At 47.1% G+C, this 57,671-nt stretch carries 50 protein-coding genes, 3 tRNA genes, 3 rRNA genes and 2 pseudogenes (2 of these 58 only partly in view); 40 read left to right on the top strand and 18 right to left on the bottom strand.

Features of this window, described 5'->3' with window-relative positions; translation table 11 throughout:
- From KHN79_RS13730 to rhlB, 3 genes are all read right to left on the bottom strand, one after another.
- Positions 1 to 1,176, bottom strand: the 5' portion of a protein-coding gene (locus KHN79_RS13730; protein WP_182011673.1) for a sugar nucleotide-binding protein. 468 nt of this gene lie to the left of the window's left edge; 1,176 of the gene's 1,644 nt are visible here — the first part of the coding sequence; its start codon is at positions 1,174 to 1,176; its stop codon lies off the left edge, out of view.
- A 172-nt stretch (positions 1,177 to 1,348) separates the two neighbouring features.
- Entirely contained in the window at positions 1,349 to 2,842 is a 1,494-nt protein-coding gene (gene gppA / locus KHN79_RS13725) for a guanosine-5'-triphosphate,3'-diphosphate diphosphatase (protein WP_182011674.1), read from the bottom strand.
- A 19-nt stretch (positions 2,843 to 2,861) separates the two neighbouring features.
- Positions 2,862 to 4,175, bottom strand: a complete 1,314-nt coding sequence (gene rhlB / locus KHN79_RS13720; protein WP_182011675.1) for an ATP-dependent RNA helicase RhlB — start codon at positions 4,173 to 4,175, stop codon at positions 2,862 to 2,864.
- A 111-nt stretch (positions 4,176 to 4,286) separates the two neighbouring features.
- Here rhlB and trxA point away from each other — a divergent pair, with 111 nt between their 5' ends.
- The 12 genes from trxA to KHN79_RS13660 all read left to right on the top strand — a co-directional run bounded on the left by trxA (position 4,287) and on the right by KHN79_RS13660 (position 15,915).
- Positions 4,287 to 4,613 carry a thioredoxin TrxA gene (gene trxA / locus KHN79_RS13715; RefSeq protein WP_140279508.1) on the top strand — a complete coding sequence of 109 codons (327 nt, stop codon included), beginning with the start codon at positions 4,287 to 4,289 and terminating at the stop codon, positions 4,611 to 4,613.
- Between the two features lie 195 nt (positions 4,614 to 4,808).
- Positions 4,809 to 6,068: a transcription termination factor Rho gene (gene rho / locus KHN79_RS13710; protein WP_182011676.1), complete on the top strand. Its 1,260-nt coding sequence runs from the start codon at positions 4,809 to 4,811 to the stop codon at positions 6,066 to 6,068.
- A 110-nt stretch (positions 6,069 to 6,178) separates the two neighbouring features.
- The gene (locus KHN79_RS13705; protein ID WP_182011677.1) at positions 6,179 to 7,174 is read left to right on the top strand and encodes a hypothetical protein; all 996 of its coding nucleotides are present in this window, start codon (positions 6,179 to 6,181) and stop codon (positions 7,172 to 7,174) included.
- A 92-nt stretch (positions 7,175 to 7,266) separates the two neighbouring features.
- Complete coding sequence (gene ubiD / locus KHN79_RS13700; RefSeq protein WP_182011678.1) at positions 7,267 to 9,120, top strand: 4-hydroxy-3-polyprenylbenzoate decarboxylase; 1,854 nt, start codon at positions 7,267 to 7,269, stop codon at positions 9,118 to 9,120.
- Positions 9,117 to 9,386: a 2Fe-2S iron-sulfur cluster-binding protein gene (locus tag KHN79_RS13695; protein WP_182011679.1), complete on the top strand. Its 270-nt coding sequence runs from the start codon at positions 9,117 to 9,119 to the stop codon at positions 9,384 to 9,386. The genes ubiD and KHN79_RS13695 overlap by 4 nt, the downstream gene beginning before the upstream one ends.
- 14 nt (positions 9,387 to 9,400) lie before the next feature.
- Positions 9,401 to 10,114, top strand: coding sequence for an NAD(P)H-flavin reductase (gene fre, locus KHN79_RS13690; RefSeq protein WP_182011680.1), 714 nt, complete (start codon positions 9,401 to 9,403; stop codon positions 10,112 to 10,114).
- 503 nt (positions 10,115 to 10,617) lie between these two features.
- Positions 10,618 to 12,170, top strand: a 16S ribosomal RNA gene (locus KHN79_RS13685).
- A 65-nt stretch (positions 12,171 to 12,235) separates the two neighbouring features.
- Positions 12,236 to 12,312: transfer RNA gene (locus KHN79_RS13680), tRNA-Ile, on the top strand.
- Positions 12,313 to 12,353: 41 nt separating this feature from the next.
- A tRNA-Ala gene (locus KHN79_RS13675) sits at positions 12,354 to 12,429 on the top strand.
- A 265-nt stretch (positions 12,430 to 12,694) separates the two neighbouring features.
- Positions 12,695 to 15,586: ribosomal RNA gene (locus KHN79_RS13670) — 23S ribosomal RNA — on the top strand.
- 92 nt (positions 15,587 to 15,678) lie between these two features.
- Positions 15,679 to 15,794: ribosomal RNA gene (gene rrf / locus KHN79_RS13665) — 5S ribosomal RNA — on the top strand.
- Together the 16S, 23S and 5S rRNA genes with 3 tRNA genes alongside form the textbook arrangement of a ribosomal RNA operon.
- Before the next feature lie 44 nt (positions 15,795 to 15,838).
- Positions 15,839 to 15,915: transfer RNA gene (locus tag KHN79_RS13660), tRNA-Asp, on the top strand.
- A gap of 585 nt (positions 15,916 to 16,500) precedes the next feature.
- Here KHN79_RS13660 and KHN79_RS13655 read toward each other — a convergent pair.
- The 4 genes from KHN79_RS13655 to hemC are packed head-to-tail and all read right to left on the bottom strand — an operon-like array spanning position 16,501 to position 20,580.
- Complete coding sequence (locus KHN79_RS13655) at positions 16,501 to 17,682, bottom strand: heme biosynthesis HemY N-terminal domain-containing protein (RefSeq protein WP_182011568.1); 1,182 nt, start codon at positions 17,680 to 17,682, stop codon at positions 16,501 to 16,503.
- Complete coding sequence (locus tag KHN79_RS13650; protein ID WP_182011569.1) at positions 17,682 to 18,893, bottom strand: uroporphyrinogen-III C-methyltransferase; 1,212 nt, start codon at positions 18,891 to 18,893, stop codon at positions 17,682 to 17,684. The genes KHN79_RS13655 and KHN79_RS13650 overlap by 1 nt, the downstream gene beginning before the upstream one ends.
- Positions 18,894 to 18,910: 17 nt before the next feature.
- The gene (locus KHN79_RS13645; protein ID WP_182011570.1) at positions 18,911 to 19,639 is read right to left on the bottom strand and encodes a uroporphyrinogen-III synthase; all 729 of its coding nucleotides are present in this window, start codon (positions 19,637 to 19,639) and stop codon (positions 18,911 to 18,913) included.
- A gap of 2 nt (positions 19,640 to 19,641) precedes the next feature.
- The gene (gene hemC, locus KHN79_RS13640) at positions 19,642 to 20,580 is read right to left on the bottom strand and encodes a hydroxymethylbilane synthase (RefSeq protein WP_182011571.1); all 939 of its coding nucleotides are present in this window, start codon (positions 20,578 to 20,580) and stop codon (positions 19,642 to 19,644) included.
- Between the two features lie 347 nt (positions 20,581 to 20,927).
- On the opposite strand from hemC, the gene KHN79_RS13635 reads away from it, so the two are divergent.
- Positions 20,928 to 23,453 carry a class I adenylate cyclase gene (locus KHN79_RS13635; protein WP_182011572.1) on the top strand — a complete coding sequence of 842 codons (2,526 nt, stop codon included), beginning with the start codon at positions 20,928 to 20,930 and terminating at the stop codon, positions 23,451 to 23,453.
- A gap of 67 nt (positions 23,454 to 23,520) precedes the next feature.
- On the opposite strand, the gene cyaY is transcribed toward KHN79_RS13635, so the two are convergent.
- A complete protein-coding gene (gene cyaY / locus KHN79_RS13630; RefSeq protein ID WP_182011573.1) occupies positions 23,521 to 23,835 on the bottom strand; it encodes an iron donor protein CyaY in 315 nt (104 codons plus the stop codon).
- Here cyaY and KHN79_RS13625 point away from each other — a divergent pair.
- The 6 genes and pseudogenes from KHN79_RS13625 (at position 23,815) to yigB (ending at position 28,525) form a co-directional block, all read left to right on the top strand.
- A pseudogene (locus KHN79_RS13625) lies at positions 23,815 to 24,026 on the top strand (lipoprotein). The gene cyaY and the pseudogene KHN79_RS13625 overlap by 21 nt on opposite strands.
- A 61-nt stretch (positions 24,027 to 24,087) precedes the next feature.
- Entirely contained in the window at positions 24,088 to 25,341 is a 1,254-nt protein-coding gene (gene lysA / locus KHN79_RS13620; protein ID WP_182011574.1) for a diaminopimelate decarboxylase, read from the top strand.
- Positions 25,342 to 25,351: 10 nt separating this feature from the next.
- Entirely contained in the window at positions 25,352 to 26,182 is an 831-nt protein-coding gene (gene dapF / locus KHN79_RS13615; protein ID WP_182011575.1) for a diaminopimelate epimerase, read from the top strand.
- Positions 26,176 to 26,907 carry a DUF484 family protein gene (locus tag KHN79_RS13610; protein ID WP_182011576.1) on the top strand — a complete coding sequence of 244 codons (732 nt, stop codon included), beginning with the start codon at positions 26,176 to 26,178 and terminating at the stop codon, positions 26,905 to 26,907. The genes dapF and KHN79_RS13610 overlap by 7 nt, the downstream gene beginning before the upstream one ends.
- Positions 26,873 to 27,805, top strand: a complete 933-nt coding sequence (gene xerC, locus KHN79_RS13605; RefSeq protein ID WP_182011577.1) for a tyrosine recombinase XerC — start codon at positions 26,873 to 26,875, stop codon at positions 27,803 to 27,805. Before KHN79_RS13610 ends, xerC begins: the two co-directional genes overlap by 35 nt.
- A 3-nt stretch (positions 27,806 to 27,808) precedes the next feature.
- Positions 27,809 to 28,525 (top strand): 5-amino-6-(5-phospho-D-ribitylamino)uracil phosphatase YigB, encoded by a 717-nt coding sequence (gene yigB / locus KHN79_RS13600; RefSeq protein WP_182011578.1) that lies wholly within the window; start codon positions 27,809 to 27,811, stop codon positions 28,523 to 28,525.
- A 98-nt stretch (positions 28,526 to 28,623) separates the two neighbouring features.
- Here the strand turns inward: yigB and KHN79_RS13595 are convergent, their stop codons facing one another.
- Together KHN79_RS13595 and KHN79_RS13590 are read right to left on the bottom strand one after the other, a co-directional pair.
- Entirely contained in the window at positions 28,624 to 29,220 is a 597-nt protein-coding gene (locus KHN79_RS13595; RefSeq protein WP_182011579.1) for a tRNA-uridine aminocarboxypropyltransferase, read from the bottom strand.
- Entirely contained in the window at positions 29,220 to 30,770 is a 1,551-nt protein-coding gene (locus KHN79_RS13590) for a hypothetical protein (protein ID WP_182011580.1), read from the bottom strand. Before KHN79_RS13590 ends, KHN79_RS13595 begins: the two co-directional genes overlap by 1 nt.
- A gap of 46 nt (positions 30,771 to 30,816) precedes the next feature.
- On the opposite strand from KHN79_RS13590, the gene KHN79_RS13585 reads away from it, so the two are divergent.
- Positions 30,817 to 31,296, top strand: a complete 480-nt coding sequence (locus KHN79_RS13585; RefSeq protein ID WP_182011581.1) for an EVE domain-containing protein — start codon at positions 30,817 to 30,819, stop codon at positions 31,294 to 31,296.
- A 39-nt stretch (positions 31,297 to 31,335) separates the two neighbouring features.
- On the opposite strand, the gene KHN79_RS13580 is transcribed toward KHN79_RS13585, so the two are convergent.
- Both KHN79_RS13580 and KHN79_RS13575 read right to left on the bottom strand, forming a co-directional pair.
- Positions 31,336 to 32,172: a Cof-type HAD-IIB family hydrolase gene (locus tag KHN79_RS13580; RefSeq protein WP_182011582.1), complete on the bottom strand. Its 837-nt coding sequence runs from the start codon at positions 32,170 to 32,172 to the stop codon at positions 31,336 to 31,338.
- Positions 32,173 to 32,402: 230 nt separating this feature from the next.
- The gene (locus tag KHN79_RS13575; RefSeq protein WP_182011583.1) at positions 32,403 to 33,395 is read right to left on the bottom strand and encodes an alpha/beta fold hydrolase; all 993 of its coding nucleotides are present in this window, start codon (positions 33,393 to 33,395) and stop codon (positions 32,403 to 32,405) included.
- Between the two features lie 65 nt (positions 33,396 to 33,460).
- Between KHN79_RS13575 and rhtB the strand changes: the two genes are divergently transcribed.
- The 6 genes from rhtB to KHN79_RS13545 all read left to right on the top strand — a co-directional run bounded on the left by rhtB (position 33,461) and on the right by KHN79_RS13545 (position 38,699).
- Positions 33,461 to 34,078, top strand: coding sequence for a homoserine/homoserine lactone efflux protein (gene rhtB, locus KHN79_RS13570; protein WP_182011584.1), 618 nt, complete (start codon positions 33,461 to 33,463; stop codon positions 34,076 to 34,078).
- A 183-nt stretch (positions 34,079 to 34,261) separates the two neighbouring features.
- Complete coding sequence (locus KHN79_RS13565; RefSeq protein WP_182011612.1) at positions 34,262 to 34,597, top strand: metalloregulator ArsR/SmtB family transcription factor; 336 nt, start codon at positions 34,262 to 34,264, stop codon at positions 34,595 to 34,597.
- Positions 34,598 to 34,648: 51 nt separating this feature from the next.
- Complete coding sequence (locus KHN79_RS13560) at positions 34,649 to 35,650, top strand: ArsJ-associated glyceraldehyde-3-phosphate dehydrogenase (RefSeq protein ID WP_182011585.1); 1,002 nt, start codon at positions 34,649 to 34,651, stop codon at positions 35,648 to 35,650.
- Between the two features lie 17 nt (positions 35,651 to 35,667).
- The gene (locus tag KHN79_RS13555; protein ID WP_182011586.1) at positions 35,668 to 36,162 is read left to right on the top strand and encodes a cyclin-dependent kinase inhibitor 3 family protein; all 495 of its coding nucleotides are present in this window, start codon (positions 35,668 to 35,670) and stop codon (positions 36,160 to 36,162) included.
- A 66-nt stretch (positions 36,163 to 36,228) separates the two neighbouring features.
- On the top strand, positions 36,229 to 37,446 hold the full coding sequence (gene arsJ / locus KHN79_RS13550; RefSeq protein WP_182011587.1) for an organoarsenical effux MFS transporter ArsJ: 1,218 nt from the start codon (positions 36,229 to 36,231) through the stop codon (positions 37,444 to 37,446).
- A gap of 239 nt (positions 37,447 to 37,685) precedes the next feature.
- Positions 37,686 to 38,699 carry an acyltransferase gene (locus KHN79_RS13545; protein WP_182011588.1) on the top strand — a complete coding sequence of 338 codons (1,014 nt, stop codon included), beginning with the start codon at positions 37,686 to 37,688 and terminating at the stop codon, positions 38,697 to 38,699.
- On the opposite strand, the gene KHN79_RS13540 is transcribed toward KHN79_RS13545, so the two are convergent.
- The gene (locus KHN79_RS13540) at positions 38,696 to 39,025 is read right to left on the bottom strand and encodes a DUF2500 domain-containing protein (protein WP_182011589.1); all 330 of its coding nucleotides are present in this window, start codon (positions 39,023 to 39,025) and stop codon (positions 38,696 to 38,698) included. The two genes, KHN79_RS13545 and KHN79_RS13540, sit on opposite strands and share 4 nt — an antisense overlap.
- Positions 39,026 to 39,266: 241 nt before the next feature.
- On the opposite strand from KHN79_RS13540, the gene KHN79_RS13535 reads away from it, so the two are divergent.
- From KHN79_RS13535 to KHN79_RS13525, 3 genes are all read left to right on the top strand, one after another.
- Positions 39,267 to 39,635: a DUF4145 domain-containing protein gene (locus KHN79_RS13535; RefSeq protein WP_182011590.1), complete on the top strand. Its 369-nt coding sequence runs from the start codon at positions 39,267 to 39,269 to the stop codon at positions 39,633 to 39,635.
- Positions 39,636 to 40,594: 959 nt separating this feature from the next.
- Positions 40,595 to 41,215, top strand: a complete 621-nt coding sequence (locus KHN79_RS13530; RefSeq protein ID WP_182011591.1) for a lysoplasmalogenase family protein — start codon at positions 40,595 to 40,597, stop codon at positions 41,213 to 41,215.
- 117 nt (positions 41,216 to 41,332) lie between these two features.
- The gene (locus tag KHN79_RS13525) at positions 41,333 to 41,554 is read left to right on the top strand and encodes a YecH family metal-binding protein (protein ID WP_182011592.1); all 222 of its coding nucleotides are present in this window, start codon (positions 41,333 to 41,335) and stop codon (positions 41,552 to 41,554) included.
- Between the two features lie 158 nt (positions 41,555 to 41,712).
- On the opposite strand, the gene KHN79_RS13520 is transcribed toward KHN79_RS13525, so the two are convergent.
- Both KHN79_RS13520 and rsmD read right to left on the bottom strand, forming a co-directional pair.
- Positions 41,713 to 41,979 carry a DUF1145 domain-containing protein gene (locus KHN79_RS13520; RefSeq protein WP_182011593.1) on the bottom strand — a complete coding sequence of 89 codons (267 nt, stop codon included), beginning with the start codon at positions 41,977 to 41,979 and terminating at the stop codon, positions 41,713 to 41,715.
- A gap of 25 nt (positions 41,980 to 42,004) precedes the next feature.
- Positions 42,005 to 42,604 carry a 16S rRNA (guanine(966)-N(2))-methyltransferase RsmD gene (gene rsmD, locus KHN79_RS13515; protein ID WP_182011613.1) on the bottom strand — a complete coding sequence of 200 codons (600 nt, stop codon included), beginning with the start codon at positions 42,602 to 42,604 and terminating at the stop codon, positions 42,005 to 42,007.
- Between the two features lie 221 nt (positions 42,605 to 42,825).
- Here rsmD and ftsY point away from each other — a divergent pair, with 221 nt between their 5' ends.
- The 6 genes from ftsY (at position 42,826) to glpG (ending at position 48,354) form a co-directional block, all read left to right on the top strand.
- On the top strand, positions 42,826 to 44,016 hold the full coding sequence (ftsY, locus tag KHN79_RS13510) for a signal recognition particle-docking protein FtsY (protein ID WP_182011594.1): 1,191 nt from the start codon (positions 42,826 to 42,828) through the stop codon (positions 44,014 to 44,016).
- Positions 44,017 to 44,038: 22 nt separating this feature from the next.
- Positions 44,039 to 44,713: a cell division ATP-binding protein FtsE gene (gene ftsE, locus KHN79_RS13505; protein ID WP_182011595.1), complete on the top strand. Its 675-nt coding sequence runs from the start codon at positions 44,039 to 44,041 to the stop codon at positions 44,711 to 44,713.
- Entirely contained in the window at positions 44,703 to 45,665 is a 963-nt protein-coding gene (gene ftsX, locus KHN79_RS13500; RefSeq protein WP_182011596.1) for a permease-like cell division protein FtsX, read from the top strand. Before ftsE ends, ftsX begins: the two co-directional genes overlap by 11 nt.
- A 176-nt stretch (positions 45,666 to 45,841) precedes the next feature.
- Positions 45,842 to 46,699 (top strand): RNA polymerase sigma factor RpoH, encoded by an 858-nt coding sequence (rpoH, locus tag KHN79_RS13495; protein ID WP_182011597.1) that lies wholly within the window; start codon positions 45,842 to 45,844, stop codon positions 46,697 to 46,699.
- Between the two features lie 492 nt (positions 46,700 to 47,191).
- The gene (gene glpE / locus KHN79_RS13490) at positions 47,192 to 47,512 is read left to right on the top strand and encodes a thiosulfate sulfurtransferase GlpE (RefSeq protein WP_182011598.1); all 321 of its coding nucleotides are present in this window, start codon (positions 47,192 to 47,194) and stop codon (positions 47,510 to 47,512) included.
- Complete coding sequence (glpG, locus tag KHN79_RS13485) at positions 47,512 to 48,354, top strand: rhomboid family intramembrane serine protease GlpG (RefSeq protein ID WP_182011599.1); 843 nt, start codon at positions 47,512 to 47,514, stop codon at positions 48,352 to 48,354. Before glpE ends, glpG begins: the two co-directional genes overlap by 1 nt.
- A 58-nt stretch (positions 48,355 to 48,412) precedes the next feature.
- Here the strand turns inward: glpG and KHN79_RS13480 are convergent, their stop codons facing one another.
- On the bottom strand, positions 48,413 to 48,823 hold the full coding sequence (locus KHN79_RS13480; RefSeq protein ID WP_182011600.1) for a flagellar basal body-associated protein FliL: 411 nt from the start codon (positions 48,821 to 48,823) through the stop codon (positions 48,413 to 48,415).
- A gap of 153 nt (positions 48,824 to 48,976) precedes the next feature.
- On the opposite strand from KHN79_RS13480, the gene KHN79_RS13475 reads away from it, so the two are divergent.
- Both KHN79_RS13475 and ubiA read left to right on the top strand, forming a co-directional pair.
- Positions 48,977 to 49,516 (top strand): chorismate lyase, encoded by a 540-nt coding sequence (locus KHN79_RS13475; protein ID WP_182011601.1) that lies wholly within the window; start codon positions 48,977 to 48,979, stop codon positions 49,514 to 49,516.
- Positions 49,517 to 50,371, top strand: a complete 855-nt coding sequence (gene ubiA, locus KHN79_RS13470; RefSeq protein WP_182011602.1) for a 4-hydroxybenzoate octaprenyltransferase — start codon at positions 49,517 to 49,519, stop codon at positions 50,369 to 50,371.
- 58 nt (positions 50,372 to 50,429) lie between these two features.
- Here the strand turns inward: ubiA and plsB are convergent, their stop codons facing one another.
- Positions 50,430 to 52,856, bottom strand: a complete 2,427-nt coding sequence (gene plsB / locus KHN79_RS13465) for a glycerol-3-phosphate 1-O-acyltransferase PlsB (protein WP_182011603.1) — start codon at positions 52,854 to 52,856, stop codon at positions 50,430 to 50,432.
- Between the two features lie 364 nt (positions 52,857 to 53,220).
- Between plsB and lexA the strand changes: the two genes are divergently transcribed.
- From lexA to dinF, 3 genes and pseudogenes are all read left to right on the top strand, one after another.
- Positions 53,221 to 53,841, top strand: coding sequence for a transcriptional repressor LexA (lexA, locus tag KHN79_RS13460; protein WP_182011604.1), 621 nt, complete (start codon positions 53,221 to 53,223; stop codon positions 53,839 to 53,841).
- Positions 53,842 to 54,016: 175 nt separating this feature from the next.
- A complete protein-coding gene (locus KHN79_RS13455; protein WP_182011605.1) occupies positions 54,017 to 54,811 on the top strand; it encodes a class I SAM-dependent methyltransferase in 795 nt (264 codons plus the stop codon).
- A gap of 63 nt (positions 54,812 to 54,874) precedes the next feature.
- Positions 54,875 to 56,217: pseudogene (gene dinF, locus KHN79_RS13450) on the top strand (MATE family efflux transporter DinF).
- A 72-nt stretch (positions 56,218 to 56,289) separates the two neighbouring features.
- Here dinF and sthA read toward each other — a convergent pair.
- Positions 56,290 to 57,671, bottom strand: partial view of a Si-specific NAD(P)(+) transhydrogenase gene (gene sthA, locus KHN79_RS13445; RefSeq protein ID WP_182011606.1) — the 3' portion only. The gene runs 19 nt beyond the window's last position; only the last 1,382 of its 1,401 coding nucleotides appear in the window; the start codon falls outside the window, past its right edge — the gene reads right to left on this strand; the stop codon is at positions 56,290 to 56,292.

Genomic DNA, 57,671 nt, shown 5'->3' with positions numbered 1-57,671 from the left:
AACTTGGGTTACTAGGTTGACCACACAAGGTTGGGTTTGTGAGGTGAGCCAATTCTCTATCGCTTTGGCGGTGTCTAGCTGAGCAAAGGCATAATTGACCAATAGACTAGACGTCGGTTGCTGCCAATGGGTGATATCGGTATTCAATCCCACCAATGGCTTTTCACAAATCAGTTTGGTAGAACTCAGCGTCTTTATGATCTCAGCATGAGTATACGCAGGTGTCGCTATTGTCACGACGTCGAGTTGCTTGAGTGCGTTGATGTCCGTTTCTGCGTTTGGGATTGCTTCTTCGCTACAAACTTGCTGAAGAGGCTCTATGTGGTTGGCACATAATGTCGAGACCGCAACACCATTGTTATGATAGTGGGGAATGTGGGTGCGTCCCCAGTTAATTCCTATGATGCCAGCTTGTTTGATTTGCTCTGGCTTGTTGAAACGTTCACTCAATGGCGGCAAGGCAATGCGTTCATCCGCTAGGCGTTGGTCATGATGATAGTCGTTGTTTGGGATAACTTGCCACGGTTTATTATAATGCTGCTTGAGCGCGCAAACTAATTCGTAGAAGTTCCACTTATCCTTTAAGTTGCTATCAAGGTGATATAAACCGGCTTCGTTACGCTCGATAAGCTGCAAAAAGGCGAAAGCGGTATCGTCCATATGTGAAGTAGCCGGATACCAAGCGGTACTGGCGGTAATAACGTCGCTCTCTTTATATTGGCGGTCGAGATGCGCCAACATGTTATTACCCTCTGCTTGGTGATGAAACTGCCAACCAATTCGTGCAATCATCGAATCCGGGTTAACTTGCCAGATTGCATCTTCACAGCGAACTTTGTATTTACCGTATTCATCTTGGGTGTTTCGTTCTTCAAAGATGCCATAAGGGCCGCTTTTCGTGGCATCAAATACCATTGCTGTACTGACGAAGAGGTATGGAATGTTTCGTTGTTTGCAATGTTCACCAAGCCACGCTGCCCATGCGTCGCTACCCATCGCCATATGGCACACCGCATCGATTTGGTGCTGCTGCCAAAACTGTTCACTTTGTTGTAGATTGTCCGGTGAGATTTGATGGTGATTCCACTCTAATATGTTCCAGCCGCGAAGTTGGAACTGATGAGCGACTTTCGGGGCGAGGGTGCCAGTTAAGCCAGTCATTAAAACGGTTTTCATGATGGGGCATCTTGGTTAGCTGAATGTTGGTGCTCAATAAAACATGGCTGTTTTTCGATGTAGAGCTTAGAAGCTGAGATTTTTGCAGGGCAGCACATTTTGTAGGGGAAGTTAGAAGCAAAAAGCCCAAGCGAACGCCTGAGCTTTAATATTGTAAGGCAGTGATGTTCGCTTATTTTGCTACGATGTTTAATGGCCAGCCAATGTCGGTCTGGCGGTTAGACTCAAGTTCGAGTTCAGCTGCGGTGAGAGGATTGGCATCCAGCCACTGCGCATCAATGCTTAATGTTAGGTTGTCACCTTCTGCCAAGAGCGTAACCTGTGGTTCCAGACTTGGATTACGGCGGTGGGTAAGTAAGACCGCCAGACGCAACAACCGCAGTAAGCGTTTTGCACTGTTACCAGATAGCGCATGTTGCTCGGGCAGAGATGTCAGTTGTTCCCGGTAACGACGGGCAACCTCACCGATAAACAGCTTTTGCGCGCGGGTAAAGCCGGGTAAGTCCAGATTCTGTAGCAGGTAAGCACTGTGCTCACCACCTTTCTTAAAGTCGATGGTCAGGCCAATTTCATGTAGCTTGGCGGTGGTTTCCAGTAGCATTTCGCCCTGAGGCTCTGCAATCCACTCACTCCCGCCAGCTTGTTGCAAAAGCTTACTCGCAAGGTTCGCTACCTGTTCACCATACTGGCAATCGAGCTGATAGCGGCTCTGAATACTGCATATGGTACGTGAGCGAATGTCACTCTGGCGTAACTCATCGACCATCTCGTAAGCCAGCCCTTCACGTAGTGCACCACCTGCCAGTGTCATGGCATCGATTTTAAGCAGTTCAAATACTGCAATCAGGATAGATAAACCACTAGGGAAGACCAGCGCACGCTCGAGCGTTAAACCTTCGATTTCCAGCTCTTCCAAGTGATTGGCGAGCATGGCTTGCTTTTGTAGGCGTTTGAGTTTGGAGTGAGTAATTACTTCGTCCATTCCCTGCGCCAGCATTATTTCCTGAAGTGCCTGGACAGTGCCAGAAGCCCCGACACAAACATCCCAGCCTAAGTCGGTGTATTGCTCCAGAATCGGCGTGATGGTCAGTTTTGCGCCTTCAATAGCAGCTTCGAAATTACGCGCGTTTAGCTGACGGTCTTTAAAGAAGTTTTCCAGCCAGGTAACACAGCCCATTTTTAAACTGGTGAGAGCTTTGGCTTCGAATCCTTCGCCGATGATCAGCTCAGTACTGGCTCCGCCAATATCGACCACAAGTCGACGACCGCTACCACCAGAAGTATGAGCGACGCCTTTATAAATTGTCGCCGCTTCTTCTTCACCGGAGATGACCTCGATAGGATGGCCGAGTATCTGACGTGCTTTGTCGAGAAATACATCTACATTCGTCGCGGTACGTAATGTCGCGGTACCGACGATACGAATGTTCTGTTTAGGAATATCTTGCAAGCGTTCCGCAAATAGACTTAAGCAGTCCCATCCTCGCTGCATAGCTTCCATACTAAGAGAATTATGTTCATCTAAACCCGCTGCCAGACGAACTTTACGCTTAATTTTAGCCATTGTCTGAACGCTGCCATCGATATGACGCACAACGAGCATGTGAAAACTGTTCGACCCGAGGTCGATGGCGGCGTATAGCGGTGATGATCCTGCTTGACTCATATACGGCTTCAGATTCCTGTTAAGATTGTTTTGGCGCTGACTGGCGTGGCTGGCGAGGACGGCGTCCTTGCTGCTTACGGTTACCAGAGCGAGTACCACCTGTATTAGTTCGACGTTGCTGAACACGCGGTGCACGCATACGGACAGGAGCTGGCAGGTCCTGAATCAGAGCCGAAGCATCGTAATCTGATACAGGGATGGTGTGTTCGATGTATTCTTCAATTGGTGGCAAGTTGATTGCGTAATCTTCACAAGCAAAGCTGATTGAGTGACCGCTGGCACCTGCACGACCGGTACGACCGATACGGTGTACGTAGTCTTCACAATCATCCGGCAGGTCGTAGTTGAACACGTGTGTTACTTGCGGAATATGCAGACCACGAGCAGCTACATCAGTGGCTACCAGGATATCAACATCACCTTTGGTGAACTGCTCAAGAATCTTTTCACGTTTCTTCTGCGGAACATCACCAGTCAACAGACCAACGCGATGGCCGTCAGCAGCTAAGTGGCCCCAAACCGATTCACATTTGTGCTTGGTATTAGCAAATACAATGGCGCGATCCGGCCACTCTTCTTCAATAAGTGTCTGAAGAAGAGCCATTTTATCTTCGTTAGATGGGTAGAACAGTTCTTCCTGAATACGGTGACCTGTTTTTTGCTCCGGCTCTACTACAACATGTTCCGGGTTGTGCATGTGCTCAAACGCCAGCTCTTGTACGCGGTAAGACAGTGTTGCTGAAAACAGCATGTTCAGGCGCTCTTTCGGCTCTGGCATACGGCGGAACAGGAAACGGATATCTTTAATAAAGCCCAGATCAAACATACGATCAGCTTCATCTAACACAACCGCTTGAATGTTGTTCAGGTTAAATACACGCTGCTTGTAGAAATCGATGATACGACCGGTAGTGCCGATCAGAATATCGACACCTTCTTGTAGCTTACCTAACTGCTTGTCGTAGCTCTCGCCACCGTAAGCCAGTGCAGCTTTTAGACCGGTGCTGGCAATCAAAGGCTCAGCATCGTTAAAAATCTGAATCGCTAGCTCACGCGTCGGAGCCATAATAATGGCACGTGGCTGAGTTGGTTTACGACCTTCATGTTCAGGTGTGGTCATAAGATGGTTGAACGTTGCAGTAAGAAACGCGAGCGTTTTACCAGTGCCCGTTTGGGCCTGGCCTGCGATATCTTGGCCGGTGAGCAGTACCGGCAACGCCAATGCTTGGATAGGGGTACAAAATTCAAACCCTTTTTTATCCAATCCATCAATAACTTGGGACTCTAATCCCAAATCGGCGAACTTTTGCTCTGTGATATGCGTCTTTTTCATCGCTATAGAATATCAGCTAAAGCTTGCAATACGAAAGTAAATACATTCCAATAGGGCATCAAATTACTGGTTATCATCCAACCAGTTTCGAAAAACACATTGGAGTGGAAGATGAGTGATAAGATTTTGCAGCTAACTGATGACGGTTTTGAAAATGATGTGATCAACGCTGCAGGCCCTGTATTAGTTGATTTTTGGGCAGAATGGTGTGGTCCTTGTAAGATGATTGCCCCGATTCTGGACGAAGTCGCTGAAGAGTACGAAGGCAAACTCACTATCGGTAAACTAAACATCGACCATAACGCTGGCACACCGCCTAAGTTTGGTATTCGCGGCATTCCAACGCTACTACTATTCAAAGACGGCAACGTAGCGGCAACGAAAGTTGGTGCTCTGTCAAAAACTCAACTTAAAGAGTTTTTGGACGCAAACCTATAATCACCAAGTGATTACAGACAAAACCGTGCAATGATCAATGCGCGGTTTTGTTTTTCTAACTCTGGACTAGAATATTAATTAGTGCTAACTTATCGCGCGTTAATTGAACAAATTTCTCTTCTTGGTCGATCCTGTGACCAAATCCATCTTAACTAGAAAACAGATCTTATTTTGACTAAACAAGAATCCACTACCATGAACCTGACCGAACTGAAGAACAGACCTGTGTCTGACCTTGTAAAACTGGGCGAAAGCTTAGGATTAGAGAACCTAGCTCGCTTAAGAAAACAAGACATCATCTTCGCGATTTTAAAAGCGCATGCGAAAGGCGGCGAAGACATCTTTGGCGATGGGGTTCTGGAAATTCTGCAAGACGGCTTTGGTTTCCTACGCAGTGCAGATAGTTCATACCTTGCTGGTCCGGACGATATTTACGTATCGCCAAGTCAGATTCGTCGTTTCAACCTGCGTACGGGTGACTCGATTGCCGGTAAAATTCGTCCGCCAAAAGACGGCGAGCGTTACTTTGCCCTGCTAAAAGTCAACACGGTTAATGCCGACAAACCAGACAACGCTCGTAACAAGATCCTATTTGAGAACTTAACTCCTCTGCATGCGAATGAACGCATGGTAATGGAGCGTGGTAACGGTTCAACAGAAGACATTACTGCACGTGTTCTCGATTTGGCTTCGCCAATCGGTAAAGGGCAGCGTGGTTTGATTGTAGCTCCGCCAAAAGCAGGTAAGACAATGCTTCTGCAAAATATTGCACAGAGCATTGCTTACAATCATCCTGAGTGTGAGCTGATGGTTCTTCTTATCGACGAACGTCCGGAAGAAGTAACAGAGATGCAGCGCCTGGTTAAAGGTGAAGTGGTAGCGTCTACGTTTGACGAGCCAGCATCACGTCACGTTCAGGTTGCTGAAATGGTTATCGAGAAAGCGAAGCGCCTGGTTGAGCACAAGAAAGACGTGGTTATCCTTCTGGATTCAATTACTCGTCTGGCACGCGCCTACAACACGGTAGTACCTTCATCAGGTAAAGTACTAACTGGTGGTGTGGATGCGAATGCTCTGCACCGTCCCAAGCGTTTCTTCGGTGCTGCACGTAATGTAGAAGAAGGCGGTAGCTTGACTATCATCGCAACAGCACTGGTTGATACCGGCTCTAAGATGGACGAAGTTATCTACGAAGAGTTTAAGGGTACAGGTAACATGGAACTGCACCTGAATCGTAAGATTGCAGAGAAACGTGTTTTCCCGGCTATCGACTTTAACCGCTCAGGCACTCGTCGTGAGGAACTGCTGACGAAGGCAGATGAGCTACAGAAGATGTGGATTCTGCGTAAGATCGTTCACCCGATGGGCGAGACTGACGCAATGGAATTCCTCATTGATAAACTGGCCATGACTAAGACTAACGATGAGTTCTTCGACGCAATGCGCCGTCAGTAACCACTGAGTACTGAATTTTTTATAGAAAAGCCACCGCAAAACGGTGGCTTTTTTGTTGCTTTCTATCGATAGAAGCATCAAAATGGAGAAAATGTTATCGGGAGGTTAACATGCAACAAGGAATGTTGTCGTCATTACTCCTAAGTTTGTCACTGATAAGCACGCCCATGATGGTATCTGCAAAGGAAATGCAGGAGTCTGTGGTAGAGCAGTGGCTTCAGGATACTCAAATAAAGACGAAAGTCTCTGAACTGCTGGAATACGTTGTCAGAGATGAAGTTGACTCGCTTAAATTTTCTCTTGATCGGCTGGCTTTACCTCAGCAAGAGGTAGTGCGTTTTCATTTACTCGAGAAACTGGAACGGCAAGATGTCATTCTTACACCAAGAATGGCGATATTTGTCGAGTCACAGGCCCGCATAACCCCTACATATCAAGTACTCGAACGTGGCAATGGCTACGAATTCACTGTTCCTGCATTTAACTTTCCTGCAGTTGCGAGCCGTCTGATAAAACGATGGAAACAAGACCAGAGTAGTCTGGATTTTGTTCTTAAGGCCGAGCGTAAAGAACTAGACCTTAGCCAGTGGCTATCAAGCGGTACCTCACAGCAAGCACAAGCCCGTGAAGCACTATTAATCCGCGAGCTGGACAGTTTGTCTCCAAGTGCATTACAGGCGTTAACCGTGCAGTTTACTAAGGCCGACGTCACCAGTTGGTTACCTTCTACCGCAGTGATCGCTCGTTTAGCTCAGGTAAGTCAGGATACAGAAATGTATGATTTATTGTGGCGGATGCGTGCTGACTACAACAGCCATGCAGAGCTGGAGCGACTTGCAAAATCAGGTAATGAGTTTTCATTACAGCAGTTAATGAACTCTACGGTGAACCCGACATTAAAACCACATGCTATCGGGCTTTTGAGCAAAGCTAACCCGTTAAGTCCTGATGTTAAGCAGTTCTTAATCACCAAGATGGCATTGTCAGAAGAGGCAACCATAGTGGCCAGAGAGCTAGCTCAGCAGGGCCACAAAGACTGGCTTAAAGAGTTGGTCGCGGGCAATCATCAAGTTAAAACTCGTCAAATTGAACAAGTGCTGAACTAAACTAATCCGGATAACCACACAAAATAGGAGGATCTTAGTGTCCTCCTATTTGTTATACTGCGAAAAATTTAATCAGCCAGTCATGAAGCCCTATGAGTTTTAAGGATTTACGCGAATTTATCGACTACCTGGAGCAGAAAGGTCGACTAAAACGCATTACGCACCCTGTCGATCCCGCTTATGAAATGACAGAAATCAGCGATCGCACATTGCGAGCGGGTGGTCCTGCATTGTTATTCGAAAACCCTATCGGTTACGACGTTCCGGTTTTAACCAATTTATTTGGTACCCCGGAGCGTGTCGCTATTGGTATGGGGCGTGAAAATGTAAAAGAACTCCGTGAAGTCGGAAAATTGTTGGCTTATCTTAAAGAGCCAGAGCCGCCAAAGGGGTTTAAAGACGCGATCGAGAAGCTGCCGGTCTTTAAGCAGGTTCTGAATATGCCAGCTAAACGTCTTCGAAAAGCGCCGTGCCAAGAGATTGTTTGGCAGGGGGAAGAGGTTGATTTGGACAGGATTCCGGTTATGAGCTGCTGGGCTGATGATGTCGCTCCTCTTTTGACCTGGGGATTAACAGTTACCAAAGGACCGAACAAAAAACGTCAGAACCTTGGTATTTACCGTCAGCAAAAAATCGCGAAAAACAAAATCATCATGCGCTGGCTGGCGCACCGAGGTGGTGCTCTTGATCTTCGTGATTGGATGGAAACCAATCCGGGTAAACCTTTCCCGGTATCAGTAGCATTCGGTGCTGACCCTGCAACCATTCTTGGCGCGGTAACACCGGTACCGGATACATTGTCTGAGTATGCTTTTGCTGGCCTGTTACGCGGCAGTAAAACTGAAGTCGTCAAATCCATCAGTAACGATCTGGAAGTGCCGGCGAGCGCTGAGATTGTGATGGAAGGTTATATTGACCCGAATGAGTTTGCCGATGAGGGGCCTTACGGAGACCATACCGGCTACTACAACGAAAAAGAAAAACATCACGTCTTTACCATTACTCATATCACTATGCGTAAAGACCCTATCTACCATAGTACCTACACTGGCCGTCCGCCAGATGAACCTGCCGTACTGGGCGTCGCACTCAACGAAGTGTTTGTTCCTATTCTGCAAAAGCAGTTTCCTGAGATTGAGGACTTCTATTTGCCACCAGAGGGTTGTTCGTACCGCATGGCGGTAGTTACGATGAAGAAGCAATATCCGGGGCACGCCAAGCGAGTGATGATGGGGGTATGGTCTTTTCTACGCCAGTTCATGTACACCAAATTTGTGATTGTGTGCGATGAGTCGGTTAATGCACGTGACTGGAATGATGTGGTTAAAGCCATGTCCGAACATATGGATCCGGTGCGTGATACATTAATGATTGATAACACCCCGATCGACTCACTTGATTTTGCCTCTCCGGTAGTTGGATTGGGCTCCAAGATGGGGCTGGATGCGACTATTAAGTGGGATGCGGAACTTGCTACTCGCGTGCAAGTAAATGCAAAAGAGTGTCAAGTAATTACACCAGATGACTTAGATAAGTTAAAAATTCAGCGCCCGGAAATCGTCGATATCTACCTGCCACCTACGACAAACGATCAGTTTACGGTTGTCACTATGAAGAAAGACCAGCCCGGCCAGTCTCAAGAGTTGATGGAGCATTTATGGACGTTCTTTGGTGACTACACCAATAACAAATTCATTATATTGTGTGATGACGACGTTAATGCCCGTGACTGGAATGACATTATCTGGGCGGTGACGACCCGTATGGATCCTGACAGAGATACTATTCAAGTTCGAGGTAACGGAAATAGCGGTTCTAAATTAGGCCTCGATGCAACCAATAAGTTTGAGTCAGAGGTCACTCGTGAATGGGGAACGCCGATTAAAAAAGATCTGAAACTTGTGGCTAAAATCGATGCGATTTGGAATCAGTTAGGTATTCTATGAGCCATCAAGTACTCCTCCTTCCTATTAACGTAACATTTGACGTCAAAGAAGGGGAGACGGTGTTGGAAGCTGCGCTCAACAACAATATTCGCTTCCCTCACCGTTGCCAAGTTGGCGCTTGCGCCATGTGCATGTGTAAAAAGCTATCGGGCGAGGTGAGTTATCACCTCGAACCCATGCTAACCGATAAAGAACAGCAGCAAGGTTGGATATTCCCTTGCCAGGCCCATACAGAAAGTAATTTAGTGCTTACTTTTGATGAGTAAGCTAGAGGAACACCATGACCATCCAATGTAAAGTAAAGTCTATTCAGCCGTTAGCTTGTAATACTTACCAAATCCTACTTCACCCAGAATCACCGGTCGCATTCAAAGCTGGCCAATACCTGATGGTTGTTATGGGAGAGAAAGACAAGCGCCCGTTCTCTATTGCGAGCAGCCCTTGCCGACATGAAGGTGAACTGGAATTGCACATTGGCGCTGCTGAACATAACGCTTACGCTATTGAAGTCGTTGAAGCAATGAAAGAGGCGCTAGAAACGGGTGGTGATATTGAAATTGATGCACCTCACGGCGATGCCTGGGTTCAGGAAGACAGTGAGCGCCCTCTGCTACTTATTGCTGGTGGTACTGGATTCAGTTATGTACGTTCGATATTAGATCACTGCGTTGCGCAGAATAAAACTAATCCTATCTATTTGTACTGGGGAGCTCGTGACGAAAGCCAGCTTTACGCCAAAGATGAACTTACCAATATCTCAGCAAAGTTTTCTAACGTTCACTTTATTCCTGTAGTAGAGAACGCTCCTTCTGACTGGCAAGGCAAAGTTGGTAATGTACTGCAAGCGGTGTGTAACGATTTTGAAAGCCTGGAAAACTACGATATCTATATTGCTGGTCGATTTGAAATGGCGGGTGCAGCAAGAGAAATGTTTACTCAAAATAAAAAAGCCAAAAGCGGACGTATGTTCGCAGATGCGTATTCGTTTATTTAGTTAGGGCTTTTCAGTCAAAAATGAGGGTTTTTTACCCTCTTTTTTACATTTCTGATGAAATAGCCAGCGAACAGCAAGTTTTTTGAATTTTTTTCATAAAATGGGTTGCGCTCTAAGTGTAACTCCCTATAATGCGCATCCACCGACACGGCAGACGCGATAAGGCTTCGGCAAGTCGGAGAGGATAAAAGCTTCTACGAAAATTAGTTGAAAAAGTGTTTGACACTTTCAATGAAATAGCTAGAATGCACCTCCGCTTTGAGAGAAAAGATTTTCGAAAAGCAAGCTCTTTAACAATATAGACCTATCAATCTGTGTGGGCGCTCGTTGATGATAATCCAATTCGAAACTTCGGTTTCAAATTAGGTTTCAATGATACGAAGTGACCATTGAATCTTCGGATTCAGCACAGTCAATTCATTATCGTTCTGTTGGAACGATAATAGCTTTAAAATTACTTTTGTAGTTTTGAAGTCAGTATTCATTGAGCCGAACAAAATCTTAAATTGAAGAGTTTGATCATGGCTCAGATTGAACGCTGGCGGCAGGCCTAACACATGCAAGTCGAGCGGAAACGAGTTATCTGAACCTTCGGGGGACGATAACGGCGTCGAGCGGCGGACGGGTGAGTAATGCCTAGGAAATTGCCCTGATGTGGGGGATAACCATTGGAAACGATGGCTAATACCGCATGATGCCTACGGGCCAAAGAGGGGGACCTTCGGGCCTCTCGCGTCAGGATATGCCTAGGTGGGATTAGCTAGTTGGTGAGGTAAGGGCTCACCAAGGCGACGATCCCTAGCTGGTCTGAGAGGATGATCAGCCACACTGGAACTGAGACACGGTCCAGACTCCTACGGGAGGCAGCAGTGGGGAATATTGCACAATGGGCGCAAGCCTGATGCAGCCATGCCGCGTGTGTGAAGAAGGCCTTCGGGTTGTAAAGCACTTTCAGTCGTGAGGAAGGTAGTGTAGTTAATAGCTGCATTATTTGACGTTAGCGACAGAAGAAGCACCGGCTAACTCCGTGCCAGCAGCCGCGGTAATACGGAGGGTGCGAGCGTTAATCGGAATTACTGGGCGTAAAGCGCATGCAGGTGGTTTGTTAAGTCAGATGTGAAAGCCCGGGGCTCAACCTCGGAATTGCATTTGAAACTGGCAGACTAGAGTACTGTAGAGGGGGGTAGAATTTCAGGTGTAGCGGTGAAATGCGTAGAGATCTGAAGGAATACCGGTGGCGAAGGCGGCCCCCTGGACAGATACTGACACTCAGATGCGAAAGCGTGGGGAGCAAACAGGATTAGATACCCTGGTAGTCCACGCCGTAAACGATGTCTACTTGGAGGTTGTGGCCTTGAGCCGTGGCTTTCGGAGCTAACGCGTTAAGTAGACCGCCTGGGGAGTACGGTCGCAAGATTAAAACTCAAATGAATTGACGGGGGCCCGCACAAGCGGTGGAGCATGTGGTTTAATTCGATGCAACGCGAAGAACCTTACCTACTCTTGACATCCAGAGAACTTTCCAGAGATGGATTGGTGCCTTCGGGAACTCTGAGACAGGTGCTGCATGGCTGTCGTCAGCTCGTGTTGTGAAATGTTGGGTTAAGTCCCGCAACGAGCGCAACCCTTATCCTTGTTTGCCAGCGAGTAATGTCGGGAACTCCAGGGAGACTGCCGGTGATAAACCGGAGGAAGGTGGGGACGACGTCAAGTCATCATGGCCCTTACGAGTAGGGCTACACACGTGCTACAATGGCGCATACAGAGGGCGGCCAACTTGCGAAAGTGAGCGAATCCCAAAAAGTGCGTCGTAGTCCGGATTGGAGTCTGCAACTCGACTCCATGAAGTCGGAATCGCTAGTAATCGTGGATCAGAATGCCACGGTGAATACGTTCCCGGGCCTTGTACACACCGCCCGTCACACCATGGGAGTGGGCTGCAAAAGAAGTAGGTAGTTTAACCTTCGGGGGGACGCTTACCACTTTGTGGTTCATGACTGGGGTGAAGTCGTAACAAGGTAGCGCTAGGGGAACCTGGCGCTGGATCACCTCCTTATACGATGATTACTCACGATGAGTGTCCACACAGATTGATACGGTTTATGTAAAAGAGACGATACTGGGTCTGTAGCTCAGGTGGTTAGAGCGTTCGCCTGATAAGCGAGAGGTCGGTGGTTCGAGTCCACTCAGACCCACCAATTCCTTTTAGGGAGTTGGCATACAGTATCGACACCTTGATGGGGCTATAGCTCAGCTGGGAGAGCGCCTGCCTTGCACGCAGGAGGTCTGCGGTTCGATCCCGCATAGCTCCACCATCTTTAAGCGCATTAGCGATAGTGCTTTTAAAAATGGTTACTTCATTGAAGTGATTAGCTCTTTAACAATTTGGAAAGCTGACAAAATAATCTTTAAGATTATTTGTAAAGTTCTCAAAGTATTCCTGATGGAATACAACTAACAACACATTCAAGTGTTCTTGGAATTTGAGTCCGGCAAAATCGAAAGCTGTCTCGCTCATTCAAATAATGAGACAGCAACTTTGGTTGTTTAACTTCAATTCGAAACTCCTTCGGGTTGTATGGTTAAGTGACTAAGCGTACACGGTGGATGCCTTGGCAGTCAGAGGCGATGAAGGACGTATTAACTTGCGATAAGCCCAGATTAGGCAGTAAAAGCCACTTGAGTCTGGGATTTCCGAATGGGGAAACCCACTAGCATAAGCTAGTATCGCTGCGTGAATACATAGCGCAGCGAGGCGAACCGGGGGAACTGAAACATCTAAGTACCCCGAGGAAAAGAAATCAACCGAGATTCCGAAAGTAGCGGCGAGCGAAATTGGACTAGCCCTTAAGCTTTATATGCGTTAGACGAACGGTCTGGAAAGTCCGGCGATACAGGGTGATAGCCCCGTAGTTGACAACGCACATTCAGTGAAATCGAGTAGGGCGGGACACGTGATATCCTGTCTGAATATGGGGGGACCATCCTCCAAGGCTAAATACTACTGACTGACCGATAGTGAACCAGTACCGTGAGGGAAAGGCGAAAAGAACCCCTGTGAGGGGAGTGAAATAGAACCTGAAACCGTGTACGTACAAGCAGTAGGAGCAGGCTTTGTCCTGTGACTGCGTACCTTTTGTATAATGGGTCAGCGACTTATATTCAGTGGCAAGGTTAACCATCTAGGGGAGCCGTAGGGAAACCGAGTCTTAACTGGGCGTTTTAGTCTCTGGATATAGACCCGAAACCAGGTGATCTAGCCATGGGCAGGTTGAAGGTTGAGTAACATCAACTGGAGGACCGAACCGACTAATGTTGAAAAATTAGCGGATGACTTGTGGCTAGGGGTGAAAGGCCAATCAAACCTGGAGATAGCTGGTTCTCCCCGAAAGCTATTTAGGTAGCGCCTCGGACGAATACTACTGGGGGTAGAGCACTGTTAAGGCTAGGGGGTCATCCCGACTTACCAACCCTTTGCAAACTCCGAATACCAGTAAGTACTATCCGGGAGACACACGGCGGGTGCTAACGTCCGTCGTGGAGAGGGAAACAACCCAGACCGCCAGCTAAGGTCCCAAATTACTACTAAGTGGGAAACGATGTGGGAAGGCTCAGACAGCCAGGATGTTGGCTTAGAAGCAGCCATCATTTAAAGAAAGCGTAATAGCTCACTGGTCGAGTCGGCCTGCGCGGAAGATGTAACGGGGCTAAGTAGTAAACCGAAGCTGCGGCAATATACTTTTGTATATTGGGTAGGGGAGCGTTCTGTAAGCGGTTGAAGGTGTGTGGTAACGCATGCTGGACGTATCAGAAGTGCGAATGCTGACATGAGTAACGATAAAGGGGGTGAAAAACCTCCTCGCCGGAAGACCAAGGGTTCCTGTCCAACGTTAATCGGGGCAGGGTAAGTCGACCCCTAAGGCGAGGCCGAAAGGCGTAGTCGATGGGAAACGGGTTAATATTCCCGTACTTCTTACAATTGCGATGGGGGGACGGAGAAGGCTAGGTGGGCCTGGCGACGGTTGTCCAGGTTCAAGTGCGTAGGCTTAAGAGTTAGGTAAATCCGGCTCTTTTTAAGGCTGAGACACGACGTCGAGCTACTACGGTAGTGAAGTCATTGATGCCATGCTTCCAGGAAAAGCCTCTAAGCTTCAGATTGTAAGGAATCGTACCCCAAACCGACACAGGTGGTCGGGTAGAGAATACCAAGGCGCTTGAGAGAACTCGGGTGAAGGAACTAGGCAAAATGGTACCGTAACTTCGGGAGAAGGTACGCTCTCGACGGTGAAGTCCCTCGCGGATGGAGCTATTGAGAGTCGCAGATACCAGGTGGCTGCAACTGTTTATTAAAAACACAGCACTGTGCAAAATCGTAAGATGACGTATACGGTGTGACGCCTGCCCGGTGCCGGAAGGTTAATTGATGGGGTTAGACTTCGGTCGAAGCTCTTGATCGAAGCCCCGGTAAACGGCGGCCGTAACTATAACGGTCCTAAGGTAGCGAAATTCCTTGTCGGGTAAGTTCCGACCTGCACGAATGGCGTAATGATGGCCACGCTGTCTCCACCCGAGACTCAGTGAAATTGAAATCGCTGTGAAGATGCAGTGTACCCGCGGCTAGACGGAAAGACCCCGTGAACCTTTACTACAGCTTGGCACTGAACATTGACCCTACATGTGTAGGATAGGTGGGAGGCTTTGAAGACGGTACGCCAGTATCGTTGGAGCCGTCCTTGAAATACCACCCTTGTAGTGTTGATGTTCTAACGTTGACCCCTTATCGGGGTTACGGACAGTGCCTGGTGGGTAGTTTGACTGGGGCGGTCTCCTCCCAAAGAGTAACGGAGGAGCACGAAGGTGGGCTAATCACGGTTGGACATCGTGAGGTTAGTGCAATGGCATAAGCCCGCTTGACTGCGAGAATGACAATTCGAGCAGGTGCGAAAGCAGGTCATAGTGATCCGGTGGTTCTGAATGGAAGGGCCATCGCTCAACGGATAAAAGGTACTCCGGGGATAACAGGCTGATACCGCCCAAGAGTTCATATCGACGGCGGTGTTTGGCACCTCGATGTCGGCTCATCACATCCTGGGGCTGAAGTCGGTCCCAAGGGTATGGCTGTTCGCCATTTAAAGTGGTACGCGAGCTGGGTTTAGAACGTCGTGAGACAGTTCGGTCCCTATCTGCCGTGGGCGTTGGAGAATTGAAAGGGGCTGCTCCTAGTACGAGAGGACCGGAGTGGACGAACCTCTGGTGTTCGGGTTGTGTCGCCAGACGCATTGCCCGGTAGCTAAGTTCGGAATTGATAACCGCTGAAAGCATCTAAGCGGGAAGCAAGCCTTGAGATGAGTTCTCCCTGATACTTTAAGTATCCTAAAGGGTTGTCGTAGACTACGACGTTGATAGGCAGGGTGTGTAAGCGTTGTGAGGCGTTGAGCTAACCTGTACTAATTGCCCGTGAGGCTTAACCATACAACACCCAAGGGGTTTTGATGGACTCAATGAAAGAACATTGAATGTGTAAGAACGAGAATTAAAAACAGCTTTCCGAATTAAAGAATTTGCTTGGCGGCCATAGCGTTTTGGACCCACCTGATTCCATTCCGAACTCAGAAGTGAAACAAAACAGCGCCGATGGTAGTGTGGGGTTTCCCCATGTGAGAGTAGGACATCGCCAGGCTTTAAATTATGGACATTCGTTGTAATAACGGGTGATACCACTGCGGAGTGGTAGTTCAGTTGGTTAGAATACCGGCCTGTCACGCCGGGGGTCGCGGGTTCGAGTCCCGTCCACTCCGCCACTTATACTAAGCCCGAGTCGAAAGACTCGGGCTTTTTTACGTTTGAGGTCTTATATCTTATTGGCGATAGATATCTGTATCCGTCCGTCAATCATCGCCACGCCTTTGGCTTTTAATCCTTATTGTTGGCGTCCTTGTACCCATAGCCATTAAATAAGGCTCTGGTACGCTATTAGTTAACGTTGCGTTTATAGATAGGACGAGCTTTTTCCTTTATCGCATAAAAGTATCTTCACGAGCTTCTAGCGAGAATCAATTGTTTTTAAATAAACTGCATAGTCGGCTTTTAAAGTAGCTAATATTCCATATCCTCCCGGGTTAACTACTTCGCTGTCTGGATAGACTTTACACTGATGTCGAAAGTAAAAATGACCACCTGAGCTGCCTGTATCTCTCTAATAGAGATCTATAGTCATCAGTGGTACTCCCTTTTGGGGATAACTGACTGTCGCCAGAAGAACGAGAGTGCGCTTATAAAACGGCTTTGAAAGTGTTAATTGATAGGTTTGGCGAAGAGTAATGACGGATATCGATAATAAAAAAGCCGACAATTATTGTCGGCTTTAGATATCGTAAACTTTTTAATTAGTCGTTTTGAACCAGAGTTAACGCCTTGCGAGAGACTTCGTGTGCTGCTTTAGTCAGATTTTGCTTCTCTAGTGTATCTGCTAAGTAGGCGTAATCAGAAACGTCCGAGCGAAGCTTTAGCGCTGCTTCAAATTGTTCTTGGGATTCATGCCACTTTTCCTGACGGAAGTAGAAATGTCCCAGAGCGCTGTGCGCAGCCGCATTATCCGACTCTTTCTTCACCACGTCTTCAAGGAAAACAACTAATGGATGGATATCCGGAACATTTAACTCAGGCAGAAGATCGTAGAGCTCTGGTGAAGGTGTCTTTTTCAATGCTTCTTTTAGTACAGTAAATGCTTCGTTATCCGCTTTACGACTGATCAGTTCACGAGCAAAACAAGCAATCAAATGTGGATCTTGTTTTACTTTTCGAGGCAGGCTGTTCCAATGAGAAATCAGTCCCTCACTACCTTGTTGTTGAGCAACTTCGTTGAGTAATCCACACTGTGCTGTTTTGATTAGCTCAATTTTCTCATCATCGGAGACCAGTTTAGCTTTGCTCAACTGTGGCATTAAGTCAATCAATGGTTGCCATAGCTTCAAGTTTATATAAGTGGTTTTCAGTAGATTGAGTACTATCGGATTGGTAGCGTATTCGCCTTTTAGCGTCGATAGTGTGTCAAATGCAGATTCAAACTCATTGTTGCGCATAAACTGTTTGGCTCGTGTCAGTTCAACAGCCAGATGAGCATTTTCTTGCTGACTTGCCAGTTGCAGGTACTTATCACGCTTCTCTTTGTCACCTTGTCCCTGAGCTGCTTCTGAAGCGACTAAATAGCATAATAGTGGCATGTCGTGATGATTCGCCCAGCGTGTTACCTTCTTCTCAGCGCCTTTCCAGTCACCCTCTAATAACTTGATGATGCCTTCGTTGGTAAAGCGGCGGGAACGTCGTACTTTGCGAACGCTGAAAAAGTTCCAGGTACTTGATCCTGCATTGAGCAACTTCTTGATCAGGTATTCTAAAAGGAACAGAGCAGCAAGAGCGGCGATAATAAAAATAACCAAAGTGGTTACACTCATCTCAATTGTTTTGTCAGCAATTGAGATCAGCGCATAACCCTGCTGACCGGAGTATTGGGTACCAACAAACAAGCCTGCGCCTAAAATGGCAAATAGGAAAATAAGACGAAACATTACTTATCCTCCGTACCTGTCATAGTGGTCACTTCACGACGTAGTCGCTCACGAATAACATCCGATAGCTGAGATTGGCTTTCCAGCTTATTTGGATACTCAACCTGAATGTTTTGTTTGCTTAACTGGGTTACTGTTTTATTAAACTCTTTTACCGAGTTGTCATCCTGATTAAAGAACGCTAGAGCCCACTTATCGGCTGTTTCAAGTGAAGTGGTATAGATTTCCCCCTGCTCTTGATATACCGCTTTTATTGCTGTTTCCAGTTTGGCTTTAATATTCTCTTTCAGGTAGAAATGTTGCTCTGGTGAAAGCAATGGTATGACGTTGCCATCTCGGGTACGGAAAGTGATAAAGTTCTCTGAGAAATCTTTCAAAGACGTCATCAGGTTATTTTGCCAGTTCGTAATATCTTCAGAGACCTCGTGTGACTCGACAGCTTGTGCTTCCGGAAGCAGGGCGTTAGCCAGAGGGAGTTTGTCGACTTGCTGTTGCAGCGCAGTCAGGCGTAACACTAAACCGTCACGGTCAATCAAAGGCACGGTGCGCAGTTTAGTAATGTCGTTGGCCATTGATTTGCGCAGATTTACCAGGCTAGGGTCATTAAGCGAAGCGACACGCTGATCTGCGCTTTCCATTAATTGAGTAGCGCTTTCTACATCGTGCTCTAAGAACAGTTTACGTCCCGCCAGTTTGACTAAGTAATCGGCTTCTGCCAACAACCAATCATTTGGACGACGGCCCTTTATGTCAGCGACTGCGAGTTGTAGGCTTTCGATGCTTTTATGCTGCTGGCCAAGGACAACTTCCGCTTTATGAGTTGCAGTAGTCGCTTTTTCGATAGTTTCTTCTTTTACTTGGGTCAGTTCTTGCTGCATTGAAGACTGAGCTTGCTCCAGCTGGTTTTTAAGCTGGGCGATTTGTGCGCGGTAATCCGCTTGTTGCTCATTAAGTTTATAAAACAAACCACCGCCAGAAAGTAGAGCCAGGATAATAGCTGCAGTAGCGAGTTTGACCCCGCTGTTTCCTGGCTTCTGTTGGGGTTCGGCTTTTTTTGGTGCTGCTGGCTTAGCTGCACTGGCAGGTTGTGATGGTTCCTTGGTAGGTTCAGCATCCTGCTTAGGGGCGTCTTTTTCAGCTAGCGGTACCGAAGGGGTTTCTTCGGCAAGGTTTTTCTCGTTATTTTTTTGGTCGTTATTTTTACTTGTCATGCCTTTATCCTGTGTAGCTAGGGCTGGAGAGCAGCCAGTAATTCTTGGTTGGATGCGCTTCCTGTGCACCTTACCTGAGTGAACCCCTCTTGAATTGCAATGTCGGCGATACGCTGACTGGGGATATACAACTCTTGTTGATTGAGCCAAGCCAATTGTTCTGACGATAATTGGCTACACAAATACTCCAGTTGTTCACCGCTGGTTACGATGATCTGATTGATTTGTCTGGCCTTCCATAGTGAGACACAGCTTACTGGATCGAACGGGATAAATTCTCTCTTGTAAGTCTCACTATAGTGAACTTTTGCTCCACGTTTTATCAATGTATCTTTAATCAGCTCTCTTCCTCCGTTTCCACGAAGGATTAGAACGTTTTTGTGGTGTACATTGTTTAACACGGGAAGTCGTAACAAGTGTTCACTATCACTGACTTGAGGATAGTGTACTTTCAGTTGGGTACATTTGCTTAAATAGTGTGCTGTTTTTTGACCAACGGCAAGGTATATGGCGTGTTTAGGCCACGATATACCGTTGTTTGATAATATTTGCTGCGCACACTGCACTGCATGTCGGCTGACAGCAATGATGATTTGAGCGTGGACGAGATGATCGGAGAAATGTGTATCCGATAGATCGGCGACGATGTCGATCAGAGGGTGATGGTAAGAGGAAATGCCGTGCCTTTCGAGCAGAGAGCAAAGCTCAGCGCCTTGCTCTCCCGGCCGAGTGACCAACACTGCCATAGCTAGTCGTGTTCTGCGTACAGCTTAGTCAGAATGTCGCGGGCGCCGTTATCAAGCAATTCGTTTGCTAACTGGACACCAAGTGCTTCACCATCTTTACGGTGACCACGGATTTCTCCACGGATAATCTCGCTGCCGTCTGGTTCACCGACCAAAGCTCGCAGCCAAACTTCATCTCCGTTCAGTAATGCGTAACTGCCGATAGGGACCTGGCAGCCTCCTTCCAAAGTCAGGTTCATCGCACGTTCACACAGCACTCGATCTTGGGTGTCTTTATGATTCAGCGGTTCAAGTAACTTACGCAGTCTTTCATCATCTAATCGACATTCGATGCCGACAGCACCCTGACCAACAGCTGGGAGTGACTGTTCTGGTTCAATAAAGCTACGGATACGCTCTTCCAGCTCCAGGCGTTTCAGGCCAGCCGCCGCAAGAATGATCGCGTCGTATTCGCCAGCATCCAGTTTACCAAGGCGTGTACCAACGTTGCCTCGTAGCTCTTTGATAATAAGATCCGGACGGTATTCCTTCAGCTGACACTGGCGGCGGAGGCTGCATGTACCGACTACGGCACCTTGAGGTAACTCATCTATATTGCTATAAATATTAGATACAAAGGCATCGCGTGGGTCTTCTCGCTCACAGATGGTGACCAGGCCGAGTCCCTCAGGAAAATCGACAGGTACGTCTTTCATAGAATGCACAGCCAGATCCGCGCGTCCTTCTAACATCGCAACTTCCAGCTCTTTAACGAATAATCCTTTACCGCCAACTTTGGCCAGTGGTGTATCCAGAATCACGTCACCTTTGGTCACCATGGTTACTAACTCGACTTCTAAACCAGGGTGTGCGGCTTGAAGGGCATCTTTGACAAAGTAAGCTTGCCACAGGGCAAGTGGGCTTTTTCGAGTTGCAATGCGAATAGGTGTGGATTGGGTCATGATCTTCTCAATGCTGTTTGGATTTGCGGATATCCTATCATTCTCACCAAGAAATTCTTACTGTTAGTTGGTTAACTGGCGGAGCGATGAATGGAATTACATGATGTTATGAAAATAGTGTGACTGGATTCTCAATTAGACTAAGGACTATTATTAGTTCGAGCCGATTACAGCGACACTAGCTCGCGGTCAATTTTGTGACTAGAGTATGGTTTTTTTTTATGCAACGATATAGAGACCTGAAACTTTACCATGCTGAATAAAAGTGTTAAATTGATCACGTTTTTAAGCTTTTTGGGCTTAAAATATCATCAGGTTTCTGTGAATGTTCAACCAAGGAATTACCCTTGCAGGCTTACACCCAAAAAATAATTCAGCGATTAGACAATTTGAATCAGCAGCGCGTTGAGCGTGCGCTGGCACTTATGGACTCGCAAAGCCAGCAAGTTTTTCACTTGATTCCTGTCTTGTTGAACTACAACCATCCTATCATTCCCGGTTATTACGATGCCGATGTACCATTCGGCGTGTATGGCCTCAAGCCCAATGATGTCCAGCAGCAATTTATTGACGATACTCAGCTTGCCCTTAGTGAGTGTCTTGATGAGTCTGCGCAACCTGCGATTCTTGGCCTGTATACCATGGGCAGCACATCGTCTATCGGCCAGAGCACATCAAGTGACCTGGACATCTGGGTATGTATATCACCTGATATGGACAGTGATGAACGTGAGTTACTGACCAACAAATGCTTGTTGATTACTGACTGGGCGCAGAGCAAGGGCGTTGAAGCGAACTTCTTCCTTATGGATGAAGAGCGTTTCAGAAGTAACCATTCCGAAGAGATGACAGGCGATAACTGCGGTTCTTCTCAGCATTTACTGTTACTTGATGAATTCTATCGCAGCGCAGTTCGTATCGCAGGGCAACGATTATTGTGGCAGATTGTGCCACCAGAGATGGAAGAGTCTTACGACGAGTACGTTTTGCAACTTTGCCGCGATGGCTACATCGATTGTAAAGAGTGGATTAACTTTGGCAAACTAAACCGAATTCCGGCAGAAGAGTATTTCGGCTCGAATTTGTGGCAGTTGTACAAAAGTATCGATTCACCTTACAAATCGGTACTGAAAGCCATTCTGCTTGAAGCTTACTCGTGGGAATACCCTCACACTCAACTGTTAAGTATTGATACTAAACGTCGCTTCTTCGCTGATGAGCCGGATCTCTACGGCATGGACGCGTACTACTTAATGCTGGAAAAGGTTACTCGTTACCTTGAACGTATACAGGATGACACGCGCCTTGATTTGGTCCGCCGTTGTTTCTATCTCAAAACCCATGAAAAACTTTCCCGTCAGCCTGACATAGGTTCGGTAGCCTGGCGCCGTGAAGCTCTGAGCGACATGGTGACAAAGTGGAACTGGGATGAGAGCGTCGTAATTGAGCTCGACAACCGCCGTAACTGGAAGGTTGAGCAGGTAAAAGTGGTGCACCATGCGCTGTTAGATGCGCTGATGCAAAGCTATCGTCACCTTATTCAGTTTGCGCGTCGTAATGACATCACTTCGGCGATCAGCCCGCAGGACATCAGTATTCTGGCACGTAAGCTGTATGCTGCCTTTGAAGTACTGCCGGGTAAAGTAACACTGCTTAATCCACAGATTTCACCGGATTTACATGAGCCGGATCTGAGCTTTATCGAAGTGAAAAATGGCGGGGTGAATAAATCTGGCTGGTATTTGTACAAACAGCCGCTTGTTGCGCACCGGATTCTAGGCCAGCCATACCTAGAGCATCATGAATATCTTAGCAAACTGGTTTCATGGGCCTTTTTTAACGGCCTGATCACTGAATCGACCCGTCTGCATGCAGTCGTGCGCGAAGCGCAATTAGATATTGATAAGTTCTACCAGATGGTGAGTGATTTACGAAATACCTTTGCCCTGCGTAAACGCCGCCCAACGATGCAGGCATTGGCAAGTCCTTGTGAAATCAGTCAACTTGCCATGTTCATCAACTTTGAAAGCGATCCAACCTCAGAACTGTCGGGTCGTTCGTTGAAAGTTGATGTAAAGAATACCGATATATTCAGCTTCGGACCTGAGCATAAGAACCTGGTTGGCAGTGTCGATCTGGTTTACCGTAATTCCTGGCATGAAGTGCGTACGCTGCACTTTAAAGGTGAAACGGCTATGCTGGATGCTCTTAAAACCATTCTGGGTAAGATGCATCAGGATGCGGTTCCGCCAGAGTCTGTCGATGTGTTCTGTTACGCGAAAAATATGCGCGGTGTGATGCGCAATAAAGTGTATCAGTTATTAGCGGAATGTATCGATTTGCGCCTGAAACCGGTCGAGCAGGAAAGACGTCGCCGCTTCAAGGCAATGCGCCTTGGGGATCAGACATACGGTTTATTCTTCGAACGCCGCGGTGTTTCTGTACAGAAACTAGAAAACTCGGTCGATTTTTACCGCAGTATCTCAACCAACAAGCTTAAAGGTTCACCTCTGTTAATGCTCGGTCGTGAACAGGAATATCAGATGCCTGATGCGGTGGACGGGTTCGCCAGTGAAGGTCTGGTGCAGTTCTTCTTCGAAGACAGTGAGAAAGGCTTTAACATCTATGTTTTGGATGAATCGAATCAGGTGGAAGTTTATCACCAGTTCAGCGGTTCTAAAGATGAGATGATTGCTTCGGTAAACAGTTTCTATACGTCAGTAAAAGATGATACCCGTGTCGCTTCCAAGTTCATCAATTTTAATCTGCCGCAGTACTATCAGATAGTTCATCCTGAAGAGGGGCACGCGTATATTATTCCTTACCGTAATGACTGTTCTCCGAACCGTCCGAATAGTGCAGTGAATGCCTGATAGCTGACAAACTGACAAATAAAAAGAGCACCTTGGTGCTCTTTTTTAGTATTGGTATCTAACAGGCTTATTCCCAGTCGATCGCTTCGCCTGAGTGTTTTTCACACTCTTGCTTCACCATCTCAAACAGTTCCATGCCGGTTTTTGAGCAGGTCCATTTGTCTTCGATAAGCTTGAAGTGAAAACCACCTGATTTCGATGCTAACCAAATCTCATGCATCGGCTCCTGGCGGTTAATAATAATCTGGCTGCGATCTTCAAACTCTAGAGTCATTACGTTACCAGACACTTCATAATCAATGTCTGCGCCTGAATCATCGATGGATTCTTCGATGATTTGTATCTGTTCATCCACCAGTTGATGAAATTCAGTGTCGTTCATCCGTCTGTCCTATTGCTTTTCCTGAATGTGGTGCGATTATAGGGGGCATTGATTTAATAATCACGATATGCCAAATGAAAAAAATAGTTACTGTGTTGTTTGTGATGGTTGCCGCGACCTTGGCAGGGTGTGGTCAGACAGGTTCTCTCTACATCCCGGACGACACTCAGCAAAATGAACAATCACAATAAATAGCCACCCCTTAGGGTGAAATTAGGGTTCTGCAGTCGAATAAAATAAGGGAAGCGAATTTTGGATTACTTCAACTATCAGGATGATGGCCAACTTTGGGCCGAAGATGTCTCACTTCAAGCTCTGGCCGAGCAATATGGCACTCCTCTTTATGTCTACTCTCGAGCTACGCTGGAACGCCACTGGAAGGCGTTTGATAGTGCTGTGGGTCAGCATCCACATCTGGTTTGTTATGCGGTAAAAGCAAATTCAAACTTAGGTGTACTCAATACATTAGCTCGATTAGGGTCAGGCTTTGACATTGTCTCTGGTGGTGAACTGGAACGTGTTATTGCTGCTGGTGGTGATGCGAAGAAGGTTGTGTTTTCAGGTGTTGGTAAAACGCCTGCAGAAATGAAACGTGCACTGGAACTTGGTATCAAGTGTTTTAACGTTGAGTCTGAGCCAGAACTGGAACGTCTTGACAAAGTTGCGGGAGAGCTTGGCGTAATTGCACCAATTTCGTTGCGTATTAACCCTGATGTCGATGCGAAAACGCACCCTTATATTTCGACTGGTCTGCGTGACAACAAGTTTGGTATCGCTTTCGACCGTGCACCAGAGGTGTACAAGTTCGCACAAAGTCTGCCGAACTTAAACGTACAGGGTATCGACTGTCATATCGGTTCACAGTTAACGGATATTGAGCCGTTTATTGATGCGACTGATCGTCTGCTGACTCTGATTGATGACCTGAAGGCGCAAGGTATCAATATTCGTCACCTTGATGTTGGTGGTGGTCTGGGGGTTGTCTACCGTGATGAACTGCCTCCTCAGCCATCTGATTACGCTAAAGCGCTGTTAGGCCGTCTGGAAAATCATCAAGAACTGGAACTGATTTTTGAACCGGGCCGTGCGATTGCTGCGAATGCAGGTATCTTACTGACACGTGTTGAGTTCTTAAAACACACCGAACACAAAAACTTTGCCATCATTGATGCCGCGATGAATGACTTGATGCGTCCTGCACTTTACCAGGCGTGGCAAGATATTGTGCCGGTTTCACCACGTGAAGGCGAATCGCAAACTTACGATTTAGTGGGCCCAATTTGTGAAACGGGTGATTTCCTGGGTAAAGATCGCGCATTAGTTTTACAAGAAGGTGATCTACTCGCGGTTCGTTCTGCTGGCGCCTATGGTTTTGTTATGTCTTCGAATTACAATACCCGTACCCGAGCGGCGGAAGTAATGGTAGACGGCAAGCAAAGCCATTTAGTACGCCAGCGTGAAGAGCTGACCAGTTTGTGGCAGCTGGAACAGATTCTACCGGAGTAACACACAACACATGCATTTCCATTTTTCCAAAATGCACGGTTTGGGTAACGACTTTATGGTCGTTGACTGTATCACCCAGAACGTGTTTTTCTCGCAAGAGTTGATCCGCCGACTGGCGAATCGTCATACCGGAGTCGGGTTTGACCAGCTTCTGGTAGTTGAAGCACCATACGATCCTGAGACAGACTTCCATTACCGCATTTTTAATGCGGATGGTAGTGAGGTGGAGCAGTGCGGAAATGGCGCACGCTGTTTTGCACGTTTTGTCCGCCTGAAAGGTCTGACTAACAAGTACAGTATCAGCGTCAGTACTAAGAAAGGAAAGATGGTCCTCAACGTTGAAGAAGATGATGAAGTCACGGTCAATATGGGCGTACCAGAATTCGAACCGAACAAGATTCCCTTCAAAGCGAAACAAAAAGAGAAAACCTATATCATGCGTGCCGGTGACAAGACTCTGTTTTGTGGCGCTGTCAGCATGGGTAACCCGCATGTTGTCACTGTGGTGGATGATGTCGATACTGCTGATGTCGAGACACTCGGGCCGCTTTTAGAATCGCACGAACGTTTCCCTGAACGGGTGAATGCCGGCTTTATGCAGGTAGTCGACCGGAACAATATCCGTCTGCGCGTGTATGAACGCGGTGCTGGTGAAACCCAGGCGTGTGGCAGTGGTGCGTGTGGCGCAGTTGCAGTCGGAATTCTGCAGGGGCTGCTGGATGAGAATGTCAAAGTATCTCTGCCAGGCGGCGAGCTGAATATTTCCTGGCAGGGTCCGGGTAAGCCGTTGTTTATGACTGGCCCGACCACTCACGTATTTGATGGGCAGCTGTCGTGCTAATAGAAGAGAAAGAAAACGTGTTGTCTCAGGTTGAAGCCGATACGCTGACGGCCGAGGTTGTTGCAGAGTATCTTAAAGATCATCCGGATTTCTTTGTTCAGCGTCCGGAGCTGGTTGACCGTCTCTCGTTTCCGCACGCGGACTTGGGGGCGGTTTCGCTGGTGCATGTTCAGATGAACCGCCAGCGTCAGCGTATCGAAGAACTTGAAGAAGAGATTACGACACTGATGTCGCTGGCTGCCAGCAATGACAGAACCTTCTATGAGTTCATGGACCTGCAGGGGCAGATCCTTAAGTGCGTTGACTTTAAGCAAGTGATTTATGCCATTGAGCAGAAAGCCCATGATTTGGGTTTACGTGCTTACGTTCGTCTTTTTAGTCAGTGTGATGCGTCGGTTCAGCTGAGTACGGGAAACTATCAGCGTTTTGCTACCACACACCTTAACGGTAAAGAGGCGTATCTCGGCCGATTACGTAAAGTCGATCGCGAAGCCCTGTTTGGTGACATCGAGGTCCCTGAAATGGGCTCTTATGTCGTGTTGCCGCTGGTGAAGAAGCAGACGCTCGGCGTGCTAGTCTTCTCAAGCGAGGATGGCGGCCATTTCCAGCCTGATATGGATACCTTGTTTTTGCGTCATTTATCCTTAGTGGTCGCGCATCTTGCTCAAACACTGGTATGGCAACGTTACGATGATGACAACTCCAAACACTCCTCTGCCAAATAGCCTGCAAAAGCCTCTTGAGCGTTTTTATGAGTTTCTGCGAAGCGAGAAGGGGCTGAGCCTGCACACTCAGCGCAACTACAAGCAACAACTGGAAACCATGGCGCAGCACTTAACTGAAATGGGCCTGAAAGACTGGTCCCAGGTTGATGCTGGCTGGGTTCGTCAGTTAGCGGGTAAGGGGATGCGCGAAGGGATGAAAGCGAGTAGCCTGGCTACCCGGTTATCGTCACTGCGCAGTTTCTTTGATTTTCTTATCCTGCGTGGTGAGATGTCAGCAAATCCGGCCAAAGGTGTTTCCGCTCCACGTAAAAAGCGACCGTTGCCCAAAAACCTCGACGTTGATGAAGTAAACCAGTTACTGGAAGTGAATGAAGACGATCCGCTGGCGGTACGTGATCGTGCGATGATGGAGTTGATGTACGGTGCGGGTTTACGCCTGGCTGAGCTGGTCAGTGTCGATGTCCGGGACGTGCATCTGCGCAGTGGCGAATTGCGTGTCATCGGTAAAGGTGACAAAGAGCGTAAGGTGCCATTTTCCGGCATGGCGACTAAGTGGGTAGGTAAATGGCTCAAAATCCGTGGCAGTCTTGCTGAAGCGGGTGAACCCGCATTGTTTGTTTCCAAGCTAGGGACGCGTATTTCTCACCGCAGTGTGCAAAAGCGCATGGCGGAGTGGGGACAAAAGCAGTCGGTGGCCAGCCACATCAGTCCGCACAAGCTGCGTCACTCCTTTGCCACTCATATGCTGGAATCCAGTAATAACTTAAGGGCGGTGCAGGAGCTGCTGGGGCACGAAAATATTTCGACCACTCAGATCTATACTCATTTGGACTTCCAGCATTTAGCGCAGGCTTATGATCAGGCACACCCGCGGGCACGTAAAAAGAGCGGAGACTAAAGAATGAAGTTTTACCGCCGTATCGCACCAGTCAAGGCCATGACGTTTGACCTTGATGACACCCTCTATAACAACTATCCGGTCATTGTCCGCATGGAACGTGAACTCTTGTCCTGGTTGCAGCACATGCATCCGGCGGTCGCTCATATGGAAAGGCCGGATTGGCTTGAGGTGAAAAAGCGCGTTTTACGCCAGTCTCCTGAGTTAAAAAGTGATGTCACTCTTTGCCGCCTGGTACAGCTCAAACAGGGGTTTCTCGAAGCGGGCTATGATACGAAACAAGCACAATCAGCAGCGGAAGAGGGCTTACAGATAGCTCTGGATTGGCGGAGCCGGTTTGAAGTGCCACAACCAAGCCTTGATGTGCTGACTAAACTTGGCGAGAAGATCCCGCTGGTGGCGATCACCAATGGCAATGTTGACTTAGATAAAGTCGGTTTGACGCCATACTTTCACACTGTGCTGAAGGCGGGGCCTGATGGTTTAGCCAAGCCAGCCGGAGATATGTTCACTAAAGCACAGCAGATTCTGGGTTTGCCGGCAGAAAATATTCTGCATGTCGGTGACCACATTGTTACTGATGTTCATGGCGCTAAGCTGGCCGGGTTTGCAGCATGTTGGTTTAACGATGTGCACAACAATGTCGCGCAGTCACCAAGAGTACGTACTCTTCCAGATTTGGAAATCCATCACTTACCACCTTTGCTGACTCTTGTTTAATCGAATCTGCTTAAACAATATCCGTTGTTGTTTCACGTGAAACGCGTGTAAAAAAACGCAGTTCCTTTGGGTTGCGCTTTTTTCAGGCCTGTTTCCCATCACCGTTTGAGTGGATGTCCGCTCTTCTCGGCTTGAAAGGCCGCAATATAATGGTCGAAGAAGCTTTGCATCTGCCGCTGGTTATCTTCCTCACCTAACTGCCCAAGCAACTGTGCAGCAACTTCAAACGTACACAGGTTGCCTTGTTGCTGATTGCGGCGTAACTGGTAATCCGATTCACCTTGCGTGACCAGCCCCATGAGCGGAACGTTTTTCAGCCAGTGGCTCTTGTTAATCATCTTGCGCGCTTCCTGCCAGGTGGCATCCAGAATAATAAACAGTGGCTGTCTGTTTTGTTGCTTGCTCAGCTGCTTCACGTTTTCTAATGTCAGACTTTCTTCTCCAGGAAACAGCAATACAGGATAAAGCTCCGAGTCTTCAAGCCGTTCCATTAACTCTTGAGGAGGCTGTTTTCGGTCCCAAATGATTTGTTCGACATTGAGCCTGCATTGCTGTAGTAATTTACCCGTGTTGGTATCCCGCGAGACTTCATTTGGGTGCATCAGCAGTATCATTGCATGCTCACTGGTGAGCTTTGGCAACAGTGAGCAGATACAGTTAAAGTGAAAACTACAATCCGGACACGGCTGCGACATTACAGGCGCACTCCTTCGCGGACAGGGCTGATACCATCAGAGAACAGACGCACACCACTTACTTGTCCGGGTGTTGCCGTTGGTGCCATGCTCGGGTTAATCGGATAGCTGACACTGGTGTACTGCATGACATGCTGAGCTGGGGTTGCTCCGCCACCACTGACGCTGAAAACCAGGTCACGCCAACCGTGTGAGGTTTGCTGACCCAGCATAACCGGGCTCTTTACTAAGGTAATGCGGCTATTGAAGCGCCATGCTTGCTGGTGGTTTTCAAACACCAGCAGAGTACAACCGCCAGAGCCACACCAGTCGAGCTGTACTAGCAGCTCTTCATTGCCGTCACTATTCAGGTCGTAAGTCAGCCAGCGGTACTGGTTGTTGCTTGGATTGGTTTTATTTATAAAGAAGTAATTGCGCACAGCGGCATCAACTTTGGAATCGAAGTCTGCACTGGACGGAATGTCGGCGCTGCCGATAGGCTTGCTGGCACGTTCCGGAGCCATTTGCTGAGCGTCAGTCTGGCGCACGGTAGCCGGGTATAACACCAGACCACCGTCTGCAATCGGGTAAACCAGGTTACCGACTTTCTCTTTAGTGGCTTTAAGCTGGTTGCCTTCGCGGCTGAAAAGTCGCTCTGACTGTAAACGCTGTTGCTGGTGGTGAGTCATAACAACCTGAACTTGAGACGGACTAAGTTGTTGCCAGTAACCGCGCTCTGTCAGCGGTGCCTGACCATCCGTGTAACTGTACTGGGTGGTCGCGCTGTGGTCAGGGTTTAAGGTCATCTGCACTTCAAACCCCTGTGAGCGGGTTGAGGTTGCTACATAAGTCTTTGCCCACTCGAGTGTTGAGTCGACATTCGCTGTCACACCGCATCCCTCATACGTTGTCCCATTATGCGTAAGCGTCGCTTTCCAGCCATAGATGGCGTCACTCATGGTGTCAGAGCAGAGGTTCTCTGTCATACGCAGTTCGCCATCCGCAAGCTGATATGTGCGCTGACGAGGTTGCAAATGGTTACCTTCAATGACCAACGTTTCAGTGGGTTTGCCCGGTTGTTGCAACTGTAGAGCATCGGATTCAAAGCTCGCGGACCAGAATGGCTCGTTGCCAAACACCCGGGTCGGTTTGCTTGTTTGATTGCAACGGTCAGGGTTCTCGCTGGTAAGGTGGTTTATCTGTTCGACGACAAAGTTGGCATCGAAGTCAGCAGAGAACCCCGTGCTACCGGGTGGATTCAGATAGCCAATGATTTCACCATACATGTGTTGATAAGGCTGATGACTCAGTGACATTGCGCGCTGAATTTGCGACGGAGACAGTTGCAGCCAGTATTGTTTATCACTGCCACAAGGCATGATGTACTGACTTTCATTGCCGATAACCACTGTGCCACGTAACATAAAGGTTTGAGGTTGAATAGTTTCAGGCTTATCCAGTGAGGCCGGTGGCGAGACCGGAGCTTCTGCGCCGGATTGTGGCGGTTGCGAGCTACATGCCTGCAGAACCAGCAGAGTGGCGAGGGTCACTGGGTTTTTTAAAGCCTTCATGTTATATCTTCCTTATTATTGTTACTCATTGGCATCGGATGGCATTATGGCATATTGGTTGTTTAAAACTGAACCAGATACCTTTTCTATTGACACGCTCAGGACACAAAAGGTTTCATGTTGGGAGGGAGTTCGTAATTATCAGGCACGTAACATGATGCGTGACCAGGTTAAGCTTGGTGATTTAGTCCTGATTTACCACTCTTCATGCAAGCATGTCGGCGTTGCCGGGATTGCAAAAGTGGTACGTGAAGCGTATCCGGATCATTTCCAGTTCGATCCTGAAAGCGATTATTACGACCCGAAATCAGATTCTGAAAATCCGCGTTGGATCATGGTCGATGTTGAGTTCGTGCGAAAAACAGAACGCGTAATTCCGTTATCAGTGATGAAGGCGATGCCCGAGTTAGAGAACATGCCTTTAGTTAAACGCGGCAATCGTTTATCGGTTATGCCAGTTACAGAAGATGAGTGGGAAGCGATACTGGGACGAGAAAAACTGTCTGGTCAGTGTGCAACCAGATAATAGAAAGGGCTGCGTTATGCAGCCCTTTAAGTAGTTTGTTTATTGCTCGTCCAGCAGTAAATGTTTTTGCAGGTAACGTGCAACTGCGTCTTCGGCATTGCTGCCAATCACTTCATTATCCGGTAGCGCTTGCATCACTTTCTCATGTGCAGTGCCCATGATTAAGCCTTTGCCTGCCATTGATAACATTTCAACATCGTTCATACCGTCACCAAATGCCAGGCAGTTTTCCAGAGTCAGACCAAGCGATTCAGCGATGGCTTGCAGGGCGTGACCTTTAGAGACTTCTCCGTTCATCACTTCCAGGCACCAGGGAGTCGAGAAGGCAATGTTGAGCTGATCACCAAACTGTTCACGCAGCTTAGTTTCGAATGCTGCTAAACGTTCATGATCTTTCCCTTCATGGGTAAAAAATATTTTCGCGATGCCGTCTGTGGGGGCCTGATGTTCATCGAACAGTTTGTAGCTGAACTCGTCATGGAACTCGCGCAGCGACTCATCATCTTTATTCAGCAGCCAGTCATCGTGCTGATACATGTGGATAAGTATCTCATGATCGTGTTTGATCGTGTCGATCACTCCCTGAACCAGATGTTGCGGGATGTCTTCACTGTATGTAAGTTTATCTTCCTGGTCATGAACGCGCGCACCGTTTGAGGTGATCATGTAAGCCGGAATACCTACTTGCCCGCGGATACCTGCAACATCTACGTGGTGGCGGCCGGTTGCAAAGATAAAGGTGTAGCCCATTTCATGCAGTGTTCGTAGTGTCATTTTTGAATATGCGCTGAGCTGATGGTTTGGAGCGAGTAAGGTGCCATCCAGATCTGAGGCAACGATTTTAGTGATCTCTTTGCAAGGTAGCGATGTGCTCATGAAGCCCTCGTAAACGGTTTACATAGAATGGAATCGGTGGAGTGCAAACGGAGTACAGCAGATTGACTAGATCATGCTCCGAATGCGGGGGAACTTAAGAGGCTGCTCACCTTTGTATGGAAGCTGAGCAGACCTAAGCAGTGTACGCCAAAACAGGAATGAAAAAGAGGGTAAATCGCCGGGATGGCATTTCCTCTTTAAACCTGATGCAGAACAAACAAACCCTAACCTTAGGCAGATTGAGGATAGCTCATAAAGCGGAAAATTGCATCCAGTGCCTGGTTACGGTACTTATCTGTTTCAAACAAGATTTCATGATGAGCACCTTCCACCGATAGCAGCTCTGCATGTGGGTTGGTTTTACTCAGTTTGTCGATAAAACGTTTTTGGGCGAGATTACTGACGATACGATCGTTACCTGCCTGAATCAGTAATACTGGCAGTTTAACCTGACGTGTTAACAGGAAACACTGCCTGGCAGCCATGAGCCCTTGCCACACCCAGCGTGTACTTGGTCCGCCAACTTGCAGTTCAGGCATGTCAGAGTAGAGGCTGCGGAACCACTGATAGCGATCATAGCTCTGGCTGAGCGGATTATCTTCAAACGGTTTTGGGTAATAAGGTTGATGGCCCGGCGCGTAGCGCGGTAATGGTGACACTGCCGATAAAATTTGTGTTACAGGGAGCGCGATAGGAGATAAGTACCACGGTAAGTTAATACCGAACATCGGCGCGGTTAAAATCAGACCGGTGAAATGATGCTGTGGGTGAGTTTGCAGATAACGGGTTGCAATCGCCCCTCCCATGGAATGCGCGACGATAAAGCACTGTTCGTAGTGGCTAAGGTCGTGCTTTTTGATCACAATGTCCATATCGTCAATATAGTCTGCGAAGTCGTAGACGTGACCCATATCCGAGTCCGGCAGCAGGCGCTCTGACAGGCCTTGTCCGCGGTGATCAAACGAATAGACATCGTAACCCTGGCGGTAGAAGTCGTAAAACAGCTCCTGGTATTTCCAGGAAGACTCGATGCGTCCGTTGACCACCAGTACGGCTTTCTTGTGTTCAGGATTGGTGAGCTTGCACCAGTAGATTTTCTTTTTCTCTGTCCCTTTCACAAAGCCTTCTTGACGACTTTGCCAGAGCTCAGCAATCGGACCACCTATTGCTTGCTCAAATAAGTTCTCTTGAGTATAAATCGTAGGGGTATGGTGAGTAGCCATCAATCGATTACCTGAAAATACGTTGTAGACGCGATGTATCATCGAAGAATTAGTGAGGAAATGCAATGGATAGCCATGTTTGGTTTGCCTATCTGGTCACTGCGATCGTTTTTAGTTTGGCTCCTGGCTCCGGTACCGTAAACTCGATCAGTAATGGTCTGAGCTACGGTACACGTAAGTCAATGGGTGCGATTATCGGTTTGCAAATTGGCTTAGCCATCCATATAGCTATGGTTGGCGCTGGGATTGGCGCACTGGTAGCTCAATCGGCTACGGCATTTTCTGTTATTAAATGGGTGGGCGCTGCTTATCTGGTCTGGCTTGGCTTTCAGAAATGGCGTGATACTTCAGGATTGGTAGCGACAGAAAATCAGAAAGAGATGTCAGCGACGTCACTCATGTATAAGGCGGTCCTGATTAACCTGACTAACCCAAAGTCGATTGTTTTTCTGGTGGCACTGTTTCCTCAGTTCATTGACCCGGGCAAAGATCAGCTGACTCAGTTACTGGTTTTAGGTGTCACGACTGTCGTAGTGGATTCATGTGTCATGCTGGGTTATACATCGCTCGCTTCAAAGATGGGGCGCTTTATTCGCTCTGATAAAATCATGGCCAACATCAACAAAGTATTTGGCTCTATGTTTATGGGCTGCGGTGCACTCTTGGCTGCGGCAAAGTCATAACGCCCGTTCAACTTCGATGTCGCCTTCCGGATTTGAAAATATCAGGAAGGCTATTCTCCCGGATATTCCAGCATCTTCATTCCTTCCACTATTAAATTTTTATGACGGCAACGGCAGTGCCCTTGACGGTTCTACTGTTTTTAATTAAATATATACGCATATCCATATATGAGTATGTTAACTATGCTTCCACATCAGTTTTTCAAGCTTTTATCCGATGAGACGCGCGTGCGTTGCTTAATGCTGGTGGCTCGTGAAGGGGAGACCTGTGTTGGTGATTTGGCATTTGCGTTGCAAGAAAGCCAGCCGAAGATTTCCCGCCACCTGGCTCAACTAAGATCGAGCGGCATCCTGGTAGATAAACGTCAGGGGCAGTGGGTGTTTTACCAGTTGTCTCAACAATTGCCGGGCTGGATGAAGAAGATGATCGACGACTTAATCGCGTCGAACTGCTTAAAGCAAGAGTACCAGCAAGATATTTCGCGCCTGCATGATAAAAGTCGTCAGGCCTGCTGCTAACAGCGAGTAAAAAACAGAATTTCAACGTAGAAAATTTGAAGGTAAAAAATTATGACGATTAAAGTAGGGATTAACGGTTTTGGCCGTATCGGTCGTTTGGCGCTACGTGCGGCGTTTGACTGGCCGGAGCTTGAGTTTGTACAGATTAATGATGTCGCAGGTGATGCAGCAACTCTGGGTCATTTACTGGAATTCGATTCGGTGCAGGGTCGTTGGCATCATGAAGTTAAAGTTGAAGGCAATGAACTGGTTATTGACGGAAAACGTGTAGTAACTACACAGCATCGCGATATTGATGCAGTGAACTGGTCTGGCTGTGATGTGGTGATTGAAGCAACGGGTGTGCACCGTAAAACCTCTTACTTGGACCAATATCTTGACCAGGGTGTGAAGCGAGTTGTAGTAAGCGCTCCGGTAAAAGAAGAAGGCATTGCTAACATCGTTGTGGGTGTGAATGACCATATCTTCGACCCTGCGAAACACCGAATTGTGACTGCGGCATCCTGTACTACTAACTGCATCGCGCCGGTGGTGAAAGTGATTCATGAGAAGTTGGGCATTGAGCAGTCTTCTTTCACTACGATTCACGATCTGACTAATACGCAGACTATTCTGGATGCGCCGCATAAAGACCTGCGCCGTGCCCGTGCCTGCGGCATGAGCCTTATTCCGACGACAACAGGCAGCGCGACAGCTATCGTGGAAATTTTCCCTGATCTGAAAGACAAAATTAACGGCCACGCAGTACGTGTTCCTTTGGCGAATGCATCACTGACTGACATCATTTTTGATGTAAAACGAGATACCACAGCAGAAGAAGTGAATGCACTGCTGAAAGAAGCGTCTGAAGGTGAGCTGAAAGGCATTCTTGGTTTTGAAGAGCGTCCGTTGGTATCGATTGATTACAAAGGTGATCAACGCTCAACCATCGTCGATGCTCAGTCAACCATGGTTGTGGGTTCACGCATGGTGAAGATTTACGCGTGGTATGACAATGAAATGGGTTACGCAACACGTACAGCAGAGCTAGTACGTAATGTTGGTCTGGCATAATAAAGAGGTGTAAGAAAATGTCTCATCCTACATGGCAATTAGAATTAGAATCGGGCGCGTTGGTATTAACGCCTTGTCCGGGTACCAAAGATGTCGCGCTGCAAGCATCACTTGAGCAGCTCAAATCGCAGGGTGTCCAAGCCGTGGTGACAGCACTAGATAATGCGGAACTGGCGTCAAAAAACGTCTCTGAACTGGGTGAAATCACTCAACAGCTGGGCATGAAATGGTTCCAGATTGAGATTGAAGACGACTGCGCACCGGACGAAGCATTTGCGGTCAAATGGCAGCAAGCAAGTCCTGAATTGCACGCCATTCTTGCAGAGGGCGGTAAAGTCGCGATGCATTGTATGGGCGGCTCTGGTCGCACAGGCCTTTTCGCTGCGCACTTGTTACTTGAGAAAGAGTGGTCTCTGGAAGATATCGTACGTGAAGTTCAGGCTTTACGCCCGGGAGCATTCACTAAACCAGTACAGATTGAGTACATCGAGCGTGTTGCTCAGGGTAACTGATCAGGTTATACAGCATTTGGAACATGATGATCCAAATGCTGTCATCGCTGTACATCTGAGGTCAACATGATTTCACAATTAAGTAAAAGTATCCGCCAGTACATATTGGTTACGTTCAATTACTGGAACTTTACCGTTACTGACGGCGCATTACGTATGCTGGTGGTGCTCTATTTTCATGACTTGGGTTACTCAACTCTGGCTATCGCGTCGCTTTTCCTTTTCTATGAATTTTTTGGCGTGATCACCAACCTGATTGGTGGCTGGTTAGGGGCGAGATTAGGTCTGAACAAAACCATGAATATTGGTTTAGCTATGCAGGTCTTCGCGCTGCTGATGCTAGCGGTACCAAATACCTGGCTGACTATTCCCTGGGTGATGGCAGCACAGGCATTATCAGGGATTGCGAAAGACCTGAATAAGATGAGCGCCAAGAGTGCGATTAAAACCTTAGTACCGGATGAACAGCAGGGCGCGTTGTACAAGTGGGTCGCTATTCTGACTGGCTCGAAGAACGCACTGAAAGGCGCTGGATTCTTTGTCGGGGGCTTATTACTCTCGTGGATAGGCTTCCAGAACTCTATGTTTGTTATGGCAGCGGTTCTTGCGGTGGTGTTCGTATGCAGCATGATCTGGCTGGAAGCTGATATGGGCAAAGCGAAAAGCAAACCTAAGTTTCGGCATATATTTTCTAAATCAGAGTCAGTGAATATTCTGTCGGCCGCGCGCATGTTTTTGTTCGGCGCTCGTGACGTCTGGTTTGTGGTTGCTCTACCGGTTTATCTCGGCAGTGTGTTTGGCTGGGATCACTTATGGGTAGGCGGTTTCTTAGCGGCTTGGGTGATCGCATATGGCTTTGTACAGGGTTTTGCCCCGCGTATTACGGGTAAAGCTCAGGGACGTGTGCCAGATGGCAGTGCCGCGCTTGCCTGGGCGGGGATATTGGCATTTATCACAGCCGGTATTGCTTACGGGGTACAGATTGGCTGGCAGCCGGAAATTGTCATTGTTGTCGGCCTGATGATTTTCGGTGCGGTTTTCGCGATTAACTCTTCGCTGCATTCCTACCTGATTGTCAGCTACGCCAAAGGTGATGGTGTGTCGCTGGATGTGGGCTTCTATTATATGGCTAATGCGATGGGTCGCCTGATTGGTACTGTGCTGTCAGGCTGGATATATCAGGAAGCCGGTTTGGCAGCTTGCTTGTGGGTATCTTTTGCGTTTTTGGCATTGACCACGCTGATCTCTATCAAGTTACCAAAAGCTAAGATAGCTACGGCTTAAACTCGCTTCATTGTTATCTTACGGGGCGCCTTATATGGAGCCCTTTTTTATGTCCGTCTTCCTCTGAGCTCTCGCTATCGATATCTGTATAAAAGGATGAAAATTCTGCACCTGTACAATGATTTAGGTTTAATCTGTTGGTGTTAGGTTAAAAATAAGCAAAATCAGCCTGTTAAGTATTCCACTCAGTGCAATTTACCCTATGCTATAAACGATAAGTAGCCATTGTAGGAATAGGTATGAGAGAAAGAGTTCTGTTTTTTGATTTGTTGCGCTGTGTGGCGGCAGTGGCAGTAATCGCTATCCATGTCCTAGCCCCTTATCGTAATGAGCTGGGGGTGATTCCGCTTGATCAATGGTTAACGGCAGTGGGGGTCAATAGTGTAACCCGCTGGGCGGTGCCGGTTTTTATCCTGATCACGGGCGCGTTAATGCTCTCTGATACCAGGCCGTTTGACGGTAAGTACTATTTAAAAAGACGCTTGGGTAAGGTTTTGATCCCGTTCCTGATTTGGTCTGCGTTTTACGCTTATTTGTCTGGTTGGAGTGCACAAGGCTTTGACTTTGGTACGGTTAAACAGGTGCTGAGCAACAGCTTTCATCATGAAACTTATTACCACCTGGGTTTCTTTTATTACTTTATTCCACTTTATTTTGTGATCCCGTTGTTCCAGTGGATGGTACGTAATGTCGACGATAACGTTATCTATGCCTATCTGGCCATCTGGCTTTTCACCAGTGCGTTATTCTTGTTAAAAATTGACGGCCCGTGGAGTAATCAAATCTGGCTCTTTATGGGGTATCTGCCTCTTGGTTATGTACTCTACCAAAAATTTCCATTGCGACGCTCGGTGGTTCTATTGTTCAGCATTTTCGGCCTTGTAGCCTTAGCCATTACTTTTACCATGGTGGTGACCAACAGCTTAGGTGCAGAGAAATACACGGTAGGACGATGGTTATCGTACAAAACACTGAATGTGATTCTGGCTGCATCAATGATATTTATGTTAGGCCGTTACTTTGGTGAAGGGCTTTCTCCTAAGGTTCAGACAGTGGTGAGCTTTATCAGCCAGCACAGTTTAGGCATTTATCTGCTGCACCCGATCTTCTTGTGGCCGATGAAAGAATTTGGCTGGTATCAGGGGCATCCTGCATGGGTGATCCCGTTATGGATAGTATTAAGCGGAGCAGGAGCCCTGGCGATGAGTTACTTATTCTCTCGGTCGGACAAGACTCGCTGGCTTCTACCTTAACGATTTAGGGCAAAGTGGAGAAACTTATCACCGCGGTAGCTCAGAGTTCCTTTATCACCCGGATTCAGCGCATGGTAGTAATGGACACCAATTTGGAATTCGCGTTTCGGGCCGATAGAGCCGCGCTGAACGTAAATCCAGTATTCTTGATCATCCTGTCCCGGCCTGGCATCCGGAACATCGATTGCTTGTTTATCTAATATGGTGACTTGTGCGCTTTGTTCTGGCGCATCTTCACCAACGTAGTGTTTGCTATAAAAGCGGAAGAAGACCCAGGCGCCAAGAGCAATCAGGGCGAAAAGAGCCAAAATGAGTGAGATTGGCATGATGACCTCCAATGTTTTGATGTCGCCTATTTTACAGAACTCGTCGATTAAACTATGAGTTGAGATAAAGTATTCGTGATTCATCAGAATATGCTTAGATTTTATTCGGCGCAGTTCACGGTTTATATGCGTATCAGGGTACAGTTTAAGTTGAAAGTGCTACTCAGCTACTCGAAAAAATTCTGCATTTATAGAAGAATAAAATCAATAATATAGAAAAATTTTAACAAGGAGGGTTACGGTGTCAGATATTGAAAAAGTAGTCATGCGTACCCGAACGATCGAAAAACTGTTGCGGACTCAATATCACGCTGAAGGGAAAGGGCTGCATCAGCTTATCAGCAGCTGTGAAGAGCGGCTGCCACATGACGTTATAGCTAAGTTGCGCTATATCGCCACGGTGCGTAACAAGATCGTGCATGAGGAAGACTATAAGCTTGACGATCGTAAAGGTTTTATGGCGGCGTGTGATGATTGCGAAAAAGAGCTTACGCCGAGAAGTTCTCGTTTTATCTGGCGAGCAGCAATTTGGCTAATGGCGCTGATCACGCTGGCCGCACTTGGTTTTTATTACATGCATTGGGATGAATTGTCCAAGCACATACAGTAGGAATACTCGCTAAAATAAAAAAGGACGCTATGGCGTCCTTTTTTATTTTTAATCAATTGCTTAGTACATCAATGGCAGTGTCATTAAACCCACAACCACTGCAATCATTACCAGCCCTTGTTTTTGAGAAGATGAAATCATAACACTACCCCTTAATCTTGATGAACTCTGTGCATTTAATATAGCACTGTTTTCTGTGGTTGATCAACGTATCTCGATGAAAGTTTTTAAAAATAACAATAAACTTACTTATTTTTACCTATTTTTGACTAATGAAATTGTGTTTTTTACGCTGTATCTAAAGTGTTCGCTTTGTGTTTTTATTGTCCGTTGTGTTCATAAGTATATGATTTTTAGTTGTAATAATGGCGCTACATATTGTTTAAATATTATCTTTTGCTCTAAAGATATGGTTAGTGACAAATACATACTATCTTTCTCAAAACATGAGAAAACCAAGTTTATTTTCGTTGTTCTCGTGAAGGTTGGCAGGCTAGTGCGACTATTTTTCTCGTCTAGTGAGAAAATATCGCTATCAAACTGATTTTTTAGATCCTGAAGGCTTGAGAGTGTACTTTATGGTGCTAATTTTAATTATGTTCTTTTATATCATTGGATTAGATAGATTAGTTGATAATTTTATTAACTGATATTGAGTGGCACTCTAATATATTGTTTTGGTTTTGAATGGGTTTGTGGGCCGTTTTTGTTTGTGCTGGGGTAGATTGGTAGTTTGCGTTTGATATTTGCCCACATCGCTTTATGTGGCATTAAGTTATTTGTTTTGTTTGGGCTTTGACGTGAGGTTTTTGAGTTTTCCTTAATGTTACTAAGTTGTATTAAAGCGAAGGGGAAACGCTCCGAATCGCTAGCGAGATCCAACTTTCGCAGATTGTGCCTTTACATCAATATTGGTCTACCTAGACTAGCGGCGAGTTTAAGTAAAAGGTATGTACTGCATGTGGAGTTGGCTGGCTATAGGGCTATCAGGTGTGTATTCCGTGTTGGGGGCAAAACAAGCCAATCCGACACAGTCTCTTGTATTCAAAATCTTTACTTTGTTACTCCTTCTTATACTGGTGTTAACCCAAGGAGCACCAACCGTTTACACGTATTGGATCGCAGCAGGTCTTGGGGTATCCATACTCGCAGATACGTTACATTCCTTTCGTTCACGTAAACTGATTTATTTTTGTGCCTACCTGATTGCTCAGGCCTGCTATAGTAAAGCATTCTGGATGCAGTTAAACGGCGATATTATCTGGTGGCTGTTAGCGTTATTACTGGCCGCTAGCATCGTTGCGTTCTTTCTACTGTTACCACAGCTCGATTCGCTGGTTTTTCCTGTTGTCATAATGGGAATGATGTTAGTCCAGTTAGCTTGGGCGGCCGGCGAAGTTTGGCTACAGTCTCCAAGTTACGCCAATGCTATTGGTTTCAGTGGTACGTTGATTATGACTTATTCCGCGCTTGCTTATGCAATACATGGTTATCGCAAGCCGATGAAGCGCGCCTACGTGTGGGTCAGCGGGAGTTATTTCATCGCGCATGCGCTTATTGTTGCTTCCGTTATTTATTAGGCGGCTCATTTGAACAAAAGTTAAATGCAAAAGCTCAACACAGCCTAATCCAGGTCAAAGCAGTGTGCGGGCAGTCCAGTACACTGGTCGCATTCAATTTGATGACTGGAGTAGATGATGAGTGAGATTCATGCCCATAACCTGCTAAACCTGCTTCGTGAAACCCCGATGAACCGTGATGAGCTTGCCGCGCATTTCGGCTCAGAGGCACGATTCCACACCTGCAAACTGAATGATCTAGACTTAGACACATTGCTAGAGTTTTTGCTGAAGCGCGAAAAAGTCCGTGAGTTGGAAGGTAAGTTTGTCGTTAACTTAGCGCGTATCTGCAATCACTAAATTACGGCTCAGAGAGCTCATAGTAATTTCGTTCCGAATAGGGTTATTGCTAAGAGGTATTTCTGATAAATATCTCAAAGAGTAGAATCTAGTTGAGTGAAGTATGTATCATAGAAACAAAACAGCCGCTCTCGTGAGCGGCTGTTTTTTTATTTGTTTTACATCATGTGCTTACGACGAATATCGAGCAGAGCAAAGATACCAAAAATAAGGATGGAGTATTTTTCCCAGCTACTCATGTTTATCTTATCGCCAAAGGCACCGATGAAGATGGCCATTTGCAGGCCGTGCATGATGAACAGGAACGCTGTCATGATGTAAAGCGCAATCGCGGCGTTGCCAGGGAATGGCATAATAATGTTGATGATTAATACTAACCAAACAAAAGCGATGGCCGCTTTCGCTAAAATGAGTAGTGCTTTCATTTAGGTGTCCTTTTGAATAGAAGCGTTATGCTGATGTTCGCTCATATAAGCGGTAGCTAACCTGACCTGCGGTTTTTTCCCGGTAGAGCTGCCAGTTCTCCGGCAGGTCGATAATATTCAGTTCTTTCTCTGTTTCAATATAAATCATTGCGTCGTCAGCCAGCCAGCCGTTTTGCTCCAACAAGGTTATGGTCTCATCCAACAGGCCTTTACGAAATGGAGGGTCAATAAACACCACATGGTGAGGAGTACCGGACTGCTTTAAGAAACTCAGTGCGTCGGTATTTATCACCTCGATATTGGTAGTATTTAAAGACGTTACATTCTTTTTCAGCTGCTGAAACGCTTGTGGGTTCAGTTCAACCATTGTCACCTGTTCTGCCTGGCGAGAGGCAGATTCAAAACCTAAACCGCCTGAGCCTGCGAATAAGTCCAGACATTTCGCTTGCGGCACATCTTGTGCCAGCCAGTTAAACAGCGTCTCTTTCACCCGATCGGTGGTCGGACGTAAGCCTTCTGCGTCGTGAACAGGGAGTTTTCGGCCTCTCCATAAGCCACTAATAATACGAACGAAGCCCGTTGTTGGCTTTTTTTGTGATGAGTTTTGCTGGCGACGTCTTACCATAGATTTTTTGACCGCTAATAAAGTGATACTATATCCCATTGCCCGGGTATGAGCCTGGATACAGCCCAGAATATTCAAGATGACAGAGTGTAACACTAATAAGATGAGATTCACCTAATTGGAAAGTTTTCACCGCTTTGTCATTAGTCTTTTTTAGACAGATAATAATCTTGTCAAAAAGAGTCATTAGTCGATCAAAAGATAATCTAGGATAGCCCCAGATGACGGAAAAAAAGAAGCGCGGATTACTTTCGTGGCTAGGTTTTGGTGATGAAGAGCAAAGCCAGAAACCAACAACTGAAGAAACAGTAAAAGAAGAAGCAACGGAAGAGTCTGCTGAAGAGCAGCAAGTCGAGCCGGTTGCTGAACAGGCAGAAGAACTGGTGGTTGAAGACGAGCCTGAGAAGGTTGAAGCTGCCCCAGCAGAAGCAGAAGCAGAAGAGCCGGAAGTCGAGGTCGCACCTCGCGTTCAGGAGCAGGAAAAGCCGACAGAGAGCTTCTTCGCCCGTCTTAAACGCAGTTTAAGCCGCACTAAAGCGAACATCGGCGCTGGCTTCTTTGGTCTATTCAGCGGTAAAAAAATCGATGATGACCTGTTCGAAGAACTGGAAGAGCAGCTACTTATCGCCGATGTGGGCATGAACACCACAACGAAAATCATCAGTAACCTGACCGAGAAAGCCTCGCGCGGCGATCTGAAAGATGGCGAAGCCCTCTACGGTTTGCTGAAAGAAGAGATGGCAGAGATTCTCTCTAAAGTAGAACAGCCACTGGAAATTGATACCGGCAAAACCCCTTACGTTATTCTGATGGTTGGCGTAAACGGCGTGGGTAAAACCACGACCATTGGTAAACTGGCGAAGCAGTTCCAGAACGAGGGCAAAAAAGTGATGCTGGCTGCGGGTGATACGTTCCGCGCGGCAGCGGTTGAGCAACTTCAGGTCTGGGGTGAGCGCAACAAGGTGCCTGTTATTGCTCAGCATACTGGCGCTGACAGTGCTTCAGTTATCTATGATGCGATAGAAGCGGCTAAAGCGCGTGGTGTTGATGTCGTTATTGCTGACACGGCAGGCCGTCTGCAAAATAAAGCCAACCTGATGGAAGAGCTGCGTAAGATAGTGCGTGTGATGAAGAAGATTGATGACTCAGCACCACACGAGATCATGCTGACTCTTGATGCCGGTACGGGCCAAAATGCGATCAGCCAGGCGAAACTTTTCAGTGATGTTGCACCTCTAACCGGAATTACGTTGACTAAGCTCGATGGTACAGCGAAAGGCGGAGTGATCTTTGCTATCGCTGATCAGTTTGGCATTCCAATCCGTTATATTGGGGTTGGTGAAGGTATTGAAGATTTGCGTCCTTTTGCAACTCAAGAGTTCATTGACGCTCTGTTTAGTCGTGAAGAGTAATTTAAATTAGAAGGAATCAAGGGTGATCAAATTTCAGCAAGTGAGCAAAGCTTACCGCGGTGGTCGACAAGCACTGCAAAAAGTCGACTTTCACCTGAGGCGCGGAGAGATGGCGTTTTTAGGCGGACATTCCGGCGCTGGTAAAAGTACCTTGCTGAAACTGATTTGTGCGATTGAGCGTCCGACTGACGGGAAAATCCATTTCAACGGGCATGACATTACTCGCATTCCATCCAAAGATATTCCTTTCCTGCGCCGTAATATCGGGATTGTGTTCCAGGATCACCGTTTACTGATGGATCGGAGTGTTTACGATAACGTAGCACTGCCGATGCGCATTGAATCGATTTCTGAAAATGAAATTAAACGCCGTGTTTCTGCTGCGCTGGATAAAACCGGTCTGCTTGATAAAGCGCGATGTCTGCCAAGTCAGCTGTCGGGCGGCGAGCAACAACGTGTCGGTATAGCGCGTGCTGTGGTGAACCGGCCAACCTTGCTGGTGGCGGATGAGCCAACCGGTAACCTTGACCCTGAGTTGTCTAACAGGGTATTGCGCCTGTTTGAAGAATTTAACCGCGCTGGTGTGAGTATCCTTCTTGCAACGCACGATATAGGGTTAGTAAACACTCGCCCGCAATATCGTCATTTTGAACTGAATCAGGGTTTCCTAAGCGAGGTAGAAGACTATGGCCGGTAAAAAGCAATCGCAGAAGAAGGGTAATAATCCCAAGCGATCCAACAGCGATGGTTTTTTCTCCGTACACATTAAAGAAGCAAAAGCGTCTTTTTCTGCTTTGTGGCAAAGACCTCTGGGGAATATTCTGACGCTTGCTGTGGTTTCTATTGCGCTGGCAATGCCGGCTTGCCTGTACTTATTAGGGAAAAACGTTGCAGGGGCTGCTGAAGGCGTGGCATCACCGTCTCAGGTGAGTGCTTACTTAGTAGAAGGTATGCCTGATGCGCGTGTTATGGTACTTAAGGACGAAATTGAAACCTGGCCACTGGTTAAGGGCGTGGAATACATATCCCCTCAGCAAGGTCTGGATGACCTGAGCCAGTACGCAGGATTTGATCAGGCACTGAGCTTACTGAGTGGTTATGCATTGCCGGGTGTACTGGTGATCACGCCGGAATCGGATGTGAAAAGTGATATTCAGTCAATAGCCGGACAGGTTCGTGAGCAACAAGATGTCACTGACGTCAGACTTGATGAAGACTGGCTGGCACGCCTTGATGCGATTAAAACTCTCGCTGGTATTGTCGTTATTACACTCTCGGTACTGATGTTAGGCGCGGTATTTTTAATTGTCGGTAATACCTTACGATTCAATGTACTGGCAAATAAAGAAGAGATTCAGACCATGAAGCTGATTGGGGCTACTGACAGTTTTATCCTGCGTCCTTACCTCTATACTGGAATGTGGTTCGGTATTCTGGGTGCGACGATTGCCTGGCTGGTTACGACAGCGGTGACTCTTGTGATGAACAGCGCGGTAGAGGATTTAGCGGCGTTATATGACAGCCAGTTCCGTTTGGATGGTCTAAACTGGGATGAATCGCTGCTACTGATCATCACTGGCAGTCTGATTGGCTGTATAGCTGCGCGTATTTCTGCACAGCGTCATCTAAAAGAAATTGAACCAGTTTAAGTGATTATGGTCTTAATCTTGGAATTTATTAGCATGAGCTAATTTTTACACCTTGTTTATGCCAATTGTTTATGGATAATTGCTTCCCCTTCTTGAAACTTGTTCATTTTGAGTTCAAGATATCGAAGCTAAAATTGTAACGTAATGCTCCAGATCAGAGATTGATGAGGAATTGAATGACAAAAGAAGCGTATCCGATGGCTCTAGTCACGCAAGATAGTCTTGATAGCTATATTCGCTCCGTTAACAGCTACCCAATGCTGACGGTAGACGAAGAGCGTGAACTGGCAGAAAGATTACACTACAAAGGTGAGATTGACGCAGCGAAAGGGCTGATCCTTTCACACCTGAGATTCGTTGTTCACGTTGCTCGAGGCTACTCAGGCTACGGTTTGCCAATGGCAGATCTTGTGCAAGAGGGCAATATCGGCCTAATGAAAGCCGTTAAACGTTTTAACCCGGAAGTGGGTGTACGTCTGGTGTCTTTCGCAGTTCACTGGATTAAAGCTGAGATCCATGAATACGTGCTGCGTAACTGGCGTATTGTTAAGATCGCAACGACCAAAGCACAACGTAAATTGTTCTTTAATCTGCGCAAATCTAAAAAGCGTCTGGGTTGGTTTAACAACGGCGAAGTCGAAACAGTTGCTCGTGAACTGGGCGTAGAGCCTTCAGAAGTACGTGAGATGGAATCGCGTCTGGCGGCGGTGGACTCTACGTTCGATATGCCTACAGACGAAGACGACAGCTCAAATGCGTATACAGCACCAATGCTGTACCTGGAAGATAAATCGTCAGATGTTGCAGACAACATTGAAGCGGCTAACTGGGAAACGCACACCAATAATCGTCTTGGTCATGCACTTGCAAGTCTGGATGAGCGCAGCCAACGTATAGTACGTTCTCGCTGGTTGGATGATGAGAAATCAACATTGCAGGATTTAGCCGATGAGTTTGGTGTTTCTGCTGAGCGTATTCGTCAGCTAGAAAAGAACGCGATGAAGAAACTGAAACTGGCCGTTGGAGAGTTCTAACTCCAGCGCCTGAGCGAAAGCAAAATTTTTATAGAAAGCCGAGATCATGTGATCTCGGCTTTTTTATTTTCGATCGAAAGTGGCTGACGTTTGCGATCTTTATTTTATGTGCTATCTGTGTATAACTCTGTGAAGTAATTATTTATCAACTGTTCGAAAGCGGGGCAAAATAAGGGGTTTAAGCGTTTTTTGTCTTGGGGATAGCTAAATATATACACACAGTTAGATCAAGATCATTACTACATATTGTGGATCAAAAGATCCAAACATACTTTATCAACGCAATCCACAGCTTTATCCACATGTGTCTATAAAATAAACATCTTTAAATTCCCAGATTATTCTTGTGTCTAAGTTTAGCGTTGGATAGGTTACAATGGCAGCATATACCCAAGTGACTTTATAGTGCGATTTTTATCCCTGCAGGTGGCTCTGCTTTTAGCGAGCATCGATAGGTTATTTGGGTATATTAATAAGACAATGAGAAAGTAAATGGATCAGTTTCAGCATATTGATGTACAAGGTGCCCAGGCGCTAATTGAGCAGAATGAAGCCAGGCTTGTGGATATTAGAGATCCACAATCGTTTGTCGTTGCACATGCGGAGTCTGCTTTTCATCTGACCAACGATTCTATCGTCTCTTTTATGGATGACGTGGAGTTTGAACAGCCAATTCTTGTTATGTGCTATCACGGAATCAGCAGTCAGGGTGCGGCTCAATATTTAGTTAACCAGGGTTTTGAACAGGTGTACAGTGTAGATGGTGGCTTTGAAGCCTGGCAGCGAGCACAATTACCGATAGTGAGAAGCTAATGAAAAAATTGGTAACGTTAGATAATCCACGTATGGCACAAGCCTTCATTGACTATATGGCATCTCGTCAGATTGACATTCAAGTGATGCCGGAAGGTGAGGGGCAGTTTGCGCTCTGGCTGACAGACAGCCAGCATGAAATCGAAGTTGAGGCCGAGCTGAAACATTTTTTAGCTGACCCTTCCGATTCAAAGTACAGCGCTGCATCGTGGCACGTTGCCGATACTCGTAATAGTCAATTTCATTATTCAAGCCCAAGCCTCATGGAGATGATCAAATCGAGAGCGGGTCCTGTGACCTTATCGATCATGATTGTATGTGCCGTTATCTATGGACTGCAGGTGATAGGATTTGACCGTGGAGTTTTTGCGCTATTGCATTTTCCTGCGTTTGAAGCTCAGCAGTGGCAATTGTGGCGTTGGGTGAGTCATGCACTGCTGCACTTTTCGGCGACACATATTATTTTTAACTTACTCTGGTGGTGGCAACTTGGTGGCGATATCGAGCGCCGTCTAGGTTCAGGGAAATTACTGCAAATCTTTGTGATATCCGCAGCCTTGTCTGGTGCTGGCCAGTTCTATGTTGAAGGGGCAAATTTCGGCGGGTTGTCCGGGGTGGTTTATGCGCTGCTGGGTTACCTGTGGGTACTGGGATACCGCCTGCCACATTTAGGTCTGATGTTACCAAAGTCGATCATTGTGTTTATGCTTGTGTGGTTAGCGCTTGGTTTTGTCCAGCCGTTTATGGCGATAGCCAATACGGCACACTTGGTGGGGCTGCTTTCCGGAATGGCTATTGCGATGTTTGACTCTGGAAAGATGAAATACCAGCAGAAAGCTTAAGCCATAAATAAGATATAAAAAGACCGCTATAGTAAGCGGTCTTTTTGTTTCTATCGTTTTATTGATAGAGATATTTAGTAAACAACAAATCTGAAATGACGTTTCTGCCTGTTTCTGGCAGAAGTGTTTGGTTTATTTTTGTTACTAAGGTTTTGCGTAAATCTTCTCTGCCAGCGAGAGACTTAATGGTGTCTTCTGTCTGCTTGCCAAGTAGTTCGATGACGGCATCGCGAATTAAAGGCTGATGGTGTTCAACAATAGTCAGATCTTGTTGGCTCATCACCATAATGTCGATACGTACCTGAACATAACCTAACTTTTTCCCTTTGGTATAAAAGTTGGTGGTCAGATCCGGCTCCAGCGTAAAATACGCTAGTTGAGCGCCAGCTTGTTCCGTTGCAGCCCAGGTCGGTGCGGAGATCAGCATGGTTAACGCAAAAATAGTTTGGGCTATATAACGTTTGTACATATTTCTAACTTTTCTTTCTTTGGACAACGATATTCGAATCGCTTGAGTCTTGATACAATAGGCCGTCTATAACAAATAACAGAACTTACGTTTTCAATAAGACGGTAAGTTGTCGCTTTATTGTACGCTTAAAGCCTCGAATTGAATACTAGTATGAATCAGCCAACATCACTCTATTTTGCTTCTCTATTGGAAGTCGAGTGGCAAAAGCCCGAACAATTTGATTTTCCAGATGAATTTGCCAAGCATTGGCTGGAAGAGCAAGGGTCTTTGTCACGTCGTTTAAAGCAGCACTGTCAGGCTCTGACCGTGGAGTTGCTGCAAAATCATATCGTCACTGCCGATGTACTGAAGCCAGATGAAAGTCAGTTATTGTCTGAGCAAGACTGTCTGTTGCGAGAGGTTATCTTGCGCGGTGATGACTGCCCCTGGGTTATCGGCCGTACACTCATACCGCGTACCACGCTTGTCGATCAGCAATACGATTTGGCCGAGCAAGGTGATATTCCTCTGGGGCTGACTGTGTTCAGTGCAGATAACGTAGAGCGTGACTCACTGCAAATGGGTTGGGTGAGCCTGCCACAAGGCCGCTTTTTAGCCCGGCGCTCAAGGTTGTGGATGAATCACAAACCAATGCTGGTCGCCGAGTTATTCTTATCACATTCACCAATTTACGCTAAGGAGAGAGTGTAAATGTCCGCAGATAAAGCCAAAGCATATTGGCAACTTACACGAATGGATCGACCTATTGGCTCACTGTTGTTACTTTGGCCGACGATCTGGGCACTTGTGATTGCAGCTCAGGGTATGCCGAGTTGGGATGTTTTAGTTGTGTTCGTGATAGGTGTGTTTCTGATGCGAAGTGCCGGGTGTGTGATTAATGACTTTGCTGATCGTAAGGTCGATGGTCATGTGAAGCGCACTAAGCAGCGTCCGCTGCCGTCGGGCAGAGTTACTTCGAAAGAAGCGATAGGTCTGTTTCTGCTATTAGCGGTAAGTTCATTTTTACTGGTGTTGACAATGAACCCGCTGACGATTCAGCTTTCGTTCGCCGGTGTTGTACTCGCTTTCATCTATCCTTTTATGAAGCGCTATACCCACCTGCCACAACTGTTTCTTGGCTTAGCGTTTAGCTGGGCAATTCCGATGGCGTGGGCAGCGCAGACCGGTGAACTGCCAGTGATGGTATGGTTTGTGTTTGTTATTAATGCTCTGTGGACCATTGCCTACGATACTCAATATGCCATGGTCGATCGGGATGACGATTTAAAGATCGGTATTAAGTCGACGGCAATTCTGTTTGGCCGCAATGATAAGTTAATCATTGGTATCCTGCAGCTGATCACTTTGGTGATGCTGGTTGGATTAGGGCAGTTCTATCAGCTGGGTCAGAGTTATTACTGGACGATTCTGATTGCAGCTGCGCTGTTTGCCTATCAGCAACATCTGATTCGCCACCGCGAACGTGATTTATGTTTCAGGGCTTTTCTCAACAATAACTATGTTGGTATGGTGATAGCCATCGGATTGTTAGTGGCGTTCTGGTAGCAAACTGAAAAAATAAAAAAGGCATCCGATGGGATGCCTTTTTGCTTTTACATTTTCATTATTCTTGCAGCTGGTGAATACTCTCTTCGATAGTCAGCTTCACTTCAGGGTAGAGCAGAACATATAACAGTTTGGCGAATTGCTCCGTTTTTTCGGTATCGCAGTTGCCGTCGTTGTCCAGATATGCCTGCTGCTTCAGGGTACTGAACATTGCGCTGAACACGCCTTTATCAAAGAACTCAGGAGCATTGATGCCATGTAAGCGGCCGAGACGTTGGGCAATATCCTGGCTCTTCTGCTCCAGATCGGATTTACCCAATTCAGGATAAGCAACCAGCAAGTTCATCGCGATGGAGTAGCGTTGCAGCGTTTCGTTAATCGTGCGGCCCAGTAGAACTAATGTCTGGTTATTCGACTGGTTAAACTCCAGTTTGTTGCCATCCAGACTGATCATGTTCTGCTCGGCAAACTGATTAAGAGTTTTCTCAACCAGTGCATTCAAGTCCTCTTCCTCATAGCTTAAGAAAAGCTCCTTTTTCAGGAATGGGTAGATTTGGGCAACGTTCTGCTGAACTTTTTCAACCGTTAAGTTGCGCTGGCGGATGATCATCTGTGCAATCAGTGATGGCAGGGCAAACAAGTGGATGATGTTATTGCGGTAGTAAGTCATCAGAATAGACTGATTGCGATCCAGCGAAATAATGTCGCCCATGGTGTCTGTCTCAATTACAAACTTATCAAGCGAGATAGCATGATCGACCAGCTCTTCAGCACTCTCACTCGGAATAGTAGACGTGCTTGAGTACGGATTACCCTTGAGCAGTTTTAAGTAACATTCAAGCTGACTGATAAGCGAGTCACGAGACAAGGCGCGCTGACGAGAGGCGAGCAACGCTGTAGCACAGAGTGTCAGAGCGTTAGCCGCTGCCGCATCGTTAATGTGCGTCATCATCTTATTGGCCAGTCCGTTGACGACAGGATTCATCCATTGCGGTTTGGTACTGCCCATAGGGTCAATGTCTTTAGTCCACTCTGGAGCATGTTCGTTCAGGTACTGATTTAGCTGAATCGGCTCACCAAAGTTTACGTAGCCTAAACCAAAGTTGCGCAGTTTACGCAGAGTACGCAGAACCAGGCTGGCATTCTCTTTTTCTTTGCGTTTTCCGCGCAGCTCTTTTGCGTAAGTACTTACTTCCATGACATGTTCGTAACCGATGTATACCGGGACCAGAGTTACCGGACGGTTTAGGCCGCGGAGCATGGCCTGAATCGTCATTGCCAGCATGCCGGTTTTAGCTTGCAGCAAACGGCCGGTACGGGAACGTCCACCTTCACTGAAGTATTCCACCGAATAACCTTTAGCGAAAAGCTCGGCTAGATATTCGCGGAAGATAGTTGAATATAGCTTGTTGCCTTTAAAACTGCGGCGGATAAAGAAAGCACCACCACGGCGGAATATAGGGCCGGCAGGGAAGAAGTTGAGGTTAATACCGGCTGCAATGTGCGGTGGCACCATACCTTCATTGTAGAGAACGTAAGAGAGCAGCAGGTAATCCATGTGACTGCGGTGACACGGTACATAGACAATTTCGTGACCGTCTTGGGCTAAACGTCGTACAGTTGAAGCATTGTTGATGTGCAGCCCCTGGTACAGCTTGTTCCATAACCAGCCGAGAACACGGTCACCTCTTTTTACCAGACCATAAGAGAAGTTCGCGGCGATTTCGTCCATGATGTCGTGAGCTTCTTTACGCGCTTTCTCAATTGAGATGTTCTTACTCTTCGCTTCATCGGCGATCGCTTGCTCAATAGCCGGTGATTTCATTAAACGAGCAAACAGAACGTGGCGCTGTGGGAGGTTGGGCCCTGATGCAGCCAGCTTCTGGCGTGAGAAGTGGATACGAGCTACACGTGCCAGCTTGTGTGCAATGGCGCTGTCAGTACCATGAGAATCCGCCATATATCGTAGTGAGACTACTGGGCTGAAGCGCACCAGGCAGTCACGGCCTGAAGCGATGACCGCTTTAGCTTTTTGCAGGCCGTTCATCGGCTGGAGGTAAGGTTTACTGCTCTCTTCCTTGCCGGGTTTGCGTCCCCACAGTACGGTCACTGGGATCATCTGTACATCAAGTTCGCTATCGAGCTTGTGTAATTCTAATAACTCGGCAAACAGGGAGTTAGAATCGGTTAAGACGTCGTTACTATTTCCCATCATGGCTGGACGAGCGGCAATAAAGACGAAACGGTTCAGAGTTTTGCCATTAATTTCCAGTGGAGTAAGCGGGTCTGGCAGACCAAGACTCATGGCTTGTTTTTGCAGTGTCAGCAAATCCACGTTCGAGTGGAACGGCAAGGCATACACAATCGGCTTTGTCGGGTCAATATTGAGATCTTCAATCGGATTCGATGGGATTGTGGTGCCCTTTACCAGTACCGATAAAGGTAGTTTTAGTAATGAACGTGAAAATGATTGTCCAGAAGACATAAAGTTCACAGCCTCGATAGGTATTCAAACAGGCCTCAGCTTATTTCTGTGTCCGCATGGCCCATTCCGTTAAGAAAATGAGTACAGCAATAGAAATAAGCCTAGGCAATAAATTTAAAGCGCAGCAAGGATACCAGAAACTGGTCAAACCTTTTAATTTTATTGAGCAGAAAATAGCCGAACACCTTAGTGATTCCCGTATTTTGGCAAGCCTTATAAGGCCTGTTTCATAGGATTTTGGTGTTCAGGATTATGGCTGGTTTCAGAAAGCGAAGTAAATAAATTAAAAAACAACCAATTGGGTTTCCATTTAACCATTTACTGGATATACTCACAGTTAACTGTATAAAAAGACAGGTGAGACATGAAGCCGTTAACGCCACGCCAACAACAAGTCTTCGATTTGATCAAAAGTAAAATCGAGGACACCGGAATGCCACCAACTCGTGCAGAGATTGCGCGTGAGCTTGGCTTCCGCTCTGCAAATGCTGCAGAGGAACACCTTAAAGCACTTGCTCGTAAGCAAGCGATTGAAATTATTCCGGGTGCGTCCCGCGGGATTCGTATCCTGCTCGAAGACGCAGCAAATGATGATCAGGGACTGCCTCTGATTGGTCAGGTTGCTGCGGGTGAGCCTATTCTGGCTCAGGAGCATGTAGAAGCGCATTACCAGGTTGATCCGGGGATGTTTAAACCACAAGCTGATTTCTTACTGCGTGTAAATGGCGAAAGTATGAAAGACATCGGCATTATGGACGGTGACTTGCTGGCTGTTCATAAAACTCAAGATGTACGTGATGGTCAGGTTGTTGTTGCCCGTGTAGACGACGATGTGACAGTAAAGCGCCTAGAACGTAAAGGCTCTACGGTATTACTGCATGCTGAGAATGACGAGTTTGCACCGATTCAGGTGGATCTAACCTCTCAGCACCTGACGATTGAAGGGCTGGCGGTCGGTATTATCCGTAATACAGACTGGATGTAAGCTTTTTAGCAACAGCCCGGATTTTTCCGGGCTGTTGTATTTATCATCTTTAAATTTCCATCTGACTCCATTTCACATTTCCTCTCAGGCGGTATGCATCTTTGCTTGCTAGTGTAATTGATATTCATTATCATTTAATTATGTGTCCATCATGTCTATTGGCGTAGGAAATGCCATGTCTCAGCCCAAGCATCAAGTTCCCAATCATTTATTGAAACCTTTGTTGTTACGTAGCCGCGAAAGCATGATCGACAATGGCTTGGTTTATGACCCTATTGCTGCCAAAGCCTGCCTGAGTTGTAAGATGGCACCGGATTGCCTTAGCGGGGATGTTGCACAAAAGCAGTTGTTGCATGTGACGCTAACGCAATTGTGCGATCAGCAGGTAATGACATTTCTTCAGCAGCATCCGGATGCCTGGGTAATTAATGTGGGCGCAGGGCTCGATACCCGTTTCTACCGGCTGGATAACGGTCGTTGTCATTGGATTGAGTTAGATGTCACAGAAAATCTGGTGTGGCGTCAAAGGCTGTTCCATAAAAATGAACGTTACGCGCACCACACAGGCAGCGTCGGAGAGATGGCATGGTTGGAGTCCCTCGCAGTACCTGAAAATGCTCCTGTTCTGGTTGTCTGCGAAATGGCACTTCTGGATTGCTCAGCATCGCAGGTTGCCAGTTTTATGCAAACTCTCGGACGTCATTTTGTATCTGCTGAGGTGTGTATGGTTCTGGCTGGGGATCTGACTGAAAGCAAGTGGGGACAGAAACTCGGCTCTGATTGCTATGCGCATGGCTTCGAAGCGCCAGCTGAACAGGTACTGCAATGGCTACCATGGGCGCAGTGGGTAAAAGTCTTTTCACCTTTAGACCGTTTTTGCTCCCGCTGGAAGGCTTGGCAACGCTGGATTAATAAGATTCCTGTGCTGAAACATCGTCTTACGCCAGTGCTTGTTCACATCAAGTGGTAATTGCCAGCCTACGCTTGTTGTGATAACTCAGGTACACTTATTAACCTAGTTAACGAGGTGCCTGTGACAAACTCTATTTTTTCTTCTTTATCTAATCCTCAAGTGCACCGTCAGGTCTTAGCGCTCGCAATACCAATGGTGCTGTCAAATATTACCGTTCCGCTGCTTGGGCTGGTCGATGCTGCTGTGATTGGGCACCTTGAACACGCCTGGTATCTGGGTGGTGTTGCCTTAGGCAGTACAATGATTAGTGTGACGTTCTGGCTACTCGGCTTTTTGCGTATGTCGACAACCGGGCTGGCTGCGCAGTCTTATGGCAGCGATGATCGTAAACAACTGGCATTAGTATTTCTGCAAGGTGCTTTGATGGCGCTGCTGTTTGCGGTGCTGTTCTTATTCCTACACAGCTCAGTTGCTGATCTTATCTTTAACTGGAGTGATGCCAGCGCAGAAGTAAAGCATTACGGTATGCAGTATTTCTCTGTCCGGGTATGGAGTGCACCGGCAGCACTGATGAACTTCGTTCTGCTCGGATGGTTGTTAGGCACGCAAAACGCTAAAGCTCCGATGTGGATGGTTATTATTACTAACCTGACCAACATCGTACTGGATGTCTTGTTTGTTATGGGCTTGGGATGGAAAGTGGAAGGAGCTGCGTTGGCATCTGTCATTGCTGACTACTCGGGGATGGTATTTGGTCTAGTTTGTGTGTGGAAAACATGGCAAGAGAGAAAGCTGCCTTCACCGAAGAGTCTACTGGCTGACACGAGGCACGGGGCCGGCCGGTTTGTAAAACTTAATCGTGACATCTTTTTACGCTCACTGTGCCTGCAAGCGGCGTTTAGCTTTATGACTTTTCAGGGCGCAAGCTTTGGCGATGATGTCGTGGCAGCGAATGCGGTGCTGATGAGCTTTCTGATGATCATTTCTTACGGTATGGACGGCTTTGCGTACGCCATGGAAGCCATGGTCGGTAAGGCCATCGGGGCTAAAGACAGGCAGCAACTGAGTGCGTCATTGATTGGCACCTTCTTCTGGAGTCTGATCATCTGCTTAGGTTTAACTGCTGTTTTTGGTCTGGCAGGATCACACCTGATCGCCATGATCACCTCTATAGACTCTGTGCATCAGCAAGCTGCTATCTATCTGCCATGGCTGGTGGTGATGCCATTAGCGTCGATGTGGTGTTTCCTGCTCGACGGGATATTTGTCGGAGCGACCAAAGGCAAGGAAATGCGCAACAGCATGTTTGTAGCTACCAGTAGTTTCTTTGTTGTTTTTTACCTGTTTGCCGGATGGGAAAATCATGCACTTTGGCTGGCGATGACCAGTTTTATGCTGATGCGTGGTATCGGACTTGGGATGATTTTCTTTATCAGTGGCGCAAGGAAACATTTCTTGCGTAACGATGAGGTGACCACAAACAAAAACAGCAGGCTTGATGCCTGCTGTTTTACTCTTTGCTGGTAGCTTTGCAGTTAGAATAGGCGGTTTAAACCGTTCAGTGCTGCTACGCGGTAGGCTTCCGCCATAGTTGGATAGTTGAACGTGGTGTTAACGAAATACTCGATGGTATTCGCTTCACCTTTCTGCTCCATAATAGCCTGGCCGATGTGGATGATTTCTGCTGCACGCTCACCAAAGCAGTGAATACCTAGGATCTCTTTAGTTTCACGATGGAACAGAATCTTTAAACTGCCAACGTCTTTACCTGCAATCTGCGCACGGGCAAGGTGTTTAAAGGAAGAACGACCAACCTCGTAAGGTACTTTAGCTGCCGTTAGCTCTTGTTCCGTTTTACCGACGGAGCTGATTTCCGGGATGGTGTAAATACCTGTCGGAATATCTTCAATCAGGTAGTTTTCTGCCTCACCTTTAGTGATCGCCTGGGCGACAAAGCGTCCCTGGTCATAAGCTGCACTTGCAAGGCTAGGGTAACCAATCACATCGCCCACTGCGTATATGTGCTCCACTGCGGTTTGGTAATTTCGGTTCACTTTTAATTGTCCGCGTGAGTCCGATTCGAGACCCACAGCCCCAAGGTTGAGTTTATCTGTATTACCGGTTCGGCCATTCGCGTACAGCAGGCAATCAGCACGCATCTTCTTACCAGACTTGAGATGAATGATGACGCCGTCTTCGGTGCCTTCAATTTTCTCGTAAGTTTCGTCATTGCGAATTACCACACCACTGTTCCAGAAGTGGTATGAAAGCGCATCTGAAACTTCGTTATCTAAGAACTCCAACAAACGATCCCGGGTATTAACAAGATCGGTTTTCACGCCTAGCCCACGGAAGATTGACGCGTATTCACAACCGATCACGCCAGCACCATAGATAATGATATGGCGGGGATCATGCTTTAGGCTAAGGATAGAGTCACTGTCATAAATGCGATCGTGCAGGAAGTCGACGTTATCTGGCTGGTATGGACGTGAGCCGGTCGCAATGACAAATTTATCGGCTGAGTAGATGTCTTCAGTGCCATCATTTTGCATCACCGCAACAGAGCGCTCATCGATAAAACGTGCGGTACCAAACAGCAGGGTACATTGGTTACGGTCGTAGAAACCCTGACGCAGGCGCGTTTGCTTGTCGATGACCGACTTAGCGTGGCCTAAAATGTCAGAAAACGTGGCATGCAGGCTGGTGTTATTTTGACAGAAAAGCGGATTGCTGTTGAACTCAATAATACGGCTAACCGCATGACGCAGTGCTTTTGATGGTATGGTTCCCCAGTGAGTACAGCCGCCACCGACACTGTTCTCTTTTTCGATGATGGCTACATTCAGGCCTGCTTTGGTTAACCCCATCGCAGCCCCTTCTCCACCCGGGCCACTACCAATTACTATCACGTCAA

The sequence above is a fragment of the Vibrio sp. B1FLJ16 genome (assembly GCF_905175385.1).
In the GTDB taxonomy this organism is placed as follows: domain Bacteria; phylum Pseudomonadota; class Gammaproteobacteria; order Enterobacterales; family Vibrionaceae; genus Vibrio.
This window is presented reverse-complemented; position numbering and strand designations above follow the sequence as displayed.

Coding starts and splice junctions, on each gene's coding strand:
- KHN79_RS13705 (WP_182011677.1), top strand. CDS start 6,179: ATGCAACAAGGAATGTTGTCGTCATTACTCCTAAGTTTGTCACTGATA.
- KHN79_RS13475 (WP_182011601.1), top strand. CDS start 48,977: ATGAATCAGCCAACATCACTCTATTTTGCTTCTCTATTGGAAGTCGAG.
- KHN79_RS13530 (WP_182011591.1), top strand. CDS start 40,595: ATGTGGAGTTGGCTGGCTATAGGGCTATCAGGTGTGTATTCCGTGTTG.
- glpE (WP_182011598.1), top strand. CDS start 47,192: ATGGATCAGTTTCAGCATATTGATGTACAAGGTGCCCAGGCGCTAATT.
- gppA (WP_182011674.1), bottom strand. CDS start 2,842: ATGAGTCAAGCAGGATCATCACCGCTATACGCCGCCATCGACCTCGGG.
- fre (WP_182011680.1), top strand. CDS start 9,401: ATGACCATCCAATGTAAAGTAAAGTCTATTCAGCCGTTAGCTTGTAAT.
- KHN79_RS13480 (WP_182011600.1), bottom strand. CDS start 48,823: ATGTACAAACGTTATATAGCCCAAACTATTTTTGCGTTAACCATGCTG.
- KHN79_RS13655 (WP_182011568.1), bottom strand. CDS start 17,682: ATGTTTCGTCTTATTTTCCTATTTGCCATTTTAGGCGCAGGCTTGTTT.
- KHN79_RS13695 (WP_182011679.1), top strand. CDS start 9,117: ATGAGCCATCAAGTACTCCTCCTTCCTATTAACGTAACATTTGACGTC.
- KHN79_RS13645 (WP_182011570.1), bottom strand. CDS start 19,639: ATGGCAGTGTTGGTCACTCGGCCGGGAGAGCAAGGCGCTGAGCTTTGC.
- KHN79_RS13560 (WP_182011585.1), top strand. CDS start 34,649: ATGACGATTAAAGTAGGGATTAACGGTTTTGGCCGTATCGGTCGTTTG.
- cyaY (WP_182011573.1), bottom strand. CDS start 23,835: ATGAACGACACTGAATTTCATCAACTGGTGGATGAACAGATACAAATC.
- KHN79_RS13540 (WP_182011589.1), bottom strand. CDS start 39,025: ATGCCAATCTCACTCATTTTGGCTCTTTTCGCCCTGATTGCTCTTGGC.
- ubiD (WP_182011678.1), top strand. CDS start 7,267: ATGAGTTTTAAGGATTTACGCGAATTTATCGACTACCTGGAGCAGAAA.
- KHN79_RS13585 (WP_182011581.1), top strand. CDS start 30,817: ATGGCATATTGGTTGTTTAAAACTGAACCAGATACCTTTTCTATTGAC.
- KHN79_RS13575 (WP_182011583.1), bottom strand. CDS start 33,395: ATGGCTACTCACCATACCCCTACGATTTATACTCAAGAGAACTTATTT.
- ubiA (WP_182011602.1), top strand. CDS start 49,517: ATGTCCGCAGATAAAGCCAAAGCATATTGGCAACTTACACGAATGGAT.
- KHN79_RS13555 (WP_182011586.1), top strand. CDS start 35,668: ATGTCTCATCCTACATGGCAATTAGAATTAGAATCGGGCGCGTTGGTA.
- lexA (WP_182011604.1), top strand. CDS start 53,221: ATGAAGCCGTTAACGCCACGCCAACAACAAGTCTTCGATTTGATCAAA.
- rho (WP_182011676.1), top strand. CDS start 4,809: ATGAACCTGACCGAACTGAAGAACAGACCTGTGTCTGACCTTGTAAAA.
- KHN79_RS13580 (WP_182011582.1), bottom strand. CDS start 32,172: ATGAGCACATCGCTACCTTGCAAAGAGATCACTAAAATCGTTGCCTCA.
- arsJ (WP_182011587.1), top strand. CDS start 36,229: ATGATTTCACAATTAAGTAAAAGTATCCGCCAGTACATATTGGTTACG.
- glpG (WP_182011599.1), top strand. CDS start 47,512: ATGAAAAAATTGGTAACGTTAGATAATCCACGTATGGCACAAGCCTTC.
- KHN79_RS13595 (WP_182011579.1), bottom strand. CDS start 29,220: ATGTCGCAGCCGTGTCCGGATTGTAGTTTTCACTTTAACTGTATCTGC.
- ftsX (WP_182011596.1), top strand. CDS start 44,703: ATGGCCGGTAAAAAGCAATCGCAGAAGAAGGGTAATAATCCCAAGCGA.
- KHN79_RS13545 (WP_182011588.1), top strand. CDS start 37,686: ATGAGAGAAAGAGTTCTGTTTTTTGATTTGTTGCGCTGTGTGGCGGCA.
- rpoH (WP_182011597.1), top strand. CDS start 45,842: ATGACAAAAGAAGCGTATCCGATGGCTCTAGTCACGCAAGATAGTCTT.
- hemC (WP_182011571.1), bottom strand. CDS start 20,580: ATGACCCAATCCACACCTATTCGCATTGCAACTCGAAAAAGCCCACTT.
- trxA (WP_140279508.1), top strand. CDS start 4,287: ATGAGTGATAAGATTTTGCAGCTAACTGATGACGGTTTTGAAAATGAT.
- KHN79_RS13525 (WP_182011592.1), top strand. CDS start 41,333: ATGAGTGAGATTCATGCCCATAACCTGCTAAACCTGCTTCGTGAAACC.
- rhlB (WP_182011675.1), bottom strand. CDS start 4,175: ATGAAAAAGACGCATATCACAGAGCAAAAGTTCGCCGATTTGGGATTA.
- rsmD (WP_182011613.1), bottom strand. CDS start 42,604: ATGGTAAGACGTCGCCAGCAAAACTCATCACAAAAAAAGCCAACAACG.
- KHN79_RS13650 (WP_182011569.1), bottom strand. CDS start 18,893: ATGACAAGTAAAAATAACGACCAAAAAAATAACGAGAAAAACCTTGCC.
- xerC (WP_182011577.1), top strand. CDS start 26,873: ATGATGACAACTCCAAACACTCCTCTGCCAAATAGCCTGCAAAAGCCT.
- plsB (WP_182011603.1), bottom strand. CDS start 52,856: ATGTCTTCTGGACAATCATTTTCACGTTCATTACTAAAACTACCTTTA.
- yigB (WP_182011578.1), top strand. CDS start 27,809: ATGAAGTTTTACCGCCGTATCGCACCAGTCAAGGCCATGACGTTTGAC.
- KHN79_RS13520 (WP_182011593.1), bottom strand. CDS start 41,979: ATGAAAGCACTACTCATTTTAGCGAAAGCGGCCATCGCTTTTGTTTGG.
- dapF (WP_182011575.1), top strand. CDS start 25,352: ATGCATTTCCATTTTTCCAAAATGCACGGTTTGGGTAACGACTTTATG.
- KHN79_RS13565 (WP_182011612.1), top strand. CDS start 34,262: ATGCTTCCACATCAGTTTTTCAAGCTTTTATCCGATGAGACGCGCGTG.
- rhtB (WP_182011584.1), top strand. CDS start 33,461: ATGGATAGCCATGTTTGGTTTGCCTATCTGGTCACTGCGATCGTTTTT.
- ftsY (WP_182011594.1), top strand. CDS start 42,826: ATGACGGAAAAAAAGAAGCGCGGATTACTTTCGTGGCTAGGTTTTGGT.
- KHN79_RS13455 (WP_182011605.1), top strand. CDS start 54,017: ATGTCTCAGCCCAAGCATCAAGTTCCCAATCATTTATTGAAACCTTTG.
- KHN79_RS13590 (WP_182011580.1), bottom strand. CDS start 30,770: ATGAAGGCTTTAAAAAACCCAGTGACCCTCGCCACTCTGCTGGTTCTG.